The sequence below is a fragment of the Sulfuriferula multivorans genome, assembly GCF_003851125.1.
Taxonomy (GTDB): Bacteria; Pseudomonadota; Gammaproteobacteria; order Burkholderiales; family Sulfuriferulaceae; genus Sulfuriferula; species Sulfuriferula multivorans.
Genome location: NZ_BGOW01000004.1, coordinates 1 through 57671 on the forward strand (window position 1 = coordinate 1; position 57671 = coordinate 57671).

Sequence of the window (57671 nt, forward strand, 5' to 3'; positions counted from 1 at the left end):
TTGGAGAAATCACCCGAGCGGGTGATAAAGTTCTTCCAGGATGCACGCGTAAAATATGCAGCATGAATCACGGATAAATCAGGCCGGATCAATAGTCTCAATAAAGTTGAACGATGCTTGCAGTAGAAGGGCCCCCTAATGTCCTTTTGATTGCGCCACTGTGTTTTTCAAAATTAATGCAAAGGGGGAGGCTCTGCTAAGGATTTTCAACTTACACGATATCTGTTTGTCTACTATATTTAGTCGACTGGTCCGGCAAGGGTCGAAATTACTGTGCCAGAGTTTTATTCATAACATTTAAGTTAGGAGGCTGAAATGAATAAAGATTTGGTAATTGGAACGATATTGTTCAGTGGCATGCTATTGAGCAATAGTGCGATGTTGGTTACGAAACAGGCGCAAGCCCAGGAACCAATGCAGCAGGGGCAAGCACGTAATCAGGAACAAGTGTATGGCAGTCAGTTGATGACACGCCAAGAGCGCGCGGAATATCGTAACCGGATGCGTAATGCCAAAACCGAGCAAGAGCGCGAGCAGATTCGTAGCGAACATCACAAACGTATGCAAGAACGTGCCAAACAGCGTGGAGTAACCCTTCCTGATAGCCCTCCCGCACGCGGTGGAATGGGACCGGGAGGTGGAATGGGACCGGGGCGACGTTAACAGTAATGGTTCCTGTTTTGTCCTAAAATTGTTTTTGTTGCAAGTAATTCACTCTACAAAAGGTGCCATGAAATACCTTTTGTAGAGTAACAACTATCAATAACTGCATCATTGATTATCATCAGGTCAAATGTGCGCACATTCAGTGCGTTCGCAAAACACGAATCTACCTGCTTGTTGGCGTACAGGTTCTGTAATCGCTAGGTTATAAAGGTTTTTGAACGGCACCCTTTATTCTGCCGCAATGAGTTGTATTCATGGAATTCTTTAGGGTTCCTGAATTTGTTGACCAAAAGTAATAACATAAGTTACTATTATCTCCGTTATTAAACTTTGTACTTCTCATATGGTTAAGGAATGCCTTAACGTTTTTGAACAGCGCCTGGATGCCATAGACAGTCAAATATCCGGTCAGCCTCGCCAGGAAGTAATGCTGTCACGCATGCAATTTATGATCTTCAAGAAATTGCAGGAGTTGATGAATCAGAGCCTGCAGCCTTACGGAATCAACGACACGATCTGGACTGCATTAATCATGCTGTATTCAAGTCCGGGTCGTTATATTTATCCCAGCGATTTGAGTCATATTGTCGTGTCGTCACGAACCAATATCACGCGGTTTGCCGATGAAATGGTAAAAAAAGGCTGGGTAAGCAGGAAAGGCCACGAAACCGACAGGCGCAAAGTCGTTTTAAGCTTGACTGCTGCAGGGACCGACCTGGTTGAATCGATCATGCCCAAGCAGTGGGCGGTTTACCAGGCCATCTGGAAAGATTTCAGTTTGGCGGAAAAAAAACAGATGCAAGCTTTCCAGTATAAATTGGTTGATTCCATAGCCAATGTAAATGGCATTCCGGATGCTGCTGCCGACAGGGCAGCCAAACCGGATAGCGTTAAATCCAGTCATCAGAAATGAAAGCCCGAATATGACGCGTTCTTCTGTTTTTATTGGATTGGTCCCCCGTTCCGGTGCTTTGCTGCTGGTGGCCGGTAGCTTATCGCTGTTTGGCTGCGCCAGTGTCGGTCCTGATTTCAAACAGCCTGCTCCCCCTGCCGTAAATGGCTACACCGCACAAAGTCTGCCAGCGCAAACTGCAACGGCACCCGATACGGAGATGGGTGGAGCGCAGCGTTTTGTGGTCGGGCAAGCTGTGTCGGCAAGCTGGTGGAAAAATTTCGCCTCCCCAAAACTGGATACATTCATTGAACAGGCGCTACGCAGCAGCCCTTCATTGGAGGCAGCCCAGGCAACGCTGCGCCAGGCGCAACAAACCTATGCTGCGCAGGCCGGCTCCAGCCAGTATCCGCAAGTGGATGCGAATCTGGGCGCGCAACGGACCGGCACCAATAACTCCGGGATGGGTTTGAAGGGAGGCGATCGGGTATTCGAGCTGTATAACGCCGGGGTGAAAGTCAGCTACAAGCTGGACCTGTTCGGCGGTAACCGCCGTGCACTGGAAGGCTATGCCGCGCAGACGGATTATCAGCAATATCAGCTTGAAGGCGCGCGACTGACGCTGGCTGCGAATGTGGTTACGGCTGCCATGATGCAGGCCCAGTATAGTGCGCAAATCAGCGCCAGCGAGGCGATTCTGGCGGCTCAGCAGAAGCAGTTCGGCATCGCCCAACAGCGCCTTCAACTAGGTGCGATTGCGCGTAGCGAGGTGCTCACTTTGCAAACGCAGGTCGAGCAAACGCGTGCCAGTATTCCTCCCATACGCAACAAGCTGGACCAAACCAATCATCTGCTTGCTGTGTTGGCAGGTCAGGCGCCCGGTGCAGGGGAAGTGCCGCAATTCACCCTGGCCGATTTCACGCTGCCGTCCGATTTGCCCGTAGTCATTCCGTCCGAGCTGGTACGCCAGCGTCCGGATATACAGGCCTCGGAGGCGTTATTGCATGCAGCCAGCGCGCAATACGGTGTGGTGATATCGAACAGTTATCCGCAAATCAACCTGTCAGCCAATCTGGGTTCGCAAGCCTTGCTCGCATCGAGTTTATTCGGTGCCGGCAGCATGATCTGGGGTTTGGCGGGGCAAATAGTGCAACCATTATTCAATGCGGGTCTCAAGGCTGGCGTTAAATCCGCCGAGGCCGGATTCGATGCCGCAGCCGCCAATTACCGGCAGACCGTGCTGCAAGCCTTGCGCAATGTTGCCGATGTGCTGCGCGCATTGGACAACGACGCGCAAACCTTGCAGGCGCAAGCCGCTGCGGATGCTTCGGCGCAGGCAGCGCTGGGCCTCATGCAACAGCAATATCAATTGGGCGGCGCAAGTTATTTGCAGCTGCTCACGGCGCAGCAGCAGGCGCAGCAAACGCGCATTAACCTGATTGCCGCGCAAACCCAGCGTTTGACTGATACTGCAGCGCTTTATCAGTCCATGGGAGGCGGCTGGACGACGGGAGTAAATCAGGGTGCAACTGCGCCCAAATCTGTCAGTGCCGCAGCAGATTAAGCGCTGCAAGTTGGAAACAACCATCCCTTCCGAATCACAACTGATGCACGGAGTACTTTTATGACCAAGGGAACGACCAAGCGCATGATCATCGTGCTGCTGCTTGCCGCGTTAGTGTTCGGCGCTATTTACGGCTTTCAGCAGTTTCGCAACAAGATGATACAGAAGGCAATCAAAGGGCAGGGCATACCGCCGCAAGCCGTATCCACGATCGTCGCGCAAGCTTCGGCATGGCAGCCCAGTGTTGAAGCCGTCGGAAATCTGCGTGCTGCCAGCGGCGCCAATCTTGCCGCCGAAGTTGGCGGTCTGGTCACGGCAATCCATTTTGAATCGGGGAAAACGGTCAAGGCGGGCCAGCTACTGGTGGAGCTGAATGCGGGACCGCTCAAGGCACAGCTCGAGCAACTCAAGGCGGCCGCCGCACTGGCCCGGCAAAACTATGAACGCGATTCGGCGCAGCTCAAGGTTCAGGCAATCAGCCAGGCTGCCGTGGATGCGGATGCCGCCAACCTGAAAAGTGCTCAGGCGCAGGTGGCGGCACAAGAGGCCACCATTGCCCAGAAATACATCCGTGCGCCGTTCTCCGGAAAATTAGGCATACGTCAGATAGATCTCGGCCAATTTCTTGCGGCGGGAACGGCGGTCGTGAATTTGCAAAAACTGGATCCCATGTATCTGGACTTTGCCGTACCGCAGGCTCAAATCGATCTGATTCATACGGGTGACAAAATCACGGTACAAACCAATGCATTGCCGGGTAAAACCTTCATCGGCAGTATTTCCGCGATAGAGCCGCAGGTGGATACGGCAACGCGCAACCTCAAAGTGCGAGCACGGATTGCCAACCCCAAAGGCGAATTGCTGCCGGGCTTGTTTGCGACTGCCCGGATAGATGAGGGCGGCAAGCGGCAATACATTACCTTGCCCAATACGGCGATTGCTTACAATTCTTATGGAAGTACGGTATTTATCGTCAAGGATGAAGGCAAGGGCGCGGACGGCAAAGCCAGGTTGTCGGTTGAGCAACGCTTTGTAACGACCGGCGAGACGCGCGGCGATCAGGTGGCGGTACTCACAGGCCTTAAGGCCGGCGAAACGATAGTAACCGCAGGTCAGCTCAAACTGCATAACGGGTCACCCGTGTTCATCAACAACAGTATCAGCGTAGCGAATAACCCCAATCCCAAAGTGAGCGACGAATGAGTACATCTGCCGGCGCCACGATGCGAAAATTCACCGATCTCTTTGTCGAACGTCCGGTACTGGCAACGGTTATCAGTCTGGTGATATTGGTGCTGGGCTTGCGTTCGATGGGGTCGTTGCCCGTGCTGCAGTTTCCTTATACGCAGAATGCGGTCGTGACCGTGACCACAGCCTATCCCGGTGCCGACGCCAATCTGGTGGCGAGTTTTATCACCACGCCGCTGGAAAATGCGGTAGCTCAGGCGAATGGTATTGATTACATGACCTCCAGCAGTATTCAGGGAGTCAGCACCATCACCGCCAACTTGCGTCTGAATTACGATCCGGACAAGGCGCTAACCGAGATCAACACCAAGGTTAACGCGGTGCTCAACCAGATGCCGCCGCAGGCGCAAAAGCCGGTGATGTCGGTGGCTATAGGTCAGACCATCGATGCGATGTACATCGGTTTTTACAGCGATGTACTCAAGCCCAACCAGGTGACGGATTATCTGGTGCGTTCGGTACAGCCCAAGCTGCAGGCGATCGATGGTGTGCAGACTGCGGAATTGCTGGGAGCGAAAAACTTTGCCCTGCGCGCGTGGCTGGATCCGCACAAACTCGCTGCGGTCGGCTTGACAGCAGCAGACGTGTATAGCGCCCTGGCGGCGAATAATTTTCTGTCTTCCAGCGGCCAGTCCAAGGGGGAAATGGTTCAGATCAACCTGAATGCATCGACAGCGCTGCATTCGGTTGAAGCATTCAAGCAGATGATTATCAAGCAGCAGGGTAGTTCCGTCGTGCGTCTGTCAGATGTGGCCAACGTCACGCTGGGCGCCGACGACTATGAATCCAGTGTGTCGTTTGACGGCCGCAAAGCGGTGTACATCGGTATTCAGGTTGCGCCCGGCGCGAACCTGCTGGATGTGGTGGCGCGGGTGCGCAAAGTCATGCCGGAAGTCCAGGCGCAATTACCCAAGGGACTGAACAGCAATATCGTTTATGACTCGACCAAATTCGTCAATTCATCCATCAGCGAAGTGGTTAAGACCTTGGCGGAAGCCATCCTGATCGTGATGGCGGTGGTGTTCATTTTCCTGGGTTCGCTGCGTTCGGTGCTGATACCCATCATCGCCATTCCGCTATCCCTGATCGGGACTTTCACCGTGATGCTGGCGCTGGGTTACTCAATTAACCTGCTTACGCTGCTGGCGCTGGTGCTCGCCATCGGCCTGGTGGTGGACGATGCCATTATTGTGGTGGAAAACGTCAGCCGGCACCTGGAAGAAGGGCTTTCTCCCTACGATTCGGCAATCAAAGCCGCACGCGAGCTGGCCAATCCGATTATCGCGATGACCATCGTGCTGATCGCCGTGTATGTGCCGATAGGTTTTATGAGCGGGTTGACCGGCGCACTGTTTACCGAGTTTGCGTTTACGCTGGTGGGCGCGGTGACGATGTCCGCAATCATTGCGCTGACACTTTCCCCGATGATGTGTTCGCGCATGCTGCGCGCGCCCAAACGCGAAGGCGGCAACTGGCAGGACCATCTGGTGGTATGGCTCGACAAGCAGTTCGAGCGCTTGCATGTGCGTTACCAGAAAAGACTGCATGGCGTGCTCAATTATGTTTCGGTGATCGCGGTGTTTGCCGTGATCGTGCTGGGCGGCATTTATTTTCTGTATTCCACTTCAATGTCCGAACTGGCGCCTCAGGAAGATCAGGGCATATTGATTGCCGCGTCATTTAATGCGCCGGATGCCACGCTCAAACAGCGCGAACTTTATGGCAGCCAGGTTCGCGAGGCATTCGCGAAATTCCCGGAAACCGACCATATCTTCCAGCTGAATTCTCCGACGCAGGTGATCAGCGGCATGGTGCTCAAGCCCTGGGACGAGCGCACGAGAACCTCGACCCAGATTCAACCCCTGGTGCAAAAGGATCTGGCGCAAATCGCAGGGACCCAGAATGCCATTTTCCAGCCGCCTCCCTTGCCGGGCGCGCGGGGTTTGCCGATCCAGTTCGTGATTACGACAACCGAGCCTTTCTCCCAGCTCTTCGATGTATCGCAACAGTTCCTGCAGGCTGCGCAGAAAACCGGTGAATTCATCTTTCTCCAGTCGGACCTGCGCATCGATTTGCCGCAAACGACCGTGGTCATCGATCGCAATATGGCGGCGCAACTCGGCCTGAACATGCAGGAAATCGGTTCGGCGTTATCAGCCATGCTGGGCGGCGGCTATGTGAATTATTTCGAGCTCAGCGGCCGCGCCTACAAAGTCATTCCGCAAGTGACGCAGCGTTACCGGCTGAATGCGGACCAGCTTAAACAGTACTACTTGCGGACTGCCAGCGGGCAAATGGTGCCGTTGTCTACCGTAGCGCATCTGGAAACCTCTACCCAGCCGGAAACCATTAACCATTTCCAGCAGCAAAACATGGCGACCATACAAGGCGTGGCGTTCCCGACCATTTCACAAGGCCAGGCGCTGCAGCGTCTCAAGACCCTGGCGCAGCAAACCCTGCCGGCAGGTTACAGCTTCGACTACTCCGGGCCTTCACGCCAGTTCGTGCAGGAATCGGGCGGTCTGGTGCTCACCTTCTTCTTCGCGATCGTGATCATTTTTCTGGCGCTGGCGGCACAGTTTGAAAGCTTCCGCGATCCGATCATCATTCTGGTGTCGGTGCCGATGTCGATTGCGGGTGCGTTGATTTTTATCAATCTCGGAATAGGCCACGCCACACTCAATATCTACACCGAGGTCGGATTGGTGACGTTGATAGGCCTGATTTCCAAGCATGGCATCCTGATCGTGGAATTTGCCAATAACTTGCAGCGTATGGGTGCCAGCAAGCGTGAAGCCATCGAGAAAGCGGCCAGCTTGCGTCTGCGCCCGATCCTGATGACCACCGCTGCAATGGTGCTGGGTGTCGTGCCGCTCATCGTTGCCAGCGGTGCTGGCGCGGTCAGCCGCTTCAATATGGGCTTGGTAATTGCCAGCGGTTTGTCGATAGGCACTTTGTTCACCCTGTTTGTTGTCCCCGGCATCTACATGCTGCTTGCGGCGGACCATAGCCATGAAGCTCGCGCGCTGGCACAACGCGAGGCACATTAGGCTGGATGGTTGAACTCAAGCGCGCAAGCGGGTGGCTTATCCGCTTGCGCGTGGCCATCAGGCTCAGCACAAAGCATACCCAATTCACGGTAACCTGACACCGCCGTGACACGGTTCCTTCTTCCAATCAATTAATTACCCGGGAATTCCTGATGAAATGGTTCTTTAGAATGTTTTTCAAGACGCTGCGGATCGTGATGACGCCTTTCATGCTGCTGTGGGAAAAAACCACCACGCCGAAGGGCATGGTCCGGCCAGCGGGTGCGCAACAACTGGTCGACCAGCAATGCCAAAATCTGGCGCTTTATCAATTCAGGACCTGTCCCTTCTGCATCAAAGTCCGGCGCGAACTCAGCCGCTTATCGCTGGATGTTGCACTGCTGGATGCGCAAAAACTGCCTCTACACCGCGAAGCGCTCTTGCAGGGGGGCGGTCGAATCAAGGTGCCTTGTCTGAAAATTACGGATGAACAGGGGAACAGCCAGTGGATGTATGAGTCTTCCGCAATCATCCAGTATCTGCATGGGCGTTTTGCCTGACGTTTCTTCGGTTGATTGGTTTACCCGGATGTTACTATCCGCAGCCTTTCCGGCCGGACACTGCATGACAGCATCGTCTCGATAAATCGAGGCGATATCCGGTCTGTACAAGGATTCCTGCGGGGCCATCAATTGCCGCTGTAATCGGCTGAATACTTCCTATACTGAAAGCGGTTTTCCCGGTTGCGCTGGCGCCTGCTGAAAGGGGTATCTCATGAGCGTGTCGCCCCTGCCCGATGGTGTTGAGATCAATGGTGCTATTCCACCTGAATATGCATCCATACTCAGTTCCGAGGCTGTTTCGTTCCTGGCGGCGCTGTCTCGTGAATTCGAGCCCAAGCGTCAGTGCCTGCTTGCCCTGCGCGCCCAGCACCAGGTGGCATTTGGCCAGGGTGCCCAGCCTGATTTCCTGGAACAGACCGCATCCATTCGTGCCGCTGACTGGGTCATCGATCCGGTGCCTGAAGAGCTGCAGGATCGCCGGGTAGAAATTACCGGCCCGGTGGAACGCAAGATGGTCATCAACGCGCTCAATTCCGGCGCCGATGTGTTCATGGCGGATTTCGAGGATTCCCTGTCGCCGGTCTGGAATAACCTGATCCAGGGGCAGATCAACCTGCGCGATGCCGTGCGCCGCACCATTACGCTGGATACACCCGAAGGAAAACACTACGCATTGAACCCGCAGGTAGCGGTGCTGTTCGTCAGGCCGCGCGGCTGGCATATGCCGGAGCGGCACCTGCTGGTGGACGGGCAGGCCATTTCAGCCAGCCTGTTTGATTTCGGCCTGTTTTTCTTCCATAACGCCCGCACCCAGCTTGCCTATGGAACAGGTCCGTATTTTTACCTCCCCAAGATGGAAAGCCATCTTGAAGCACGGCTCTGGAACAGCGTATTCAATGCCGCCGAGGATCAGCTGGATATTCCCCGCGGCAGCATCAAGGCCACGGTGCTGATCGAAACCATTCCCGCTGCGTTCGAGATGGACGAAATTCTGCACGAATTGAAATCGCATTCAGCCGGGCTGAATTGCGGGCGCTGGGATTACATTTTCAGTTGCATCAAGAAATTGCATCAGCATCCTTCATTCATGCTTGCCGAGCGCGAGGCGCTGACCATGACGACCCCCTTCATGCGCGCCTATTCCCAGCTGCTGATCAAAACCTGCCATTGCCGCAATGCCCATGCAATCGGCGGCATGGCGGCACAGATTCCGGTCAGGAACGACCCCGAAGGCAATGCCGCCGCCCTGGCCAAGGTCGGCGTTGACAAGCACCGCGAGGCCGCGGATGGCCATGACGGCACATGGGTGGCGCACCCTGCGCTGGTACAGGTGGCGCGCGATGCTTTTGATATAGAGAAGCTCGGGCCGAACCAGATTCAGCGCAAGCGCGAAGATGTGCATGTTACCCGCGAAGACCTGCTGGATTTCCAGCCCCAGGCGCCCATCACCGAGCAGGGCTTGCGCAACAATATCCAGGTCAGCATCGAATACATGGGCGCCTGGTTGGCCGGTCAGGGTGCCGTACCCATTCACCATCTGATGGAAGATGCGGCAACCGCGGAGATTTCGCGCTCCCAGGTATGGCACTGGATTCGCAGCCCGCTGGGGGTGCTGGACGACGGCAGGAAAGTCACGCTGGAGCTGGTGCTGAGCATGATTCCCGAGGAATTGCAGCACATCCGCAACGAACTTGGGGAGGCCGCTTTTCTTGCCGGAAAATACCCGCTGGCTGCGGAGGTGGTTGAATCGCTGGTGGTGAACGACACGTTTGCGGATTTCATGACGCTGGCGGCTTACGAATATCTGGATTGAGGCTGCCGGCATCGAATTTCCGGCTTTCCTGGCATAACGCCGCAATTGACTATAATTTATTTTTTCTGGCATCGGGCAGGATGGCCGCCTATTTCCATCACTTGCCTTACCTACTGTTAAACGGAGGCGATTTCCCATGATTGCACTCACCATCAATGGCAAACAGCACACTGTAGACGTTGTCTCCGACACACCCCTGCTGTGGGTGTTGCGCGACACCATCGGCCTGACCGGCACCAAGTACGGCTGCGGCATCGCGCTATGCGGCGCCTGTACGGTACATCTCAACGGCGCACCGGTACGCTCCTGCATGACGCCGGTATCGGCAGCGGCAGGCCAGAAGATCATCACCATCGAAGGCCTCGACTCCAGGGTCGGCCACGCCGTACAGGCAGCGTGGGATAAGCTGGAAGTGGTTCAATGCGGCTACTGCCAGTCGGGCCAGATCATGTCCGCAGTGGCACTGCTCAGCGGCAACCACAAACCCAGCGACAGCGACATCGACAGCGCGATGGCTGGCAACCTGTGCCGTTGCGCGACTTACCAACGCATCCGCGCGGCCATCAAGGAAGCGGCGAAGCAGTTAGGTTAAGGAGCCGGGACATATGGACGCCTCCAGAATTCACTTTTGCGGGATGAAGCGCAAGGAGCCGCGCAGTGAGCGACGAGGCATATCGGATTGATAGACGAGGAGCGAACGAGCACGTGACGCCGCGATTCGCCCGCAAAATGAATTTATAGAGGTGACCATGAGTGAAATCAGGATCGTCAACGAAAGCCGCCGGCACTTTCTGCAAGCAGGCATCGGCCTCACCCTCGCCATCTATTTGCCGTTGGGACGCGCCGCATCGTCCGCAGCCAAGCCTGGCAAAGCGGGCAGCGCAGCAGCAATGTCGGAGACATTCGAACCCAATGTATTCGTACGCATCGGCGAGGACAATCTGGTGACGGTGATCGTTAAGCATCTGGAAATGGGGCAGGGCACTTACACCGGGCTACCTACCCTGGTGGCCGAAGAGCTTGACGCCGACTGGTCGCAGATCAAGGTGGAAGGCGCCCCGGCCGACGCCAAACTCTACAACAACCTGTTCTGGGGGCCGATGCAAGGCACCGGCGGCAGTACCGCCATCGCCAATTCCTTCGAACAGATGCGCAAGGCCGGCGCGTCCGCGCGCGCCATGCTGGTTGCCGCCGCTGCTGCCGAGTGGCAGGTTCCCGCCGACAGCATCCAGGTGAAAAAAGGCGTCGTCAGCCACGCAGCATCCAACCGCAAGGCCAGCTTCGGCGAGCTCGCAGTCAAGGCAGCCACGCAGGAAGTGCCCGCGCAAGTAAAACTCAAGAACCCGAAAGACTTCGTTTACATCGGCAAAAATGTTTCGCGCAAAGACAGCAAGGCCAAGATCAACGGTACTGCGCAGTTTACCCAGGATGTGCGCCTGCCCGGCATGCTCACCGCCGTAGTCGCGCACGCGCCGCGCTTCGGCGCCAGACTCAAATCGTTTGACGGCGCGCGTGCAAAATCCGTGAAGGGCGTGGTGGACGTGGTTGCCATCCCCACCGGCGTAGCCGTTCTGGCCAGGGATTTCTGGTCTGCCAAAAAAGGCCGCGACCTGCTCAGCGTAGCGTGGGACGAGTCGCAGGCATTCAAACTGGGCACCGATGAAATATTTTCCCAATACCGGATACTCGCCCGCACCCCCGGCGCGGTAGCCCACCGGACCGGCGATGCGGAAAAAAGCATAGGCCGGGCCGCAAAGCGTCTGGAAGCATCATTCGAATTTCCTTATCTCGCCCATGCCGCCATGGAGCCGCTGGACTGCGTGGTAAAACTCGACCGCGACAGTTGTGAAGTGTGGAACGGCGACCAGTCCCAGACCGCCGACCAGAATGCCATTGCCAAGGCGACCGGACTCAAGCCGGAACAGGTAAAAATCAACACGCTGTATGCCGGCGGCAGCTTCGGCCGCCGCGCCAATCCTGACTCCGATTACGTGCTGGAGGCCGTGCATATCGCCAAGGCCATCGGCGGCAAAGCGCCGGTGAAAATGGTCTGGACGCGCGAAGACGACATGCGCGCCGGCTGGTACCGGCCTCTGTTCTACCACACCCTGCGCGCCGGGCTGGATGCGGACGGCAATCTCGTCGGGTGGCAGCATCGGCTGGTGGGCCAGTCCATCGTCACCGGCACGCCTTTTGAAGGCGCCATGTTGAAGGATGGCGTCGACGCTACTTCAGTCGAAGGCGCGGCCAACCTTCCCTATGCCATTCCCAACATGCTGGTCGACCTGCATTCGCCCAGGCTGCCGGTTCCAGTCCAGTGGTGGCGTTCCGTCGGCTCCACCCATACGGCATTTTCCACCGAGGTGTTCATCGACGAGGTGGCGCATGCTGCAGGCAAGGATCCTTATCACTTCCGGCGCGATCTGCTTAAAGATCACCCGCACCATCGCGGCGTGCTCGAACTGGCGGCGCAAAAATCCGGCTGGGACAAAGCGCTGCCGCACCGTGATGGCGTCCGGCGCGGGCGGGGCATTGCATTGCACGAATCCTTCAATACTTACATTGCCGAAGTCGCCGAAGTCACGGTTCAGCCAGACGGCAGCTTTAGCGTAGACCGCGTGGTTTGCGCGGTGGATTGCGGCATGGCGATCAACCCCAGCATCATCCGCGCGCAAATGGAAGGCGGCATCGGTTTCGGCCTGTCGGCGGCGCTGTACGGCGCGATTACCCTGAAAGAAGGCCGCGTCGAGCAATCCAATTTCAATGACTACCCGCTGCTGCGCATCCACGAAATGCCGCAGGTGGAAGTGCACATCGTCCCCTCCGTCGCCAACCCGACAGGTGTGGGCGAACCCGGCGTACCGCCCATCGCCCCTGCGGTAGCCAATGCCCTGTTTGCCGCCACCGGCAAACGCCTGCGCAAGCTACCGTTCGATACCAGCGAGCTGAAGATCATCTAGGAACCTCTGAAAAGTGTTACGAGCAACCACAAGCGCAAGGAGCCGCGCAGTGAACGACGAGACATATCAAAAAGATAGGCGAGGAGTGAACGAGCATGCGACACCGCGATTGTGGTGCGCAGTAGCTTTGCAGAGGTTTCCTGGTGGATAGCGTCGACCTGCACGTACTACGCGCCGCCATCGACTGGCTGGAACAGGGTCATCGCGTCGCACTCGCCACGGTAGTAAAGACCTGGGGCTCTGCGCCGCGTCCGCCCGGCTCCTGGCTGGCAATGCGTGCGGATGGACAGCTGGCTGGATCGGTGTCCGGCGGCTGTGTGGAGGATGATTTAATCGCGCAGTTGCGCGACAACCGGCTGGCAACAGACACACCCGGCCTCATCGCCTACGGCGTGAGGAAGGAGGAGGCCGCGCGCTTCGGGCTGCCCTGCGGCGGGCAATTGCAATTGCTGCTGGAACCCAGACCGGACATCCGCGTGCTGCGCGCCATGCTCGCCGCCATCGAACGGCGCGAACTGTTCGCGCGCCGCGTCGATCTGCAAACCGGCGATGCGACGCTGCTCCCCGCACAACGCAACGACACGCTGCAATTCGATGGAAAACAGCTCGTCACCATCCACGGCCCAAGCCAGCGTCTGTTGGTCATCGGCGCCGGGCAGATTTCGCACTTTCTGGCACAGATGGCACAGGCCCTGAATTACGAAATCATCGTCTGCGACCCGCGCGAAGAGTATCGGCAAGGATGGCAGGTGCCCGGCGTGCAACTGCTGGCCTGCATGCCGGACGACGCCGTCAAACAATTGCAAATGGATGCAAACAGCGCCGTCGTGGCGCTGACCCACGACCCCAAGCTGGACGACATGGCGTTGCTCGAAGCACTTAAATCGCCTGCCATCTATGTCGGTGCGCTGGGCTCCCGCGCCAACAATGCAAAGCGGCGCGAACGCCTGCGCCTGTTCGACCTGAGCGAAGCGGAAATCAGCCGCTTGCACGGCCCCGTCGGCCTGCCCATCGGCAGCCGCACCCCACCGGAAATCGCCGTCGCCATCCTGGCGGAAATGACCGCCCTGCGCCACGGAATCACTCTCCAGGCCGCCCCATCCCGGCAGCCGGAAGCCCAACTGCGGCAAGTTGCACTCAAACTCGCATGATCGCCGGCATCCTGCTGGCGGCAGGCAGCTCCAGCCGCTTCGGCTCCAACAAGCTGCTGCATCTGCTGCCGGACGGCACGCCGATTGCCATCGCCGCCGCACGCAAGCTCAAGGCAGCTACATCCATGACGCTCGCCGTCGTGCACCCGGATAATCTTGCGCTCGCCGATATGTTCGCCGCGGAAGGCCTTACCGTAGTGGCCTGTCCAGCCGCCACGCAAGGCATGGGCGCCAGTCTCGCCTGCGGCGTGCGCGCCAGCAGCCACGCCCATGGCTGGATTGTCGCGCTTGCCGACATGCCATTTATCCAGCCGGCCACCCTGATGGAAATCCGCTCCCAGCTCGAACAGGGCGCCCCACTGGCAGCCCCGGTTTACCATGGTCAGCGCGGCCATCCGGTCGGCTTCGCGAGCGAATTCTTTGAAGCGCTCGCCCATCTCAGCGGCGACCAGGGCGCACGCGCAATTGTCCGCGCTCACGAGGCACGAGCCACACTGCTGGCATGCGAAGACCCCGGCATCCTGGCGGACATCGACACTACGGACGATATGGCACGTTATCGGAACCTGCTTGTAAGCCAGGAATAAGGTCTGCGGTATCGGGGCGGGATTCGAATTGAATTGCGTTGTATGGCAGCATTCTGGGGGACGATGCTTTTCTTGCCGCTGGCGGCTTACGAATATCTGGGGTGAGTCTCCCGGTGATTTGCCGTTGCTAACTAAGTATTCGATGAAATCTTTGCACGCTTATGGAAATGCTTGGGCGCTACGTCACGGCAACGCTGCTCCAGCTGATGCGCAATGCGCTTGACCATCTCCTCACTGAGCGCGGTGTGAAACAATTTACCAAAGGTGCCCGATGCGTTCCGGCCATTGATAATTACAACATCGCTTCTCGCCTTCAACTCGACAAACCACCCCGGCAAAGCGAGTACTGGCTTGACCTCAACCTTGTCGCCCACCGCGCTTGAAAGCCATTGCGCAAGCCACTTTGCCTGGCGAGACGCTTGATCCAGAGGCGCGGATTCTGACCAGCCTGGGAACTGCAATCGCTGTCCGTCGAAAACCACTTTGGCATCTTCAGCTCCACCATTTCGCTTAGATTTCATCCTGCCTTTTGTCTCAACTGCAAATACTCCCTTGGGCCAAACGATCACATGGTCGATATTGAAACCATCAGCAGGCACATCATGGAAAACGTAAGCGCCAAGGCGCATGAGCTGATTCAACTCTTGGGCGATAGCCACTTCACCCTCGTAGCCGAGCCGAAACTTATTGATTTGTTTAAAGAGAGTGATGATTTTGAAACTGAAAAATATAATCGTGCCAAGACCAAACAACACGTCAACACTGATGCGAAGAATCGACTCCGAGCTGCCGCCAAGATAGGACTGCGAGATATGAAGCGCGTAGACGAGCAACGGTATCACGGGAAGCATCACCGCATACATCAGGACGTCTAAGCGCATATCGTCCAATTCGGTGCGTAGCGACTCCCCCGGTCCACGCAACAGCATTTGATTCAGCGGGGAACGGCGCTTGGATTCTAGCCGCTTCCGCCAAAGATGAATCGCACCTATTGGCAGGAACATTAGCGCCAAATAAGAGCCCATTAGAAAAAGGGAAAGCCAGAATGCATTCATAGGGGTAGGTTACTTAATTTGCTTCATAGTTCGTGACCAGAAAGAGATTGGCTGTTTTCGGCGCATGGAAAGCTTGCGTTTGGGCTCGGATTTTCCGGGTAGAGTTGGTTGATAATTTCCATTACCACTTCAAATACCCATAGTACCGTATGGTAAAGGGTGGGGCTTCCGTGGGCATAGTCATTGCGTATGCCCGGCAAAATTTTTAGAAATGCGTCGAGCCAATCGTGATTAAGGTCTTCTTCGCTTGCCTGAACATTAGATTCATCTACTGTCATGATTTCCAGCTTGGCTTTCATCATCTTTTGCAGCTGCTTATACCTGCAACGTTCCCTGGCACGTTCCAGAGCCCAGCGGGCCCGGCAGGTAAACGCTTCATTCCGGATGACTTGATGCTGAATGGCATGTTTCAGCAGCGCTCCAAGGCCCGGTTCTTGGCTTTTGCGGTGCTTTGCCTTATAGCACCTCACAAATTCACCGAGGCATTCCCTCAATGCAAACTCCAGGCTGGCTAGCGCTTGTTGTTCGGCTATCGGATAAAAACGGTAAACAAACCAAGCATAGAGGTACAGGTTCTTAGCTGTTTCGAAATGAACCCTGATTGTTTCAGGAACCGCCAGATTCACGTTGAACTGGGCAATGGCTGCATGCTGGTCTGCTAAGACTATGGGGCGAACTGCTCCCGTTTGTGAATTTATGTTCACTATGTTCACCACCCGTGGGTCAGGCTCGTGGACGAGATCTGGCGATCTCAAACAATCGGCATCGGATGGTGGGTTCATTTTATTTAGGCAATTGAAATTAATGGATCAGCCACGATTGATTTTGTGGAAGGAGGCAATGAAATAAACGAGCCCAAGAAGAGAAATCTGAAGATTCCCCCTTTAATTTCATATTCAATCATGGCTATGCGGGGCGGAGAATGACTTAAGAAATGACTTCCTGATTTCTCCAAGCCTGAAGAACCTTTGCAAAATCAATATCATTCGGTGCCTCATTCCAAGCCTCGTAGAATGATGCGTCGTCACTTTCAGGCGCGGGGTTGGGGATGTCAATCTTGATGCGGGTGGGCATCATTACTGAGTCTCCGATCAAGATGCTTTCTCCACGCCGTAGTGTGGAGAACATACTTGCGATCCCACGAACAGAATCTGGCAGGAGGTTCCGAACGTAGGATTGGTCGTCAGGGTTTGAGATGCGGAGGCAGAGGAAGCTGTTGCACTGTGAAAGGATGGTTGCTGACACCTCCCGTGGACGCTGGCTAATTACGGTCAGGCTTACACCATATTTTCGTCCTTCTTTGGCGATGCGTTCTGCGGAATGCTTGGCCGCATCAGTCGCAGGGTCACCATCGCGCAAATATATGTGAGCCTCGTCTGCAAAAATTGAAATCGGGAATCGAGTTGTGTTCACGCGCCGATGCCAATATGCAAAATCGAAGAGACAACGAAGGATAAGTGAAATCACGGAAGCGCGAACGTCGAACGGAACTGGACTCAAATCGATAACAACGACCTTTTTCCGATCCCCAGCCTTTTCGCCAAGCAAGCGTCGAAATAGGACTTCCATCGAAGCACTTGTGTTGTATGTTTTTGGCTTAAATATCAGATCGTATCGCCTATCGTTAAGTTTTGAGTCAACCCTCATCAATAACCGAGTGAAATCGCCGTGAAGAGGCCCTTTCTTTTCTCCTCTTTGTCCTTCAACCATCTCGGTATCAAGTCGGCGAAATTCATTTAGGATGTTTGCAAAATCGAAGAACACCGGTGTATCGATGGTGATTTTCTTGAGTCCTAACGCCGTATTTTCTGGGTGCGCTTCTTTTGCCGCTTGCAGCAATTCCTTGAACTTGGCGATTTGGTTGGGTGCAGCCGACTCACTCCGATCAACCATCAGACCAAGCAACTCTTCGGAGTTCATCAGCCAGTAAGGCAACTCCAAGTCACTCGCCGCTATTACATCCGCAGAGTCACCAAATGTCTTGGTATATTCACCATGCAAGTCAAACAGAACGATGGTCGCCTGCTGAAAGCCACACATTTTCTGAATGAGCGATGCAACCGTCCACGACTTCCCACCCCCTGTCTGACCGAGGATTGCGGCATGCCGGGTTAGGAATGCATCAAGATTTATTTTCGCCTGCTGACCTGGTAGGAGTGACAGCTTGCCTATTGCGAAATCGCCCTCGGCATAGCTTGCATAGACTTGGTCAATTAAGGCTGGCGATACGGCGAACACAGGAGCATTCACCGTTGGAAGAACATCCGTTCCGCGCTCGAATTTCCCCGTTGCATCAATAGTACCGACCGGTATGGTCGAGAGTCCGCGTGTTGCGCGGTCGAGTAGCATCGTTCCGTCAGCTTCCGCCGCTTTCGATTCGGAGGCACTTACCTTACCCTCGCGCATCTCGATGCCCGTTACCATGCACAACAGCTTCGCCGCAGGCAGTGCGACCATAATGAACGTTCCCGGCTGACCAATAAGCACTGGCGTTGGCCCGGCCGAAGTCAGCAGATGAATGGTCATCGAATCCGGTACGCCACGCTCAACATCGGCAGTGAGTTCATGGTCAACAAGAGTGACAAATATCTCATCGCCCGTTACGCCGACAACTTTTCCAATTTGGTAATCACTCATAAGTGGTTCCTATTCAAAGAGGGTAACAAATTTACTAAATTGCCAAGCGTCGGTGGTCGCAGGGACAGACTTGCCGTTAATGTGAAGGTGGCTGCCGAAGCCAGCCTGGAAATTCGGCAATGACTTGAATGCCGCGAGCCCAACAGGTTCGTCTTGGCTTAACGCGAACAATCGGCATCTATTGGACTGCATTACTGGAAGCAGTAGCTGTTGATTAATGTGCTCGTCTGCGTAACTGAACCCACAACTCACAAGGTATTTACATTCGCTACCCAGCGCCTTGTTCGCTTGAGTGAACAGAGTGTCGTAGGGAGGTGTCATCGTGTCCATGACCTTCTTGCGTCGTGGCAGCACCATCACACGGCGAGAACTGGCTAGCATGGCCGAGGGATGCCTCTCGTAGAACGCCCCAGATTCTTCAGTCCATGAAATGGAGCCGTGCAATTTAATCAGTTTCACTGTTAGATTATTATTTGGTGAAAATTTTCCTCCTGAAACCACCCCTGACGTGCTCTTGAACTGCGCTGGCTGGAAATACCGCTCCGTCGTCCCACAGAAACCATTTTCGATGGGAACACCAACATGAGCTGCGGCTGTCTCAAACAACAGGTCATAATTCGTCGTAAAAATCCATACGGAACAAGAAAGGCCGAACGCGCGCCTTTTCAACGCCTCGAAAAATCTACAGTGGTTGTCTATGTTTGGATTTTCGACTGCCAAAAGACAGTTGAGAATCAACTCACGCAGACGAGTTTCCAAAGCGCTGAATCGCGGGTCCCCAGAATTAGTCCAGTGTGCGATAACAAGGTCGGAGAGTTGCTCAATATTGGGCGTGGATTGCGCATCGTCATAGGTCTCGCCCGCTTGCTTGAGAACCTCATTGAGGACGATGCGCTCGTCCGGCTTGAGTGCAGTCATTACCTCGCAAGTAAGCTGAGGCATCATCGGATAGCCCGCTTCGCGCGATGTTCCTGCGCCGAACAGGAAGCCTGTGCCATCCAATGTTTGAGACACATTGGGCAAAATGAGTGACAGGTCGATGGTCATAGGAGGAATGGAGTCAGGTTCAATTAATTGTGTTGTATTAACACGCTTTTGGCTGCCGCTTTTCTTGATAGCAACGAAATTCTAATCTACTCCTCACCCGGCCGTGTCGCTGTTTCAGGGTACAGGTCCGGAAAATAGAATGGCAGCGCATCCAGCGGCAGCCCGAAGCGCACCGGCCCGAGGGGGTGTCCGGCGCCACCAGACCAGTCTTGAGCAAGCGCGAGTGCAGCATCTGCGCCACCTTGTCTCCTGGGTCAGTTCGACGCGAGATGATCTGGATGGTGTCGAATCGGATCATAAAACCAATGCCGTACTACACCCAATTAAACCCATTTTCGAGACCTGCCAAAAATACACTCATTTACACTCAAATAGAGTGTGGTGTGCGTATGTCCAAACGCAAGGCCATGGCGGTGGGCGGCTCTACATCCCCATCCGTTCGATCCCCAGTCTGGCAACTGAACCCGCGTCCTCATGACGATTTCTGCGGAGAATAGTCCGATTATTCTCCGCGCATAATGCGGTGAATAACTTGCCTTTGCGGAGAATGAGTCCCATAATCTCCGCATGAATAGCGGAGATTACACTTACGTCTGGCAGGCCAGCGATTGGCCGAGCTGGCACTACGACCTGGCTTCCCTGGCTGGGCCATTGGCTAACGTCAGTCGTGCCCAGGGTCTGCTGCTCGGCCGTTTGGCCGATGTCGGCATGGCCTTGCGGGATCAGGCCAGTCTGGCGGCGTTGACGGAAGACGTGATCAAGACCAGCGAAATCGAAGGCGAGCGACTGGATGCCGGGTCCGTTCGCTCTTCCATTGCCCACCATCTTGGTGTCGACATCGGCGCACTTGCGCCAGTGGATCGCCACGTTGAAGGCGTGGTCGAAATGGTGCTCGACGCTACCGCACGTTGTGATGCCGCGCTGACCAGGGATCGGCTGTTCGGCTGGCATGCCGCCTTGTTCCCTACCGGCTACAGCGGGCTGGCCCAAATCCACGTCGGTGCATTTCGAGATGATGCCAGTGGCCCCATGCAGGTCGTGTCCGGCCCGATCGGCCGCCAGCGGGTTCATTTCGAGGCACCACCGGCCGATCGGCTGGATGCGGAGATGGCGCGCTTTGTCGAGTGGGTCAATGCCAGCACGCCTGACCATCCCATTCTGAAAGCGGGCCTTGGCCACCTGTGGTTTGTCACGCTACATCCGTTTGACGATGGCAATGGCCGTATCGCCCGAGCTATAGGCGATCTGTTGCTGGCGCGTGCCGATGGTAGTCCGCAGCGCTTTTATAGCCTATCGGCACAGATCCAGCGGGAGCGCCGTGATTACTACGACATCCTGGAGCGCACACAAAAGGGTTCGCTGGATGTGACGCCGTGGCTCAAGTGGTTTCTGGAAAATCTGGCGACGGCAGTCAATACCGCGCAGCACACACTGGATGCTGTGCTTGCCAAGACACGCTTCTGGCAGCGCTGGGCCACCACGCCGTTGAACGAGCGGCAAGTAAAACTGCTCAATTGCTTGCTGGATGGCTTTGAGGGCAAGCTGAACAGCAGCAAGTGGGCGTCCATTGCCAAGTGCTCGCCGGATACCGCCCTGCGCGACATCAATGAGCTGCTGGCCCTTGGTGTGCTGCGCAAGTCTGCGGCAGGTGGGCGCAGTACCAGCTATGAACTGAATGAATAGTTTCCGAGTGGACAATGTGGTCAGGTGCCTGGTCCACAGGCTTTCACAGAACACCCCGCGAACACGCGGGAACTGACGCGAGCAGGCAAGAAAAAACCCCAACCGAGAACGGTTGGGGTTTTGTTATTGGTGGAGGCGGGGGGGATCGAACCCCCGTCCGCAAGCACTCTACAGACAGTTCTACATACTTAGTCCGGTAATTTGGATTTAACCTGCTTCACGCCCACCGAACAGGCTGGAAGCCAGCGAGTTGCCTTGGTTTTAACCTTGTCCAAAGCAACCCTGAACAAGGCGATCATACTGAGATTACCCTACTGCCAGTTGCCTGGCCCAACTCGTATGCTAGCTGGTGTAGGGTCTGGCGCAATTAAGCGGCCAGAGCGTAAGTTTCGTCGTTTGCAGTTAAACGATTTCGGATTGTATTTACGAGGTAGTCCGTCCTCGGTATGCCCTGTTCTGCTTTGCAACCCACGTCGAAGCCAGGTCGCCCCCAGATTTACTGCTTTGCTGCTGTTGCATAGATGGAGCCATCACAGAAAAGTTCAAGCCCAACGGGGTGAATTGTACACCAATCAGTAGCCCAGATATTCGAGCAGCGCGGTGGGGGTCTGGATGAAGCCGTCTGCGCCCCATTCCAGCGGGTTGTCTTGCGGACCGATGTAGCCGTATTCGGCGATCAGTGCGGGCATGCCGCAGGCATGGGCGGCTGCGACATCGCGTTCGGCGTCGCCGATGTAGACACAGGTCGCAGGCAGTACGCCGATTTCGCGGCAGGCGGCCAGCATGGGCTCGGGGTGCGGCTTGGGGTGGGCGCAGGTGTCGCCGCTGATGATGGTGGCGGCGCGGTCGTCCAGGCCCATTTGCGCCAGCAGCGGTTCGGTGAAGCGCGCGGGTTTGTTGGTGACGATGCCCCACGGCAGGCCGCGCATTTCCAGCTCGTCGAGGAGCTCCATCATGCCGGGGAACAGGGTGCTGAACAGGTTGAGATTTTGCTCGTAGAGTTCCAGATATTCGGCGCGCAGGTCCTGAAATGCCGGATGATCGGGGCTGATGGCAAAGCCGATTTGCAGCAAGCCGACGGTGCCGTGCGAGGCGTAGGGGCGGATCAGTTCCAGCGGCATTTCCGGCAGGCCGTGCATCTGGCGCTGCTGGTTGAGGGCATAGCCGAGGTCGGGCGCGGTGTCCACCAGCGTACCGTCGAGGTCGAACAGGACGGCATTAACCATGGCGGCGGCAGGCGATGGTGTAGTTCACGGCGGTATCGTGTTCCAGCTTGTAGACTTTGGTCAGCGGGTTGTAGGTCATGCCGATGAGGTCGTTCACGGCCAGCCCGGCGCTGCGTGCATAGCGCGACAGTTCGGATGGCTTGATGAAGCGGGCGTAATCGTGGGTGCCACGCGGCAGCAAATTGAGCACGTATTCCGCGCCAATGATGGCGAACAGGTAGCTTTTCGGGTTGCGGTTCAGGGTGGAGAAAAACACCCAGCCGCCCGGTTTGACCAGCTCGGCACAGGCACGCACCACGGATTCCGGATTGGGTACGTGTTCGAGCATTTCCATGCAGGTGACCACATCGAAACTGGCCGGGAGTTGCGCCGCCAGCGTCTCTACCGCGATGCATCGATAATCGACACTGGCACCGGACTCGAGCAAATGCAGTTTGGCGACCTTGAGCGATTTTTCCGCCAGATCGATGCCGGTGACGGCGGCGCCGCGCCCGGTCATGCTCTCGGCCAGAATGCCGCCGCCGCAGCCTACGTCGAGAACGGTTTTGCCATCCAGGCTGGCCAGGTGGTCAATATAGTCCAGACGGAGCGGGTTGATTTCGTGCAGGGGCTTGAATTCGCTGTTGGGATCCCACCATTTGTGGGCGAGTGCGCTGAATTTGTCGAGTTCCAGTTGGTCGGCGTTGCTCATGTTGTTCTCTTTCAGTGCGTGATCCGTGATTGCCAGACGTTGGCAGTCAACTTAAGTTCCCGTTCGTCCAGGCTGGTGAGCTGGCGATTGTCGAGGCGCAACTCGCCATTTACCCAGACATGGCTGACCTGTTCGCGCCCCGCAGCGTAAACCAGGGCGGAGATCGGATCGAAGCAGGGTTGGGTCTCGATACCTGATAAATCCACCGCTACGATATCAGCCAGCTTGCCGGGCGCGAGCGAGCCGATGCGGTCGTCCAGTCCCAGGGCGCGTGCGCCGTTCAGGGTGGCCATTTGCAGCGCGGTATGAGCGGGCAGGGCAGCGGCATCACCGGTCACGCCTTTGGCGAGCAGGGCGGCCAGGCGCATCTCGCTGAATAGATCGAGTTTGTTGTTGCTGGCCGCGCCGTCGGTACCGATACCGATGTTGACGCCATGCCCGGCCAGCGTCGCGATCGGCGCAAATCCGCTGGCGAGCTTGAGGTTGGAAGCCGGGCAATGCGCCACGTGGCAGCCTTGTTCCGCCAGCAATGCCTGCTCATCCGGCGTCAAATGTACGCCATGCACCGCGATCAGCCCGGGACCGAGCAGGCCGAGATTTTGCAGCCGTGCCAGCGGACGCAGATTGTGCTGTGCCAGGCTCTGATGGATCTCGTCCTCGGTTTCGTGCAGATGGACATGCACCGGCAAGTCCAGCTGGCTGGCGAAGGTGGCGATTTTTTTGAAGGTTTTATCGCCCACGGTATACGGTGCGTGCGGAGCGAGGGTAAACGACAGCAATGGCTCATCGCGCAGGCGGTCGCGCAGCGCGAAGCCTTTGTTGAGGTAGTCGTCGGAATCGCCCGCATAAGCGGTGGGGAAATCGATCACGATCAGCCCGATAGCGGCGCGCATTCCCGCGTCCAGCGCCGCCTCCGCCACCGCTTCCGGGAAAAAGTACATATCGTTGAAACAGGTGGTGCCGCCGCGCAGCATTTCGGCGCAGGCGATGCGCGTGCCGTCACGCACGAAATCGGGCGACATATGGCGGTTTTCTGCAGGCCAGATGTGAGCTTTCAGCCATTCCATCAGCGGCAGGTCGTCGGAGTAGCCGCGCAACAGCGTCATCGCCGCATGCGTGTGCAGGTTGATCAGGCCGGGGATCAACGCATGGTCGGTGAGCCGGTAGTAGCGCTGTGCCACAAAACGGCGGCGTGCTTCTTCCGTGGGCAGAATGGCGACTATGCGGCCACCATCCACCGCCACGCTGTGATCGGTGAGGACTGCGTCTGACGGTTCGACCGGGATGACCCAGCGGGCTTCGATAAGTGTTTCGACAGGATGAGCGGGGGTTTCGGGCATGATTCAGTAATTGGGCAGGTTCGCCGCACTATAAAGGCAGGCCTGCCGCCTGACAAGGATGGCGAGCGCCAATTTTGCCGGGTGCGCTGCGCATGCTAGAATCGCGGGGTTTCCTTTCTCTTATAAAAACAGACCGATCAATGGAATCTTTCGCTAAAGAAACGCTTCCCGTCAGCCTCGAAGAGGAAATGCGCCGCTCCTACCTTGATTACGCAATGAGCGTGATTGTGGGGCGTGCCCTGCCCGATGTGCGTGACGGCCTGAAACCTGTGCACCGCCGCGTGCTGTTTGCCATGCACGAGTTGTCCAACGACTGGAACAAGGCCTACAAGAAGTCGGCGCGTATCGTCGGCGACGTCATCGGTAAATACCACCCGCACGGCGACACCGCCGTGTACGACACCATCGTGCGCATGGCGCAGGACTTTTCCCTGCGTTATCCGCTGGTCGACGGCCAGGGCAACTTCGGCTCGGTGGACGGCGATAACGCGGCGGCCATGCGTTATACCGAAATCCGCATGTCCAGGATCGCCCATGAACTGCTCGCCGATCTCGACAAGGAAACGGTCAATTTCGGCCCGAACTATGACGGTTCCGAACACGAGCCGCTGATTCTGCCGGCCAAGATACCCAATCTGCTGATCAACGGTTCGTCCGGTATCGCAGTAGGCATGGCGACCAATATCCCGCCGCACAATCTGACCGATGTGTGCGATGCCTGCCTCACTTTGCTGGAGAATCCGGAAACCGATATCGAAGCGCTGATCGATATCATCAAGGCGCCTGATTTCCCCACCGCCGGCATCATTTACGGACTGGTTGGTGTGCGCGAAGGCTACCGCACCGGCCGCGGCCGCGTGGTGATCCGCGCGCGCACCCATTTCGAAGACCTGGACAAGGGCGCCAATCGCCACTCCATCATCATCGACGAGCTGCCCTATCAGGTGAACAAGGCCAACCTGCTGATCAAGATCGGCGAGTTGGTGCGCGAAAAGAAAATGGAGGGCATCTCCGATCTGCGCGACGAGTCGGACAAATCCGGCATGCGCGTGGTGATCGAGCTGAAGCGCGGCGAAGTGCCCGAAGTGGTGTTGAACAACCTGTACAAGCACACGCAGATGCAGGACAGTTTCGGCATGAACATGGTGGCGCTGGTGGACAACCAGCCGCGCCTGTTGAACCTGAAGCAGATGCTGGTGGCCTTTCTGCGCCATCGGCGCGAGGTGGTTACGCGGCGTACCGTATTCGAGCTGAAAAAAGCACGCGAACGCGGCCATATCCTGGAAGGTCTGGCGGTAGCACTGTCCAATGTGGACGAGATCATTGCCTTGATCAAGGCTGCGCCTACGCCGGCTGTCGCCAAGGAAGGCCTGATGGGCAAAACCTGGCGTTCGCAGCTGGTCGAGGAAATGCTGTCGCGCGCAGTGGCCGACGCCAATGCCTTCCGCCCCGAGGGGCTGGCGATCGAGTTCGGTTTCTCCAAAGATGGCTATCGGTTGTCCGACGCGCAGGCGCAAGCCATTCTGGAATTGCGCCTGCAACGCCTGACCGGACTGGAGCAGGACAAGATACTCACCGAATACAAAGAGGTGGTTACCAAAATCGCCGACCTGCTCGATATCCTCGCCCGGCCCGAGCGCATTACCGCCATCATCGTCGAGGAAATCGGCCTGGTGAAGCAGCAGTTCGGCGACAAGCGTCGCTCCGAGATCGTTGTCTACGCGCAGGATTTGAGCGTGGAAGACCTGATCACGCCGCAGGACATGGTGGTGACGCTGTCGCACGGCGGCTATATGAAATCGCAGCCGCTGGATGATTACAGTGCACAAAAACGCGGCGGGCGCGGCAAGCAGGCTGCGCCGACCAAGGAAGACGATTTCATCGAGCGCCTGTTCATTGCCAACAGCCACGACTACATTCTGTGCTTCTCCGATTTTGGCAAGGTGTATTGGGTCAAGGTTTACGAAGTGCCGCAGGGCAGCCGCATCTCGCGCGGCAAGCCTATCGTCAATCTGTTGTCGCTGTCGGAAGGCGAGAACATCAATGCCATCCTGCCGGTACGGGAATTCACGGATAACCGCTTTGTATTCATGGCCACTGCCCGTGGCGTAGTCAAGAAAACCGCGCTGTCCGATTTCTCCAATCCGCGTCGCGCCGGCATCATCGCGGTAGGGCTGGACGAGGGTGATTACCTGGTTGGCGTTGCCCTCACTGAAGGCAATCACGATGTCATGCTGTTCTCGGATGGTGGCAAGGCGGTGCGCTTTGACGAGAACGACGTGCGCGTGATGGGACGCGGCGCACGCGGCGTGCGCGGAATGAAACTTGCGCCAGGGCAGAAGGTCATTTCCTTACTTGTAGCCGAAAACGAGCAGCAGTCGGTACTCACCGCTACCGAAAACGGTTATGGCAAACGCACCAATATTGCGGAATACACCCGTCATGGCCGCGGTACGCAAGGCATGATCGCGATCCAGACGACGCCACGCAACGGCCGTATGGTTGCTGCCACGCTGGTCGAACCGGACGATGAAATCATGCTGATTACCGATGGAGGCGTGCTGATCCGTACCCGCGTCAATGAAATGCGCGAGATGGGGCGCGCGACCCAGGGCGTTACATTGATCAATCTCGACGACAAGCAAAAGCTTATTGGTGTGCAGCGTGTACTGGAACGCGAAGAAGAGGAAGAAGAGTAATTAATCTTAAAAATTAACAACAAATTTTAAGGTATTGATAATGAATCATATTTATAACTTCAGTGCGGGTCCTGCCGTGTTGCCGAAAGCGGTACTTGAACAAGCCCGGGACGAGTTGGTGGATTGGCACGGCAGCGGTATGTCGGTGATGGAAATGAGCCATCGCGGCAAGGAATTCATGGGCATTGCCGCCCAGATGGAAGCCGACTTGCGCGAGTTGATGGGCATTCCGGCCAACTACAAGGTACTGTTCCTGCAGGGTGGTGCGTCTTCGCAATTCGCCATGGTGCCGATGAACCTGCTGCGCGGTAAAGCCGGCATGGATTATCTCAACACCGGCGAATGGTCGAAAAAAGCCATCAAGGAAGCCAAGCGTTACGGTTCTGTCAATGTGGTGGCGAGCAGCGAAGACAAGAACTTCAACTACGCGCCTGCACAGGATGCGTGGAAGCTCGATCCGAATGCGGCCTTTGTGCATTACACGCCGAATGAAACCATTGGCGGCGTGGAAATTTTCTGGACGCCGAAAACCGGCAATGTGCCGCTGGTGGCGGATATGTCGTCCACCATATTGTCGCGCCCCATCGATGTGAGCCAATTTGGCCTGATTTACGCGGGTGCGCAGAAAAACATCGGACCGGCCGGATTGACCATCGTCATTGTGCGCGACGACCTGATCGGTCAGACCGTGGCGGGAACGCCGACCATGTTCGACTACAAGACTCATGTCGACAACGACTCCATGTACAACACGCCGCCGACTTACGCGATGTATATCGCCGGGCTGGTGTTCCAGCTGCTGAAGCGTGAAGGCGGCCTGGCCGAGATGGAAAAACGCAATATTGCCAAAGCCGATTTGCTCTACGGTTATCTGGATGCGACCGATTTTTACGCCAGCCCGGTGGCGCGCGACAACCGTTCGCGCATGAATATTCCATTCACGCTGAAAGACGCTGCACTGGACGAGGCCTTTCTCAAGGGCGCCAAAGAGCATGGGCTGCTGCAATTAAAAGGTCATCGCTCGGTGGGCGGCATGCGCGCCTCCATTTACAACGCCATGCCGATTGAGGGCGTGGCTGCGCTGGTCAACTACATGAAGGCTTTCGAACAGAAAAATGGCTAAAGCTTTTCAAGTCCAGATACTGAACGCCATTTCCAAACAGGGACTTGCACGCCTGCCCGCAAGCTATACCGTGGGCAGCGATGTGGTGCAACCCGACGCGATACTGGTGCGCTCCGCCAACATGCACGAGATGGATATTCCTGCATCGGTGCTGGCGATTGGTCGTGCGGGTGCAGGCACCAATAACATCCCGGTCAAAAAACTGTCCGAGCGTGGCGTACCGGTATTCAATGCGCCGGGTGCGAATGCGAATGCGGTCAAGGAGCTGGTCATCGCGGGCATGCTGATGGGTGCGCGCAATCTGATTCCGGCAATCCGGTTTGTGGAAACGCTCAGCGGCAGCGACGAAGAAATGCACAAGGCGACCGAGGCGGGCAAGAAAGCTTTTGCCGGAACCGAGTTGCCGGGCCGTACACTCGGCGTGATCGGACTGGGTGCGATTGGCTCCCTGGTGGCCGATGCCGCCATCAAGCTCGGCATGAAAGTCATCGGATTCGATCCGGCTATCACCGTTGAAGCCGCCTGGCGTTTGCCTGCCCAGGTCAAAAAAGCCAACAGTGTGGAAGAGGTAGTGAAAGCCGCCGACTTTATTACATTGCATGTTCCGCTGCTGGATGCCACGCGTAACCTGATCAATGCCGAGCGCATTGCCCTGATGCAGCCGGGTACGATACTGCTCAACTTCGCCCGCGAAGGTATTGTGGACAATGGCGCCGCGCTGGCCGGCCTGAAATCCGGGCAACTGCGTGCTTACCTCAATGATTTTCCTGCCAATGCATTGCAAAACCAGGCTGGCGTGGTGTGCCTGCCGCACCTGGGCGCCTCGACCGGCGAGGCCGAGGAGAACTGCGCGGTCATGGTGGCCGAGCAACTGACCGATTATCTGGAAAACGGCAATATCCTCAACGCCGTCAATTTTCCCAATGTGGACATGCCGCGCGAATCGGCCTACCGCGTGGCCATCGCCAACGCCAATGTCCCCAACATGCTGGGCCAGATTTCCACCGCGATGGCGAATGCCGGGCTCAATATTCATACCATGGTCAACAAATCCAGAGGTGAAATGGCTTACACCCTGGTGGACGTGGACAGCAACGTTCCCGATTCGGTTGTAAAAGAATTGTGCGCCATCGCTGGCGTGCTGGCAGTGCGCTATTTGCCTGCAGCGTAACCATGGCTGAAGATTTACAACAATTACGCGCTGCAATCGATGCGCTGGACGTTGAAATTCTCAAGCTGATCAACCAGCGCGCCGCCCATGCCCAAACCATCGGCCGTCTGAAAAACGGCACGGTGTATCGCCCCGAGCGCGAGGCCCAGGTGCTGCGCCGCATCAAGGAGCTTAACCCGGGACCGCTGGCGGATGAAACGGCAGCGCGCCTGTTTCGCGAAATCATGTCGGCCTGTCTGGCACTGGAAAAGCCGCTATCGGTTGCATTTCTTGGGCCATTGGGTACGTTCAGTCAGGCTGCCGCACAGAAGCATTTTGGCCATGCTGCCGTCCCCATGCCCTGCGCATCGATAGACGAGGTGTTTCGCGACGTGGCTTCGGGTAATGCGGACTACGGCGTGGTGCCGGTGGAAAATTCCACCGAAGGCGCCATCAACCGTACCCTGGATTTATTGCAGGATACCCCGTTGAAAATCTGTGGCGAAGTGGCGTTACGCATCCATCAGCATCTGCTGCGCAAAGTACCCGGTCTGGACGATGTTGCGGTGCTGTATTCGCACAGCCAATCGCTGGCGCAGTGCCATGAGTGGCTCAACAGCAATCTCGCCACGGTGCCGTGCGTACCCGTGGCGAGCAATGCCGAGGCAGCGCGTCTGGCAGCAGCCGACCCTGCAGCGCTGGCCATTGCCGGTGATGCTGCAGCCGAACTGTATGATTTGCAGCGGCTGGTGGAAAACATTGAGGATGAACCCAATAACACCACGCGCTTTCTGGTCATCGGCAAGCATGATGCAACGCCTTCCGGTCAAGACAAAACCTCGCTGCTGATGTCTGCGCACAATCGGCCTGGCGCGGTGGTGGAGCTGTTGCAGCCACTTGCGCGCCATGGCGTATCGATGACCAAATTCGAGTCGCGCCCGGCACGCTCCGGCTTGTGGGAATATGTGTTTTTTATTGACCTTGAAGGTCACCGCGAGGAACCGCAAGTTGCTGCCGCACTGGCAGAATTGCAGGATAAAGCCGCGTTTCTGAAAATTCTTGGAGCCTACCCGGTAGGCGTTCTGTAGGTTGTAATAATGAATCTGTGTGATCTTTCCCCGCAATACGTGCGCGCCATTGCGCCGTATCAGCCTGGCAGGCCCATTGCCGAAGTGGCACGCGAACTGGGTCTGGCCGAGCACGATATCGTGAAATTGGCGTCCAACGAAAATCCGCTCGGCCCCAGTCCCAGGGCCCTCGTCGCGATTGAAAACGCGCTGGCCAATATTGCGCTCTACCCGGACGGCAGCGGTTATGATTTGAAGGCAGCGCTTACGCGCAGATTTGGCGTTCCCGCCGAGCAGATCGTATTGGGTAATGGTTCCAACGATATACTGGAACTGGTGGCAAGAGCATTCCTGGCACCCGGCACCTCGGCGGTATTTTCTCGACATGCATTCGCCATCTATGCGCTCGCCACCCAGGCGGCTGGTGCAGAGGGCATAGAAACTGCGGCGCATGATTTCGGCCATGATCTCGATGCCATGCTCGACGCCTTGCGCGCCGACACGCGCGTGGTGTTCATCGCCAACCCCAATAATCCCACCGGAACCTGGCTATCCAATGCGGATTTGCTGGCTTTTCTGCAACGCGTACCGGAAAATGTGATCGTTGTGCTGGACGAAGCCTATGGCGAGTATCTGCCGCAGGACAAACAGTCCGACGCACTGGTCTGGCTGCAGCGCTTTCCGAATCTGGTGGTGAGCCGCACCTTCTCCAAAGCTTACGGCCTGGCCGGTTTGCGCGTGGGTTATGCGCTCACCAGCCGCATGGTGGCGGACATGATGAACCGCGTGCGCCAGCCGTTCAATGTCAACAGTCTGGCGCTGGTTGCGGCGGCTGCCGCACTCGACGACAACGATTTCATCGCACGCAGTTACGCGCTGAACCAGCTCGGCATGCGTCAGATGATCCAGGGCTTGCTGCTGATGGGGCTGGACTACATTCCGTCGTTTGGCAATTTCCTCGCCATCCGCATCGGCAATGCCACGGCCATGTATCGACGTTTGCTGGAGAAAGGCGTGATTGTGCGACCTATCGGCAATTACGCCATGCCCGAATACCTGCGCGTCAGCATTGGTCTGGCCGCTGAAAATACTCAATTTTTGCAGGCGCTGGAAAGCGCACTTAAGGAGCAAGCATGATCGTCGTAATGAGCCCTGAGGCAACGGAATCCCAGATTGACGGGGTGGTAAAAAAAATCAAGGAGTACGGTTGCGATGCCAATATCTCGCGCGGTGTCGAGCGCACGATTATCGGCGCCATCGGCGACGAGCGCAGCATCGATCAGGAACTGATAGACGCGCTGCCCGGCGTGGAGCAATCCATGCATATCGTCAAACCCTACAAGATCGTGGCGCGCGAGTGGCACAAGGAAAATAGCGTCATCGACATCAAGGGTATCAAACTGGGCGGCAATACCATCCAGGTCATCGGCGGCCCATGCTCGGTAGAAACCCAGCAACAGATGGACGAGTCGGCAAAATTCGTCAAGGCAGCCGGCTGTCGCCTGATGCGCGGCGGCGCTTTCAAGCCGCGCACCAGCCCCTACAGTTTCCAGGGCAAGGGCGTGGAAGGGCTGGAAATGTTCCGCAAGGCCGCTGATGCGCAAGGCCTGCCCATCGTGACCGAACTGATGGACGTGCGCATGCTCGATACGTTTCTGGAATGGGATGTGGACGTGATCCAGATCGGCACGCGCAATATGCAGAATTTCGATTTGCTGAAAGAAGTGGGCCACACCAACAAGCCGGTCATCCTCAAGCGCGGGATGTCCGCAACAGTGTCCGAATGGCTGATGGCGGCGGAATACATCGCCGCCGGCGGCAATCACAACATCATTTTCTGCGAGCGCGGCGTGCGCAGTTTCGAGACCTACTATCGCAACATGCTCGACGTGACCGCCATCCCGGTGCTGAAAAAAGAAACTCATTTGCCAGTGATTGTTGATCCTTCTCATGCGGGCGGCAAGGCGTGGATGGTGCCTGCGCTGTCGCGCGCAGCCATTGCTGCGGGCGCCGATGGCCTGCTGGTGGAAATGCACCCCAAACCCTGCGAAGCCTGGTGCGATGCCGATCAGGCGCTGAACCCCGATGAACTGAAGAGCCTGATGATCGAGTTGAAGGGTATTGCCCAGGTGCTGGGCCGGGATATTTAAATGCATTCGCCACGGAGGGCACGGAGTACATGGAGTTTCCTTGGCGATTCTTTCTCTGTGTTCTCCGTGCCCTCCGTGGCTAAAAGGCCTTTTTACACAGCATAGAAAATGACCACGCACATCAACAAACTCGCCATATTCGGTGTCGGCCTGATCGGCGGCTCGGTTGCGCTGGCGTTGAAGCAGGCCGCTGCGGTGGGTGAGGTGGTTGGCGTAGGGCGCAGCCGCGCCAACCTTGATGCAGCACTCAAGCTGGGTATCATCGATCGCATCGCCACTACTGCGGCAGCAGCAGTGCAAGGCGCGGATGTTGTGCTGCTCGCGGTGCCAGTAGGTCAAATGGCTGCGCTGATGCTGGAAATCGCACCGCATCTGGGTGCGGAAACGGTCATTACTGATGCGGGCAGTACCAAGCAGGATGTGGCTGCGCTGATGCAGCAGCACCTCGCTGCGCACCTGCCCAATTGCGTACCCGGCCATCCCATCGCCGGGGCGGAAACCTGTGGAGCCGCAGCCGCCCGCGCTGGCTTGTATCAAGGCAGGAATGTCGTCCTCACGCCCTTGCCGCAATCGAACAAGGCTGCGCTGGAAAAAGTGCGCGCGCTCTGGCAGGCCTGCGGCGCCAAGGTCAGCGAAATGCCCGCCACCCAGCACGATGCCATCTTCGCCACGGTCAGCCATTTGCCGCACCTGCTGGCCTACACGCTGGTGGACATGATCGCCCGTCGCGACAATGCCGACACCCTGTTCAGTTTCGCCGCCAGCGGCTTTCGCGACTTTACTCGTATTGCAGGCAGCAGCCCGGAAATGTGGCGCGATATTGCGCTGGCGAACCGGCAGGCGTTATTAAATGAAATTGAGCAGTATCAGGCCAGCCTGGAACAGATGCGGATAGCTTTGACAGCAGAAGATGCAGCAGCATTGGAAGCGACTTTCAAACGCGCGCAAACGGCACGTGTGCGCTGGTCCGAGGAATAATCGGGCCCGTTTGTATTGCCTTACCCAAGCATTGTCTACATGAACTGATAATGGAATTTCTCGACCTCACTCCACTGATTCGTGCCCGCGGCAGCATTCAGCTACCGGGCTCCAAAAGTATTTCCAACCGCATTCTGCTGTTATCCGCGCTTGCACAGGGCACCACAGAAGTAAAAAGCCTGCTGGATTCCGACGATACCCGTGTGATGCTGGACGCACTTGCCCGGCTGGGGGTGAACTGGACCCGCCAGGGCGATACGCAGGACTATGTTGTACAGGGTGTGGGCGGGGCGTTTCCGGTCAAGCAGGCCGAGTTGTCGCTGGGCAATGCCGGCACCGCGTTCCGCTCGCTGACCGCAGCGTTGGCGCTCTCCGGAGGCGATTACACCTTGAGTGGCGTTGCGCGCATGCATGAGCGGCCGATCGGCGATCTGGTCGATGCCTTGCGCCAACTCGGAGCGCAGATCGAATACCTGGGCAACGCGGATTTTCCGCCGCTGAAAATTGCACCCGCGCACTTGACGGAAACGAATGAAGTGGCGGTGCGCGGCAATGTGTCCAGCCAGTTCTTGACCGGGCTGTTGCTGGCGGCACCCCTTACCGGGAAATCCATCACCATCCGTGTTATCGGCGAACTGATTTCCCGACCCTACATCGAGATTACGCTGAACCTGATGCGTCGCTACGGTGTGGAAGTCCAACGTGACGGCTGGCAAGCCTTCACGGTGCCTGCGGGCCAGGTTTATCGCAGCCCCGGTACAATCTATGTGGAAGGCGACGCCTCTTCGGCATCGTATTTCCTCGCCGCCGGGGCCATCGGCGGGGGTCCGGTTCGGGTGGAGGGCGTAGGCAGCGCCAGCATTCAGGGTGACATTCGCTTTGCCGAGGCGCTGCAGCAGATGGGCGCAAGTATTACGATGGGCGAGAACTGGGTGGAAGCATCTTCTCAGGGTTGTCTGCACGGCATCGACGCAGATTTCAATCATATCCCCGATGCCGCGATGACCATCGCTGTGGTCGCTTTGTTTGCACAGGGGCCTACCACGCTGCGCAATATTGGCAGCTGGCGGGTGAAGGAAACCGACCGCATTTACGCTATGGCAACGGAGTTGCGCAAGGTTGGGGCCATCGTCGAGGAAGGTGCAGATTACCTGCGCGTGACGCCACCCATGCAGCTGCAACCCGCAACCATTGATACCTACGACGATCACCGCATGGCGATGTGTTTTTCGTTAGTGACACTGGCCGGCGTGGCGATGCGAATTAACGACCCGAGGTGCGTGAACAAGACATACCCGGGATATTTCGATGCGTTTGCCAGCATCACCCAGCGCGCAGACATCCCGGTTATAGCGATTGATGGGCCGTCTGCTTCGGGCAAGGGCACGGTCGCAGCCCTGGTTGCGCAGGCGCTGGGTTTCCATTATCTGGACAGTGGGGCGTTATACCGCCTCACTGCACTGGCGGCGCAAAAGCACGCCATTGCTCTGGATGATGAGGCCGCATTGGCGCAGCTCGCGCGTAATCTGAAGGTGCGTTTTGACAGGAATGAAATCTGGCTGGACGACGAGCGGGTGAGCGATGAATTGCGCACGGAAATAATCGGGAATGGCGCGTCCAAAGTGGCGGCACTCCCTGCGGTGCGCAGCGCCTTGCTGGAACGCCAGCATGCCTTCCGTCTGGCGCCTGGGCTGGTAACCGACGGGCGCGATATGGGTTCGGTGGTGTTCCCCGATGCTGCGGTTAAAATATTTCTTACCGCCAGCGCCGAAGAACGCGCACAACGTCGCTATAAGCAGTTGATGGAAAAAGGATTCAGTGCTAATCTTACAAACTTGCTTGAGGAATTACGCGAGCGCGACGCACGAGATGCGGCGCGCAGCATAGCCCCACTCAAGCAAGGCGCGGATGCCACCCTGCTGGAAACCACGCACCTGACCATCGACCAGGCAGTCGCCAGCGTGCTGGCTAGCTACCAGGCCAGGCAGTCCGGGCAAGGTGTCTGAACCCGATAATCGGGTTTGGACTTTGTTAATAATGAACCCCGCATTTCATCGCGGATTTTTAGGCCTTTACTTTTCATGACGTCTACTGCTTCTTCCTCTACCACCGAACCCAGTTTCGAAAGCTTTGCCGCCCTCTTTGAAGAGAGCTTGACGCGCCAGGAATTGCGCGCGGGTGAAGTCATTACCGCCGAAGTCGTGGCGATTGACGATAATTTCGTTACCGTAAATGCCGGGCTGAAATCCGAAAGCCTGATTGCTACTGAAGAATTCCGTGATGACCACGGTGAACTGGAAGTCGCGATAGGCGATTTCGTCAGCGTGGCCATTGAAATGCTCGAAGACGGCTATGGTTCGACCAAGCTGTCACGCGACAAGGCCAAACGTCTGGCCGCCTGGATCAGCCTGGAGAAATCCATGGAAGACGGCGAAATCGTCACCGGCATGGTGAATGGCAAGGTCAAGGGCGGTCTGACTGTGATGGTGAACGGCATCCGTGCCTTCCTGCCCGGTTCGCTGGTGGATATCCGCCCGGTCAAGGACACTGCGCCGTACGAAAACAAGGAAATGGAATTCAAGGTCATCAAGCTCGACCGCAAGCGCAACAACGTGGTGGTATCGCGTCGCGCCGTGCTGGAACAGAGCATGGGTGCCGATCGCCAGGTATTGATGGACAGCCTCAAGGAAGGCGCCATCGTCAAGGGCGTAGTCAAGAACATCACCGACTACGGCGCATTCGTGGATCTGGGCGGCATCGACGGCCTGTTGCACATCACCGACATGGCCTGGCGCCGTGTCAAGCATCCATCCGAAGTGGTGCAGGTGGGCGACGAAGTAGAAGCCAAGATCCTCAAGTTCGACCAGGAAAAAAACCGCGTTTCGCTGGGCATCAAGCAATTGGGCGACGACCCATGGAGTGGTCTGTCACGTCGCTACCCCACCGGCACCCGCATGTTCGGCAAAGTGGCCAATCTGACCGACTATGGCGCGTTCGTGGAAATCGAGCCGGGTATCGAAGGCTTGGTGCACGTGTCCGAAATGGACTGGACCAACAAGAATGTGCATCCTTCCAAAGTGGTTCAATTGGGCGACGAAGTGGAAGTCATGGTGCTTGAGATCGACGAAGAGCGCCGCCGTATCTCCCTGGGCATGAAACAGTGCAAGTCCAACCCCTGGGATGATTTCGAAATGAACCACAAGAAGGGCGATAAAGTGAGCGGCCAGATCAAGTCGATTACCGACTTCGGCGTGTTCATTGGTCTGCCTGGCGGCATCGATGGTCTGGTGCACCTCTCCGATCTGTCCTGGAGTCAGCCTGGCGAAGAAGCAGTGCACAACTTCAAGAAAGGCGATGAAGTGGAAGCCATGGTGCTGGCCATCGACGTGGAACGCGAGCGTATTTCGCTGGGCGTGAAACAGATGGAAGGCGACCCGTTCAACAATTACGTGTCTGCTTTTGACAAGGGCAGCATGGTCAAGGGTACGGTCAAGTCCATGGATGCCAAAGGCGCCGTGATCCAGCTGGCGGATGAAGTCGAGGGTTACCTGCGTGCTTCCGAGCTGTCGCGTGATCGTGTGGAAGACATCCGCACCCACCTCAAGGACGGCGACGAAGTCGAGGCCATGATCATCAACGTTGATCGCAAGAACCGCAGCATTAACCTTTCGGTGAAAGCCAAGGATAACGTTGAACAGACCGAAGCGCTGCAAAAGCTGGCGGGTGATCAATCCGCAAGCACAGGGACGACAAGTCTGGGTGCGCTGTTGAAAGCCAAGCTTGATAATAAAAACCTCGAGTCCTGAAAGGCGTGTTCATGACCAAGTCGGAGTTGATTGTGCGGCTAGCCGCACGCTATCCCCAGTTGGTCGTTACCGACGCTGAACTGGCGGTCAAGACCATACTGGATGCGGTTTCAAAAAGCCTGGCGGAAGGCGAGCGGATCGAAATCCGCGGGTTTGGCAGCTTTAGCCTGAACTATCGCCCCCCCCGTTTGGGACGTAATCCAAAAACCGGTGAGAAGGTGGCGGTACCCGAGAAATACGTGCCTCACTTTAAAGCGGGAAAAGAGTTGCGTGAGCGCGTGGATCGCAAGGAAGTTTGAGTTTGATAACTCAAGGAGTTTGTCAGTGAATGGTTTAAGCCGGTGTTAAATTATTCAAAGACAGGCTAAAAAACGGCATGTCGTGAGACATGCCGTTTTTTTATGTTCGAAGCGGAGTGCAAAGGTTAAAATCAGGCATTGCCGATGAGCAGGGGAAATTGATGCGTTATCTTGGGTGGGTCGTGAAGGGTTTTTTGTTCATTTTGCTGCTTGGGTTTGCAGTAAAAAACAGCGATGTAGTGACCCTGACTTACTATCTCGGTTATCAATGGCAGGCCCCCCTGGTGCTGATCATATTGATGTTTTTTGTGGCGGGCGCAGCAGTAGGCGTCGCTGCATGTATGGGATATCTGTTTCGGCAACGCCGTGAACTGACGCGTTTGCGCAAGGAAGTCCAGGCCAGGCAAATTGTCTTGCCTGATGAAATATAGCCAAATTAATCGAGCGCACAAAAATAATGGAATTTGAACTTTGGTGGCTACTGGCCTTGCCGCTTTTTTTTGGATTGGGATGGCTTGCCGCGCGCGTGGATATTCGCCACGCGATGAGCGAATCGCGCAGCCTGCCCGCATCGTATTTCAAGGGGCTTAATTACCTGCTCAACGAGCAGCCTGACAAGGCCATCGAAGCATTTATTGAAGTCGTCAAAGTGGACAGCGATACTGTGGATTTGCACTTTGCGTTGGGAGGGCTGTTTCGTAAACGCGGTGAGGTGGAACGCGCCATACGCATGCACCAGAATCTGGTCGAGCGCGATGATTTGCCGAATGAGCAAAAACTCAAGGCGCTGTCCGAGTTGGGACAGGATTACCTCAAGGCGGGAATTCTCGATCGCGCCGAGACTATCTTTAATCAGTTGGAGCAAACAACGTACGCTGCTGAAGCGCGCCAATTCCTGCTGGAAATTTACGTGCAGGTGAAGGACTGGCACAAGGCGATTGCTGCCGCACGCGAGCTCGCGCCGATTTCCAGTAAACCGTATCACATAGAAATCGCGCATTATTTTTGCGAACTCGCAACCATCGAAAACGTTCACGGTAATCCGGAAGCTGCGCGTGCATACCTTGCTGAGGCATTAAACGTTAACCGCAACTGCGTACGTGCCAACATGTTGCTGGGTGAAATTGAAGCCACAAGTGGTGCGCATGAAGCGGCCATCGCATTATGGAAACGCGTAGAGGCGCAGAGTGGCGCCCATTTGACGCTGATCACCGATCGCTTGATGGATTGCTATCGCACGTTGGGGCGCGAAGAAGAAGGATTGGCGTGGTTACGCGCCGCCTTGGCCCGGCATCGCACTTTCGAGCTCTTCAACGCTGTTTTCGCCGGCACCCTTAAAATTCAGGGTGCGGAAGCCGCCTACCAACTGGCACAGGAAGAGTTGCGCCGCAGTCCGAGCCTGCGCGGTCTGGATCGCTATCTGGAGGCCGAGTTGCTGGACGCGCCGATGGAGCGGCGTCAGGATCTGCAAATCATCAAGGGCCTGGTGTACAGCTACAGTCAGCGCCAATCCATGTATCAATGCGAAAAATGCGGTTTCAAGGCACGCAGCTTTTTTTGGCATTGCCCGGCATGCGGCAGCTGGGATAGTTTTCCGCCGCAGAAAAGGGAAGAATGAACGATCCGAAAATCATTGTTGCGCTGGACTACCCGAACGCCGACAGCGCCATGGCGCTGGTCGCCCAACTCGATCCACAGCTATGCCGCCTCAAGGTCGGCAAACAATTATTCACCGCGGCAGGTCCCGGATTGGTGGAATCGCTTGCCAACAAGGGATTTGCGGTGTTTCTCGACCTCAAGTTCCATGATATCCCCACCACTGTAGCCCTTGCCTGCAAGGCGGCGGCAAACCTCGGGGTGTGGATGATGAATGTCCATGCCCTGGGCGGAAGCAGCATGCTGCGCGCTGCGCGTGAGGCGCTGGGAGAGTCTGCGCAGCGCCCGCTGCTGATTGCGGTGACTCTGCTTACCAGTATGAGCGAAACTGATATGGTCGAAATTGGTCTTACCGGCAGCCCGCAGGATGCGGTATTGCGCCTGGCGTCACTGACCCATGCTGCAGGGCTGGACGGCGTGGTCTGTTCGGCGCAGGAGGCAGCCCTGCTCAAGCAGACGCTCGGTCAGTCGTTCTGTCTGGTCACTCCCGGCATACGTCCGGCTATGGCTGCGCTGGGGGATCAGCAACGCGTCATGACGCCGGTTGCTGCGCTGGCAGCGGGTTCGGATTATCTGGTAATTGGTCGGCCGATTACCCATGCGGCAGATCCACTCAAGGCTTTGCAAAACATTCACACTGAAATATCAAACGAGGAGAACCCATGAAAGTCACTGTCATCGGAACAGGCTATGTCGGCCTAGTAAGCGGAACCTGTCTGGCTGAAGTCGGCAATGATGTGTTGTGTCTGGATGTAGACGCCAAGAAAATCGCCATCCTGCAGGGCGGAGGCATTCCCATTTACGAGCCCGGTCTGGAAGATATGGTGAAACGCAACGTGGCTGCCGGCCGTTTGCACTTTACCACTGATATCGAAGCGGCCGTGCATCACGGCGCTATCCAGTTTATCGCTGTGGGCACACCGCCCGACGAGGATGGCTCTGCCGATCTGCAATATGTGGTCGCTGCCGCGCGCAACATCGGCAAACACATGACCGAATACAAACTGGTGGTGGACAAATCCACTGTGCCAGTAGGCACTGCCGATAAAGTACGGGCAGCGTTGCAGGAAGAACTCGACGGACGCGCATCAAAACTGAAATTCAGCGTTGCTTCCAATCCGGAATTCCTCAAGGAAGGCGCTGCCGTAGAGGACTTCATGCGCCCGGATCGCATCGTTATCGGTACCGATAATGAAGATGCCACGCAAATGATGCGTAACCTGTATGCCCCGTTTCAACGCAACCGCGAACGTCTCATCAGCATGGATATCCGTTCGGCGGAACTGACCAAATACGCCGCCAATGCGATGCTGGCGACGCGTATTTCGTTCATGAACGAGCTCGCCAATCTGGCGGAAAAACTCGGTGCGGACATCGAAAACGTGCGTCACGGTATTGGCTCGGACCCGCGTATTGGCTATCACTTCCTCTATCCCGGTTGCGGCTACGGCGGTTCGTGCTTCCCCAAAGACGTGCAGGCACTGCGCCGTACTGCGGGCGAATACGGCGCGCCGATGCACGTCATCGATGCGGTGGAAGTCGCCAACGATGCGCAAAAGCACGTGCTGCTGGACAAGATCATTGCCCGTTTCGGCAATGATCTGCACGGCAAGACCTTTGCTGTCTGGGGGTTGGCATTCAAGCCCAATACCGACGACATGCGCGAGGCTCCCAGCCGCGTACTGATGGAAGGTTTGTGGGAACGTGGCGCCAAAGTGGTTGCACACGATCCTGCAGCGACGCATGAAACCCATCGTATTTATGGCGATCATCCGCAATTGCAGCTGGTTGATACCCCCATGGCGGCTTTGCAGGGCGCGGATGCGCTGGCGATTGTGACCGAGTGGAAAGTATTCCGCAGCCCCGATTTCTGCGCCGTAAAAGCCGCATTGAAGACCCCGCTGATTTTCGATGGCCGCAATCTGTACGACCCGGCCAGCATGCGTGAGGCAGGCTTCGAATACCTTGCCATCGGCCGCCAATGAAACTGGATCAGCTTTTGGGAGGCGCGCGCATCCTCGTTGTTGGGGATGTCATGCTGGACCGCTACTGGTTTGGCGATGTGGCGCGGATTTCGCCCGAAGCGCCGGTGCCGGTAGTCAAGATCAACCGTCAGGAGGAGCGCCTGGGCGGTGCCGCCAACGTGGCACGCAATGCCGCAGCGCTGGGCGCAAACAGCACGCTGTTGTCGGTGGTCGGCGCCGACGAAGCGGGTGCTGCCGTCGCCCGCTTGCTGCAGGCGGATGGCATCCACGCCAGCCTGCACCAGGACGCCACGCTGGCGACCATCATCAAACTGCGCGTCATCGGCCGTCAGCAACAATTGCTGCGCATAGATTTCGAAACGCCGCCCAGCGATGCCGTGCTGGCCGACAAACTGGACCGTTTCCACGCCATGCTGGCGGATTACGCGCTGGTGATTTTGTCCGACTATGGCAAAGGCGGGCTGACGCATATTGAAGCCATGATTGCCGCTGCCAACGCGCGCGGGGTGCCGGTGCTGGTCGACCCCAAAGGCGACGACTATGCGCGCTACCGCAATGCCACCTTGCTTACTCCCAACCGCAGCGAATTTCGCGAAGTGGCGGGGAGTTGGAAAAGCGAGAACGAATTTCGTGCCAAGGCCGAAGCGCTGCGCCTGGAGCTGAACCTGAAAGGTCTGCTGATTACCCGTAGCGAGGAGGGCATGACCCTGTTCACGGCCGAGGGCGTGTTCCACCAGGCGACCGAAGCACAGGAAGTGTTTGACGTCAGCGGCGCCGGCGATACCGTGATTGCCACGCTGGGCGTCATGCTGGCGGCCGGGTTGACACTGGAAGAGTCCGTCACCTGGGCCAACCGTGCGGCCGGCATCGTGGTCGGCAAGCTGGGTACGGCGGTGGTGCATCCGCAAGAACTGTTCATTGAAGACAAGGAATAAGCATGTATTACGTTGTGACTGGTGCAGCCGGTTTTATCGGCGCAAACATTGTCAAGGCGCTGAATGAGCGCGGCATCACCGATATCATCGCGGTGGATAACCTCAGCAAAGCCGACAAATTCAGGAATCTCACCGACTGCGAAATTGCGGATTACCTGGATAAAAACGAATTCCTCGAACTCATCCACTCGGAAGCGCTGGATGGCGAGGTGGCGGCGGTGTTCCACGAAGGTGCGTGTTCCGACACCATGGAAACCGACGGCCGCTACATGATGGAAAACAACTACCGCTATTCCATGGATCTGCTGAATTTCTGCCAGGATAACGACGCGGCTTTCCTGTATGCCTCGTCGGCCTCGGTGTACGGCGCCGGTAGCGTGTTCAGCGAACAGCGCGCGCACGAATCGCCGCTCAATGTCTACGGCTATTCCAAGTTCCTGTTCGACCAGGCGGTGCGACGCATGTGGCACGACAGGACGGCGCAGATTGTCGGTTTCCGCTATTTCAACGTGTACGGCCCGCGCGAGCAGCACAAGGGACGCATGGCCTCGGTGGCCTTCCACTTCTTCAACCAGTACAGCGCCCACGGCAAGGTGAAACTGTTCGAAGGTTGCGACGGCTACGCCAACGGCGAGCAGCGCCGCGACTTTGTTTCCATCGAAGATGTCGCCAAGGTCAACCTGTGGTTCCTCGATCACCCGGAGCAGTCCGGCATTTTCAACCTCGGCACCGGCCGCAGCCAGACCTTCAACGATGTCGCGGTCGCTGTCATCAACACCTGTCGTACCCATGCAGGCGAAGCGCCGCTGGATCTGGCTACGCTGCAAGCGCAGGGCATTATTGAATACATGGATTTTCCCGAAGCGCTCAAAGGCAAATACCAGAGCTTCACCCAGGCCGATATTTCCGCGCTGCGCCAGGCCGGCTACGACGCACCGCTGCTGACTGTGGAACAGGGCACGGCGCGTTATGTCGAGGTGTTGCGCGCCAAACAGGGGATGTAGCCATGCCGCACTTTAAAACCATCGAAGACTTCGTCGGCAACACGCCATTGGTGCGCCTCAAGCGCATGCCGGGCGCAACCAGCAATACCATACTGGTCAAGTTGGAGGGCAACAATCCGGCGGGGTCGGTGAAAGACCGCCCGGCACTGGCGATGATTACCCACGCCGAAGCGCGCGGCGAGATCCAGCCCGGCGACACCCTGATCGAAGCCACCAGCGGCAACACCGGCATCGCGCTGGCGATGGCCGCCGCGATGCGCGGCTACAAGATGATCCTGATCATGCCCGAGCACCTGTCCATTGAACGCCGCCAGACCATGCGCGCTTTCGGTGCGGAAATCATACTCACCAGCAAGGCAGGCAGCATGGAAGAATCCATCGATGTGGCCAATCGCATGCAGGCCGAGGGCAAAGGCATCATTCTCGACCAGTTTTCCAACCCGGACAATCCTCTCGCCCACTATGAAAGCACCGGCCCGGAAATCTGGCGCGATACCGAAGGCAGCATCACCCATTTCGTCAGCAGCATGGGTACCACCGGCACCATCATGGGTACCTCGCGCTATCTGAAAGAGCAAAACTCGGCGATCCAGGTGGTCGGCGTGCAGCCCAAGGACGGCGCGCAAATCCCCGGCATCCGTAAATGGCCCGAGGCCTACCTGCCAAAAATCTGCGATTTCTCGCGCATCGACCAGATGATCTACGTCGGCCAGCAGGACGCCGAAGAAACCACCCGACGTCTGGCGCGCGAGGAGGGCATCTTCGCCGGCGTATCCTCCGGCGGTGCGCTGTTTGCGGCGCTGGAACTGTCGAAGCAGGTGGAAAATGCCGTGATCGTTTCCATCGTGTGCGACCGCGGGGATCGGTATTTGTCCACAGGGGTGTTCCCGGCGTGACGGCTACCGGCATGATTGCCTTGCCTGGATCTTGCCCTGGCAGCGCGAAACCGGCTGCGAATAACTCCAATGGCTAAAGCAAAAACCCTCTATTCCTGCACCGAATGCGGCGATACCTTGAGCAAGTGGCAAGGCCAGTGTCCCTCATGTAAAGCCTGGAACACGCTGGTGGAAACCATCGCCGAGGCCGCCGCGCCGTCGCGTTACAGTGCGCTGTCGGTGGTGAGCGAGGTGTTGTCACTGGCTGAGGTGGAGGCGGTGGAGGACGAACGCGTCGTCACCGGCATCAGTGAGCTGGATCGAGTGCTGGGCGGCGGGGTGGTGAAGGGCGGGGTGGTGCTGATCGGCGGGGATCCGGGCATCGGCAAATCCACGCTGCTGCTGCAGGCGCTGTCCGGCATGAGCACGGCGCACAAGACGCTGTATGTGAGCGGCGAGGAATCGGCACGACAGATCGCCTTGCGCGCGCATCGCTTGCAACTGGATGCGGCGGAACTGCAATTGCTGGCGGAAATCCAGCTGGAAAAAATTCTCGCCACGCTCAACCAGCACAAGCCTTTCATCGCGGTGATTGATTCCATCCAGACGGTTTATTCCGAGGCCTTGCAATCGGCGCCCGGATCGGTGGCGCAAGTGCGCGAGTGTGCGGCGCAATTGACGCGCTACGCCAAGCAGACCGGCACGGTGATTTTTCTGGTCGGCCACGTGACCAAGGAAGGTGCGCTGGCCGGGCCGCGCGTGCTCGAGCATATCGTCGATACGGTGTTGTATTTCGAAGGCGACACCAGTTCCGCTTTTCGGCTGGTGCGGGCGTTCAAGAACCGTTTCGGTGCGGTGAACGAACTGGGCGTGTTCGCGATGACCGACAAGGGGTTGAAAGGCGTATCCAATCCGTCGGCGATTTTCCTGTCGGGGCATAGTGCAGACGTGCCCGGATCGTGCGTGATGGTGACCCAGGAGGGCACGCGCCCCTTGCTGGTGGAGATTCAGGCGCTGGTGGAGTCGTCGCCGTCGCCCAATCCGCGCAGGCTCAGTGTCGGCCTGGAGCAGAATCGGCTGGCGATGTTGCTGGCGGTGTTGCACCGCCATGCGGGACTGGCGTGTTACGACCAGGATGTGTTCATCAACGCCGTGGGCGGGGTGCGTATCAACGAGCCGGCAGCGGATTTGCCGTTGCTGCTGGCGATAGTTTCATCCTTCAAAAACAAGCCTATGCCGGATAAACTGGTGGTGTTTGGCGAGGTGGGTTTGGCGGGAGAAATCCGTCCGGTACAGCGTGGGCAGGAGCGCCTGAAGGAGGCGGCCAAGCTGGGTTTCACCCGTGCCATCGTGCCTGCGGCCAACAAGCCGCGTCAGGCAATTTCAGGGATGGAGATCATTGCGGTGGAACGCTTGCAGGATGCGGTAAGCTATCTGCGCGAGGCGTAGCGACCCTGGCAGTTCATTCTTTTTGTTGTGCTAACTTGCTCTTCTCTTGCTCCAGGCGTTTGATCTGCTGGGTGGCCATTACTACGTCGGGATGAAGCTTGGTGAACTTTGCCAATAACTCAGCACGTTTGACTTTAAGCGACTGGATTTTTTTATCCAGTTGAACGATGGCGATCTGGTTAGGTTGAACTTTTTTGGCTTTCCCGCCATGGTTCTCTGGCCTTGCAGAGAAACTCTGAATCACTGACTGGCTGCCTGGGGCAGCAGGTACAGGCACGGTAACGATAGATTTAATGTAACGGGTAACAGGCGGTGGATGACCCGTGTCCGAACCCACGGTCAGGGCAATGATTGCCAGCACAGCTACTGTGGCAATTCCAAGGCTGACCATGCTCAGCAACGTGCGCAACATTGCCTTGTCTGTCTGTCTGGTACGCTTCAGCAGTGCGGCGGGGGTATCATCCGGAGCCGGGTTGATTGGCTGAACGACAGTTGGCGTAACACTGCGCAGGGCGCGCAGGTCGGCGGCCATGTCGCGCGCAGACTGATAACGCTCTGCAGGCCTTTTGGATAGCGCGCGCATGACAATGCGATCAAATGGCTCCGGCACACCCTTATTGATGCTGCTGGGTGGAGCGGGTTCGAAGTTCATAATATTGTAGAGAATGGTGCCGAGGTCGTCGCCGGTAAAGGGTGGGTGTCCGGTCAGCATTTCGTACAGCACGATACCCAGCGAGAACACGTCGCTGCGACCATCCACAAATTTACTCTGCACCTGTTCCGGGGACATGTAGCGCGGTGATCCCAGCAATGTACCGTCTCCGGTTTTTTCACTGGTCGGGATCTGGGCGATACCGAAATCGGTAATTTTAACTATTCGGCCACTGCGCATCAGAATGATGTTGGCAGGTTTGATATCGCGATGAATGATGCCGTGCTGGTGAGCATAGGCCAGGCCATTGGCGATCTGCAGCGTAATGTGTGCAATGCGCTCAATGGATAAGTGAATATGGTTATCGAGCAGCATATCGAGCGACTCGCCTTCCAGATATTCCATCGCGATGTATGCACTGCCCTCTGTTTCACCTACGTCGTAGATCGTGACAATGTTGGGGTGATTAAGGCGGCCTGCCGATTTGGCTTCGCGGTAGAAACGTTCCTCGAACACCTGGTGTGCCTGATGTGACAGGTCCAGTCGTATGGTTTTGAGCGCCACGGTACGCTCAATCAGAGGGTCATGCGCTTTGTAGACAGTGCCCATCGCGCCGTGCCCGATTTCGGCAGCGATTTCGTATCGTCCCAGTTTGAAGTGGGACTTATTGGAAAATTTGGCGCTGGTTTCAGTCATTATTCAGTTCGATGACCCGCCCTTTAACGTTTGCGCTATCTGCGCCCATTAAATACAGGTAGGCGGGCATCAGGTCGGGCATCTGTGGCAGCGTGTCCGGATCTTCGCCGGGGTGGGTCCTGCGACGCTTGGGAGAGGCCACCGGTCCCGGAATCAGGGTATTGATGCGCATGTTGGGGTAGAGTATTTCCCATTCTTGCGTCCATATTTGCGTCAGGGGTTCCACACCTGCTTTGGATACCGCATAGCCGCCCCAGTAAGCAGCAGGGTGGTGACCGTGAGATTCGCCGGTCAGGATCACCGATGCGCTGGGTGATTGTTTGAGCAGAGGCAGGCACGCGCGGGTCAGCGCAAAGGGGGCAATCAGGTTGACACGCATCAAAGTGAGCCATTGCTCCATGGTTTGCAGTTCGAGCGGGCAGGCACTGTAAAACATGGCTGCATTGTGCAGGATACCATCCAGGCGTTTGAGTTGCATGCCGATCGAGCCAGCCAGGCCTTCATAAGCTTGATCGTCTGCAACATTCAGATCCAGCGGGATAATAGCGGCTTGCGCATAGCCAGCGGCTTCGATTTCGTCATAAACCTGTTCCAGTTTGGGCACATCGCGGCCATGCAGAATCACGGTGGCGCCGTGTGCTGCGTAAGCCAGCGCGGCTTCGCGGCCCAAGCCCTGGCCTGCGCCGGTAACGAGAATGACGCGGTCTTTCAGTAAATCAGAGGGTGCCTGGTAGTTTTTCATGCTTGGTCCAATATCAGTTGTGCGCATTTTACGCCACTTCGTGTTGCAGCTTCGAGTGTGGCCGGGTAATCGCTGGCAGTATAATCTCCCGCCAGAAAGAAATTTTTGAGTGCCGTGACCTGATCAGGGCGCTGCAACCCGGCATCGCACGAATAGGTGGCGCGTTTTTCGACAATGACTTTATGCCAGAGCGGTGCCGGTAAAGTGCCCAGCGCGTTGCGCAATTCTGCATCCACTTGCAGCGCTAGCGCTTCCGTCGCAAGGTCGCGGTGATGGCCTTCGGCGCTGATGACCACGGCGAGAAGGCCATGCTGGCCGTGGGTCATTCCGCGATCGAATACCCATTGGGCGACCCCGCCAGCCAGACCCAGCATGGGTTTCGTGAGCGTCACCTGGGCAGCGTACTGCAGATATACCGTGGCTATCGGCTGATACCGAAATGCATTGATAAGGGCGCGTACCTGGTCCAGCTTTTCCAGTCCGGACAGCAGGCGCATTGCCTGGTGCGGTGCCACGGCACAGATCAGGTGGGTGTAGTGGTCGCCATTCACAGAAAACCCCACTGTGGTTTGGGTAATCGCATCCACTGTTTTCCCGGTCGTCACGGCGCCGCCATGGGTGCGAACAAAATCCGCAGCGGGCTGCGGAAACAGCGCGGAGAGATCACGAGCCGGAAAAACCAGGTCGCTGTCGCTACGGCGGCGCGTCAGACTGTCGCGCAGCACGTTGAGGAACACTTGTGCCGAGGCGGTGGCAACCGGCGTATTGAGCGCGGCGATACATAATGGCGCCCACAGCTTATCCACCAGGGCTGCCGGCTGGGCGTGCTGCGCCAGCAACTGGGCAACCGGCAAATCCTGCCTTAATTTGAAATGCGCGCGGCGTTGCGCCAGCATGAAACGTATGGCCGCAAAGCGTTCGCTGACGCTCAAGCCACGTGCTCCGAGCAATGCCAGCAAAGTATTCAGCGGCGCGGGCAAACGCGGCGCGGAGAGTTGCAAACCGCCCAGGGTATGCAATTGCAGTGGCCGCCGCAGCCACGCTGCGCTTGCCGGCGCTACCAATTCGACCAAACGCAATGTCTCGCTGTATGCCCCCAGTAGCAGGTGTTGCCCGTTATCAACGCAAATATCGCTTAACTTCACTTGGCGTGCACGCCCGCCCAGTGTTTTTCCTGCCTCGAACACGCTTACTTTTGTTCCATGCTGGGCCAGGGTCACGGCAGCGGCCATGCCTGCGTAACCCCCACCAATAATGGCGACGTGCCGTGTCAAGCTTTCATCCAGGTGCGCCACGCGATCCATAGTTTGCGCAACGGAGTGAGTGCGGTGCGTTGGGTAAGTACCTTGAACCCCTCGCTGCGGATTTCTTCCAGCAGGGTGCGGTAAATGCCTGCCATCACCAGCCCGGTGCGCTGGGCCTTGCGATCAGCATGAGGCAGGGCGGCAAAGGCTTGCTCATAGAAATGCTGGGCGCGCTGGTACTGGAATTCCATCAAGCGGCGGAAATTATCGGTTTCGCGCGCATTGAGGATGTCGGAAGCGCTCACATTGAATTGTTCCAATTCATCCATAGGCAGATAAATACGGTTGCGACGGGCGTCTTCGCCCACATCGCGAATAATGTTGGTGAGTTGAAATGCCAGGCCCAGGTCCGCAGCGTAGCGCAAGGTGGCGCGCTCGGTATGGCCGAAAATCACCGCAGATAGTTCACCGACTACACCCGCCACCCGATGGCAATATAATCGCAGCGATTTGAAATCGGCATAGCGATGCTGGGTCAAATCCATTTCCATGCCATCGATGATTTCCAGTAATTGTTCGGCCGGCAGATCGAACTGCTTGATGACCGGCGCGAGTGCCTGACTCACTGGGTGATGCGGTTCGCCACGATACAGGTCAGCCACTTCAGCACGCCACCAAGCCAGTTTGGTATGGGCCACATTGGTGTCGGTACACTCGTCGGCAATATCGTCCACCTCGCGGCAGAAAGCATACAGCGCAACTATGGCGCGGCGCTTGGGCGGCGGCAGGAACATGAAGCTATAGTAAAAGCTGGAACCGCTGGCGGCGGCTTTGTCCTGGCAGTACTGGTTGGGATCCAAGGCGGTGTCCTATTTGGCGCGCACGGCGCGGTATAGCATGTTGAGCCAGTCAGCGGCATTCAACAGTGGGCGCTGGGTGTAGATATCGCCGCGCGTTTTATGCAATTTTTCCAGAATGGTGGCGCCGCCCATGATAATCATGCGTAACTCCAGTCCGATGCGGCCTTTGAGCACTTTGCCCAGCGGCGCTCCACCCTGCAATATTTTACGGGTTCGCTCGATCTGCGCCAGCATGAATGGCTGCCACAGCCCACTTGCGTCTTGCTGGGCGATCTGTGCTTCGTCCACTTGGTATTTGGCCATCTCGTCCTGCGGCAGATAAATGCGGCCTTTCTGGTAATCGATCGCTATATCCTGCAAAAAATTGATCAATTGCAGGCTGGAGCAGATGGCGTCTGAATAGGCCACGCTGCGTGTGTCGGTCTCTCCATACAGGGCGAGCATTAACCGGCCCACCGGGTTGGCGGATTTTTTACAATATTCCATTACCTCGCCAAAATGAGCGTAGCGGGTTTTGACCACATCTTGTGAAAATGCATCCAGCAGATCGCGGAATGGCTGCAAAGGGAGTGAATGTTTGCGGATGACCGCTTCCAGTTGCTGGAATAATGGGGTGAGGGGAGGGTGATGCGTTTCGATGCGGCTTAATTCCTCGCGGTAAGCATCGAGTGCAGCCAGGCGTTGCTCCGCAGTCGCATCCCCTTCATCAGCGATATCATCTGCGCTGCGCGCAAATCGGTAAATGACCGCAACCGGGTGGCGCAGGCGGCGTGGCAGCAGAATGGACGCGACTGGAAAATTTTCGTAATGACCAACAGACATGTAAGGTGGCGAGCAGTGGCATCGATAATTGGCGCTATTGGGCATAGAAGCTGACAGCGAAGGCGCAATTATATTACACTTGGCGGTTTGCGAAAGTGGCGGAATTGGTAGACGCACTGGATTTAGGTTCCAGCGCCGCAAGGTGTGGGGGTTCGAGTCCCCCCTTTCGCACCAGAATTTATAACTTATTCATCAGTCAGTAAGGATTTCCCTAATGCAAGCCAACCTCGAGCAAATCAGCACTCTGGAACGTCGTATCAACCTGGCCGTGCCGATGCAACAGATCGAAACCGAGGTCAGTAACCGCCTCCGCGACATTGCCCGCAATACCAAGCTGGATGGTTTCCGCCGTGGCAAAGTACCCATGAGCCTGGTTACCAAGCAATACGGTGGACAGATTCATCAAGAGGTGCTTGGCGATGCGGTGCAGAAAAGTTTTATGGAAGCGATTCAGGCACACCAGCTCAAAGTGGCTGGCTATCCGCGTATAGAACCCAGGGCCGACGCGACAGATAAGGCATCCATCGAATTTTCTGCCACGTTCGAGGTCTACCCTGAAGTCAGCTTGGGTGATGTCAGTTCCGCCAGGATCACGCGGCCTGTGGTCACGGTAAGCGATGCCGATGTGGACAAGACTCTGGAGGTATTACGGAAACAACGTGTCCAATTCAATACCGTCGACCGTGCATCGCAGACTGGCGATCTGGTTACCCTGGACTATATCGGCAAAATTGATGGTGCTGTTTTTGAGGGCGGCGAGGCTAAGGGCTTTCGAGTCGTGCTGGGAGAGGGCCGTACGCTGCCGGAGTTTGAAACTGCCTTGGTTGATGTGAAAGCAGGTGAAAACAAGTCTTTTGACGTGACTTTTCCGGAAGCTTATCAGGCCAAGGAACTGGCTGGTAAAACGGCGACGTTCGAAGTGTCTGTCACGGATATTGCGGCACCGAAATTGCCGGAAGTGGATGCAGAGTTTGCCACGAGTCTGGGTGTTGCCGACGGCGATGTGCAAAAAATGCGCGCCGAAATCCAGGCAAATCTTGAGCGTGAAGTAAAAAATCGTATTCATGCCAGGCTCAAGGAACAAGTCATGCAGGCGTTTCTGGACAGCACTAAAATTGAGGTGCCCAAATCGCTGTTGGAAATGGAAACCCAGCGCCTGATGCAAAATGCGCTGAAAGACATGCAGGCGCGCGGAATGAATGTTAATCCTAATGAAGTGCCGTTGCCTGCCGATATATTCACTGAACAGGCTTTGCGCCGCGTCAGTCTGGGGCTGATTCTGGCAGAAGCAGTGCGTGTCAATGAGTTGACTGCCAAGCCTGAGCAGATCAATGTCCTGATACAGGAATTTGCGCAAAGTTACGAAGATCCACAGGAAGTGATAAAGTGGCATCATCAAAACCCGGAGCGCATGCAGGAAATCGAATCGCTTGCGTTAGAAAACAATGTGGTGGAATGGGCTCTGGAACGTGTTCAGGTTGAAGACCAGTCGATCAGTTTCGACGAATTGATGGGGAAGGCGTAACAGGATGATGGAAAGCCGTAGTTGGGAGCCGCAAGGCTTGGGTCTGGTACCCATGGTGGTCGAACAAAGCGGCCGGGGCGAACGTGCCTACGATATTTATTCGCGCCTGCTTAAAGAACGCGTAGTTTTTTTGGTAGGCCCGGTAAATGAAGTCTCTGCCAATCTGGTAGTGGCGCAATTGCTGTTCCTCGAATCGGAAAACCCGGACAAGGATATCTATCTGTATATCAATTCCCCCGGGGGGTCAGTGTCGGCCGGACTGTCTGTGTATGACACCATGCAGTTCATCAAGCCCGATGTAAGTACCCTGTGCATGGGCCAGGCGGCAAGCATGGGAGCGTTCCTGCTTACCGCAGGCGCCAAGGGCAAGCGTTTTTGCCTGCCCAATTCACGCATGATGATTCACCAGCCCAGCGGCGGTTTCCAGGGGCAGGCTTCGGATATTGAAATCCATGCCAAGGAAATTATTTATTTGCGGGCAAGGCTTAATGGTTTAATGGCTCATCATACCGGGCAGCCTGTAGAAGTCATTGAGAAAGACACGGATCGTGATAATTTCATGAGTGCGGAAGATGCCGTGAAATATGGCCTGGTAGACAAGGTAATTACCAGCCGCATGGACAACGTCGGCTAACGCCGACTAGCTTAGCATCGGAGAGTTTCATGTCAGATAAAGGAAGCGGCGAAAAACTGCTCTATTGCTCGTTCTGCGGCAAAAGTCAGCACGAAGTTCGCAAATTGATCGCAGGGCCTTCTGTATTCATTTGTGATGAGTGCGTGGATCTGTGCAACGACATCATCCGTGAAGAAGTGCAGCAGGGGCAGGGCGGCAAGTCCGGGAAATCCGATTTGCCTACCCCACGCGAGATTCGGGAAATTCTGGGTGAATATGTGATTGGTCAGGAAAAAGCCAAACGCATTCTCTCGGTGGCCGTATACAACCACTACAAGCGTCTGCGCCATCTTGGTGGCAAGGATGAAGTGGAATTGGCTAAAAGCAATATTCTGCTGATCGGCCCCACCGGTTCGGGCAAAACCCTGTTGGCACAAACCTTGGCGCGGCTGTTGAATGTTCCTTTTGTGATCGCCGACGCGACGACACTGACCGAAGCTGGCTACGTGGGCGAGGATGTGGAAAACATCATCCAGAAATTGCTGCAAAAGTGTGATTACGATGTGGAGAAGGCAAAAAACGGTATTGTTTACATTGATGAAATAGACAAGATTTCACGAAAATCCGACAATCCATCGATTACACGTGACGTATCCGGCGAAGGTGTACAGCAGGCATTGCTGAAACTGATCGAAGGCACTACCGCTTCGATCCCTCCTCAGGGTGGCCGCAAACATCCGAATCAGGAATTTGTGCAGGTTGACACCAGTAACATCCTGTTTATCTGCGGCGGAGCTTTTTCAGGCCTTGAAAAGGTGGTGCAAAACCGCTCTTCCAAAGGCGGCATAGGCTTTGGTGCGGAAGTCAAAAGCAAGGATAACAGTCGCAATATTTCGCAATTGCTGCGCGATGTTGAGCCCGAAGACCTGATCAAGTTCGGTCTGATTCCAGAATTCGTCGGACGTTTGCCCGTCGTTGCTACACTGGAGGAACTGGATGAAGAAGCACTGGTTACCATACTGACCGAACCAAAAAATGCGCTGACCAAGCAATATGCAAAATTGTTCGAGATGGAGGGTGCAGAACTCGAGTTTCGCGACACTGCTTTGGCAGCGATAGCCAAACGCGCGCTGGAACGCAAAACCGGGGCGCGCGGGCTACGTTCCATTATTGAGCACGCACTCCTCGACACCATGTTCGAACTTCCTTCCATGGACAATGTCACTAAGGTAGTTCTGGATGAATCGGTCATTACCGGTGAGGGTAAACCTTTGCTCATTTATTCCGACCAGCCCAAAGTCGCTTCCTGAAACATCGCGGACATCCTTAAGGGTTGTCCGCGCGTAAAAAAAGTTTTTCATTGGATTCAATCGCTTATGGCACATCAGTGCAGGTGCGACTTGAATTTGCTTGAGCCGCCCTGCATTTGGTGTCCTGGTCTATTTTTACTGACATAAGGTTAAACACCATCATGGCCTTACTCCAAGATACCGAAGAATTAACGCTCCCTCTTTTACCATTGCGAGACGTCGTCGTTTTCCCGCACATGGTTATTCCATTGTTCGTTGGTCGGCCAAAATCCATCAAGGCGCTGGAAACAGCGATGGAGTCTGGTAAGAGCATTCTGCTGGTCGCACAAAAATCCGCTGCCAAAGATGAGCCGTCACCGGATGATTTGTACACTATCGGCACCATTGCAACGATATTGCAAATGCTCAAATTGCCTGACGGTACCGTAAAAGTGCTGGTGGAAGGCAATCAGCGCGCCAATGTTATCGAGTATTCCGATGTGGATACCCATTTTGTTGGGCGCGCCGAACTGGTGCCTGTCGATGATACGAGTGCCGACAACGAGGCAGAGGCAATGCGCCGCGCTCTGGTTGCGCAGTTCGACCAGTACGTGAAGCTCAACAAGAAAATTCCACCTGAAATACTCACCTCGCTGGTGGGTATTGACGAAGCCGGACGCCTGGCGGATACCATTGCGGCGCATCTTCCCTTGAAGCTGGAACAGAAGCAGGAAATCCTGGAAATGTTTCCGGTGCGTGCACGGCTCGAGCATCTGATGAGCCTGATGGAAGGCGAAATCGATATATTGCAGGTGGAAAAGCGCATCCGCGGACGTGTCAAGCGTCAGATGGAGAAAAGCCAGCGCGAGTATTATCTTAATGAGCAGGTCAAGGCAATCCAGAAGGAGCTTGGCGATCTGGAAGAGGGTGCCGATCTCGAAGACCTCGAGAAGCGCATCCAGGAAGCGCACATGTCCAAGGAAGGTCTTGCCAAGGCCGAGTCAGAGCTTAAAAAACTCAAGCTGATGTCACCCATGTCAGCAGAAGCCACGGTGGTGCGCAGCTACATTGAAACCTTGGTGGGATTGCCCTGGAAGAAAAAAACCAAGATCAGTAAAGACTTGAAAAAGGCCGAAGCGATTCTGGACCTTGATCATTACGGCCTGGACAAGGTCAAGGAACGCATCGTCGAATACCTGGCTGTTCAGCAGCGCGTGGACAAACTCAAGGGCCCAATTCTGTGCCTAGTCGGCCCCCCCGGTGTGGGGAAAACTTCGCTTGGACAATCCATTGCCAAAGCCACGAATCGCAAGTTTATCCGTATGGCCTTGGGTGGCGTGCGCGACGAATCCGAAATTCGCGGCCACCGTCGCACCTATATTGGTTCCATGCCGGGCAAGATTTTGCAGAGCATGAGTAAAATTGGTGTGCGTAACCCACTTTTTCTTCTGGATGAAGTGGACAAGATGGGGCAGGATTTCCGCGGCGATCCGTCTTCTGCGCTGCTGGAAGTGCTGGATCCGGAACAGAACCACACCTTTGCAGACCACTATGTTGAGGTGGAGTTTGATCTTTCCGACGTAATGTTTGTAGCGACTGCAAATACTTTGAACATTCCTGCGCCGCTGCTGGATCGTATGGAAATTATTCGTTTGTCTGGTTACACCGAGGACGAAAAAGTGAATATCGGCGAGCGTTATCTGGTAGGCAAGCAGATGAAAGCGAATGGTCTCAAACCCGAGGAATTCGCGATATCCGAGAGCGCATTGCGTGACATCGTACGTTACTACACGCGTGAAGCGGGGGTGCGTAACCTTGATCGCGATATTGCCAAAATTTGTCGCAAAGGGGTCAAGGCTCTGCTCATGAAACAGGGCAAAGCCAGCAAGATCAGCGTGACTGCACGCAATCTGGAAAAGTATCTGGGCGTGCGCCGTTTCAATTACGGTGTAGCCGAGAAAAACAACCAGGTTGGTCAGGTAACCGGTTTGGCATGGACCGAGGTAGGCGGCGAGTTGCTTACTATTGAGGGTGTGCTGTTGCCAGGTAAAGGCAAGATGATTACGACAGGCCAGCTCGGCGAGGTGATGCAGGAATCTATCCAGGCTGCGATGTCGGTAGTGCGTAGCCGTTCCGCAGTATTGGGTATCCCGCAGGACTTTTACCAGAAAAATGATATCCACATCCATCTGCCGGAAGGCGCTACACCAAAAGACGGGCCGAGTGCAGGTGTGGGCATTTGTACTGCGATGGTATCGGTACTGACGGGTATCCCGGTGCGTGCAGATGTGGCGATGACCGGTGAAATCACGCTGCGTGGCGAAGTGCTGCCTATCGGCGGATTGAAGGAAAAATTATTGGCGGCGCATCGGGGTGGAATCAAAACTGTACTGATTCCGGAAGAAAATGTGCGTGACTTGGTGGATATTCCGGAAAACATCAAGAATAAGCTGGACATTCGGCCAGTGAAATGGATAGATCAGGTGCTGAACATGGCGCTGGAGCGCATGCCGGAAGGTTTGCCAGAGTTGCCAACTCCTCCGGTAACTGAGACGCCTCCCACTGCTGTAGCCGAACCGGATAAAGTGACTGTCATCACCAAGCACTAATCGAGACGTTTTTTGTCCGATCTTGTGAATGCCGCCCTTAGGGGCGGTTTTTTTTTGGCAAAAACAGCTGGAAGCCGCTTGACATAAGGTTTTCCGGCTTGCTATAAAGCGGATGCAGGGCATTCCTGTGGCTGACTCTACGAGAAAGGGGACACACGTGAACAAATCCGAACTGATAGATGCTATCGCCGAATCTGCCGATATTTCCAAGGCAGCAGCGGGCCGTGCATTGGATGCTGCTGTTGACGCAGTGAAAGGCGCTCTCAAAAAAGGCGATATGGTGACGCTGGTTGGTTTTGGTTCTTTCTATGTTGGTAAACGCGCTGCTCGCACCGGTCGTAATCCGCGTACTGGCGCAGCCATCAAAATCAAGGCGGCTAAAGTTCCTAAATTCCGTGCTGGAAAAGCGCTGAAAGATGCAGTAAACTAGCGCCTTTCCGGGTGCTTAGCTCAGTTGGTAGAGCGTCGCCCTTACAAGGCGAATGTCGGGGGTTCGAACCCCTCAGCACCCACCAGTTATGACAATACCGGTATTTGGAGTGGTAGTTCAGTTGGTTAGAATACCGGCCTGTCACGCCGGGGGTCGCGGGTTCGAGTCCCGTCCACTCCGCCAATACAAAAGGCGAACGAAAGTTCGCCTTTTTTCGTTTGACTGAGATCAATACACAACCATTATGCTAGATGCAATCCGAGAACGTGCACAAGGCTGGCTCGCCAAGGTAATTTTGGCGCTGATTACTATTCCATTCATGTTGTGGGGAGTGGAATCTTATTTTAACAAGAGCGGCGATGGCGACGTTCTTGCCAGCGTGAACGGTTACAAGGTGACCCGGCAGGAATTCGATCGGGCTATCAAATCACAGCAGCAGGAAATGCGTGCATCCATGGGCGCCGCCTATGATCCCGCCATGTTTAATGATCCGAAAATCCGTAAATCGATTCTGGATGGTGTGGTAAACCAGCACCTGATTATCGATGCTGCGACCAAGGCAGGCATGGTGGTCAGTGACGCAGAAATGGCCAAGATCATTGCCGGTCTGCCCGCATTTCAGGAAAACGGTCAGTTCTCGCAAACTCGTTATGAGCAGGCTCTGCGACAACAAGGCATGAGTATCACCGAGTTTGAAAATCAGCTACGCCAGGAATTGCTGATTAACGATGTGCGTTCAGTTTTCCAGGCCTCAACGATTATTCCATCCAATGTTACCGCACGATTCTTGCAGGCATTCGAGCAAAAACGCGAGATCAGCACGGTTAAACTTACACCCGAACAATTCCTGAATCAGGTTAG

48 protein-coding genes, 3 tRNA genes and 1 other RNA gene (1 of these 52 running past the window's edge) are annotated in these 57671 nt (G+C 56.2%); 39 read left to right on the top strand and 13 right to left on the bottom strand.

Annotation, left to right across the window (positions count from 1 at the left end):
• Window positions 1-315 precede the first annotated feature (315 nt).
• The 11 genes from EI185_RS03865 to EI185_RS03915 all read left to right on the top strand — a co-directional run bounded on the left by EI185_RS03865 (window position 316) and on the right by EI185_RS03915 (window position 14473).
• Window positions 316-663, top strand: coding sequence for a hypothetical protein (locus EI185_RS03865; RefSeq protein WP_124703820.1), 348 nt, complete (start codon window positions 316-318; stop codon window positions 661-663).
• Window positions 664-1105: 442 nt separating this feature from the next.
• Window positions 1106-1579 carry a MarR family transcriptional regulator gene (locus EI185_RS03870; protein ID WP_189836268.1) on the top strand — a complete coding sequence of 158 codons (474 nt, stop codon included), beginning with the start codon at window positions 1106-1108 and terminating at the stop codon, window positions 1577-1579.
• A gap of 10 nt (window positions 1580-1589) precedes the next feature.
• Window positions 1590-3122, top strand: a complete 1533-nt coding sequence (locus EI185_RS03875) for an efflux transporter outer membrane subunit (protein WP_189836269.1) — start codon at window positions 1590-1592, stop codon at window positions 3120-3122.
• 60 nt (window positions 3123-3182) lie between these two features.
• A complete protein-coding gene (locus EI185_RS03880; protein ID WP_124703822.1) occupies window positions 3183-4325 on the top strand; it encodes an efflux RND transporter periplasmic adaptor subunit in 1143 nt (380 codons plus the stop codon).
• Window positions 4322-7420: an efflux RND transporter permease subunit gene (locus EI185_RS03885; RefSeq protein ID WP_223247654.1), complete on the top strand. Its 3099-nt coding sequence runs from the start codon at window positions 4322-4324 to the stop codon at window positions 7418-7420. Before EI185_RS03880 ends, EI185_RS03885 begins: the two co-directional genes overlap by 4 nt.
• Window positions 7421-7572: 152 nt before the next feature.
• Window positions 7573-7959: a glutaredoxin family protein gene (locus tag EI185_RS03890; protein ID WP_124703823.1), complete on the top strand. Its 387-nt coding sequence runs from the start codon at window positions 7573-7575 to the stop codon at window positions 7957-7959.
• A 214-nt stretch (window positions 7960-8173) separates the two neighbouring features.
• Window positions 8174-9775 carry a malate synthase A gene (gene aceB / locus EI185_RS03895; RefSeq protein WP_124703824.1) on the top strand — a complete coding sequence of 534 codons (1602 nt, stop codon included), beginning with the start codon at window positions 8174-8176 and terminating at the stop codon, window positions 9773-9775.
• A 136-nt stretch (window positions 9776-9911) separates the two neighbouring features.
• Window positions 9912-10367, top strand: coding sequence for a (2Fe-2S)-binding protein (locus tag EI185_RS03900; RefSeq protein ID WP_124703825.1), 456 nt, complete (start codon window positions 9912-9914; stop codon window positions 10365-10367).
• A gap of 157 nt (window positions 10368-10524) precedes the next feature.
• Window positions 10525-12735 (top strand): xanthine dehydrogenase family protein molybdopterin-binding subunit, encoded by a 2211-nt coding sequence (locus tag EI185_RS03905; RefSeq protein WP_124703826.1) that lies wholly within the window; start codon window positions 10525-10527, stop codon window positions 12733-12735.
• Window positions 12736-12878: 143 nt separating this feature from the next.
• A complete protein-coding gene (locus EI185_RS03910) occupies window positions 12879-13886 on the top strand; it encodes an XdhC family protein (protein WP_124703827.1) in 1008 nt (335 codons plus the stop codon).
• Window positions 13883-14473 (top strand): nucleotidyltransferase family protein, encoded by a 591-nt coding sequence (locus EI185_RS03915; protein WP_124703828.1) that lies wholly within the window; start codon window positions 13883-13885, stop codon window positions 14471-14473. Before EI185_RS03910 ends, EI185_RS03915 begins: the two co-directional genes overlap by 4 nt.
• Before the next feature lie 131 nt (window positions 14474-14604).
• Here EI185_RS03915 and EI185_RS03920 read toward each other — a convergent pair whose 3' ends face one another.
• The 4 genes from EI185_RS03920 to EI185_RS03935 form a co-directional block, all read right to left on the bottom strand.
• On the bottom strand, window positions 14605-15528 hold the full coding sequence (locus tag EI185_RS03920) for a nuclease-related domain-containing protein (protein WP_223247655.1): 924 nt from the start codon (window positions 15526-15528) through the stop codon (window positions 14605-14607).
• Between the two features lie 23 nt (window positions 15529-15551).
• On the bottom strand, window positions 15552-16310 hold the full coding sequence (locus EI185_RS03925) for a hypothetical protein (protein WP_189836270.1): 759 nt from the start codon (window positions 16308-16310) through the stop codon (window positions 15552-15554).
• A 145-nt stretch (window positions 16311-16455) separates the two neighbouring features.
• Window positions 16456-18165, bottom strand: coding sequence for an ATP-binding protein (locus EI185_RS03930; RefSeq protein WP_124703829.1), 1710 nt, complete (start codon window positions 18163-18165; stop codon window positions 16456-16458).
• Window positions 18166-18174: 9 nt separating this feature from the next.
• On the bottom strand, window positions 18175-19212 hold the full coding sequence (locus EI185_RS03935; protein WP_124703830.1) for an SIR2 family protein: 1038 nt from the start codon (window positions 19210-19212) through the stop codon (window positions 18175-18177).
• 567 nt (window positions 19213-19779) lie between these two features.
• On the opposite strand from EI185_RS03935, the gene EI185_RS03940 reads away from it, so the two are divergent.
• Window positions 19780-20895, top strand: coding sequence for a Fic family protein (locus tag EI185_RS03940; RefSeq protein WP_124703831.1), 1116 nt, complete (start codon window positions 19780-19782; stop codon window positions 20893-20895).
• A gap of 127 nt (window positions 20896-21022) precedes the next feature.
• On the opposite strand, the gene ssrA is transcribed toward EI185_RS03940, so the two are convergent.
• From ssrA to EI185_RS03960, 4 genes are all read right to left on the bottom strand, one after another.
• Window positions 21023-21387, bottom strand: a transfer-messenger RNA (tmRNA) gene (gene ssrA / locus EI185_RS03945).
• 80 nt (window positions 21388-21467) lie between these two features.
• A complete protein-coding gene (locus tag EI185_RS03950) occupies window positions 21468-22121 on the bottom strand; it encodes an HAD-IA family hydrolase (RefSeq protein ID WP_124703832.1) in 654 nt (217 codons plus the stop codon).
• Window positions 22114-22812, bottom strand: a complete 699-nt coding sequence (gene ubiG, locus EI185_RS03955) for a bifunctional 2-polyprenyl-6-hydroxyphenol methylase/3-demethylubiquinol 3-O-methyltransferase UbiG (RefSeq protein WP_124703833.1) — start codon at window positions 22810-22812, stop codon at window positions 22114-22116. Before ubiG ends, EI185_RS03950 begins: the two co-directional genes overlap by 8 nt.
• Window positions 22813-22823: 11 nt before the next feature.
• Window positions 22824-24152, bottom strand: a complete 1329-nt coding sequence (locus EI185_RS03960; RefSeq protein ID WP_124703834.1) for a TRZ/ATZ family hydrolase — start codon at window positions 24150-24152, stop codon at window positions 22824-22826.
• 140 nt (window positions 24153-24292) lie between these two features.
• On the opposite strand from EI185_RS03960, the gene gyrA reads away from it, so the two are divergent.
• The 18 genes from gyrA to radA all read left to right on the top strand — a co-directional run bounded on the left by gyrA (window position 24293) and on the right by radA (window position 45328).
• Window positions 24293-26851 carry a DNA gyrase subunit A gene (gene gyrA / locus EI185_RS03965; RefSeq protein WP_124703835.1) on the top strand — a complete coding sequence of 853 codons (2559 nt, stop codon included), beginning with the start codon at window positions 24293-24295 and terminating at the stop codon, window positions 26849-26851.
• A gap of 40 nt (window positions 26852-26891) precedes the next feature.
• The gene (gene serC / locus EI185_RS03970; protein ID WP_124703836.1) at window positions 26892-27974 is read left to right on the top strand and encodes a 3-phosphoserine/phosphohydroxythreonine transaminase; all 1083 of its coding nucleotides are present in this window, start codon (window positions 26892-26894) and stop codon (window positions 27972-27974) included.
• Window positions 27967-29145, top strand: a complete 1179-nt coding sequence (locus EI185_RS03975) for a phosphoglycerate dehydrogenase (RefSeq protein ID WP_124703837.1) — start codon at window positions 27967-27969, stop codon at window positions 29143-29145. Before serC ends, EI185_RS03975 begins: the two co-directional genes overlap by 8 nt.
• A 2-nt stretch (window positions 29146-29147) precedes the next feature.
• Complete coding sequence (gene pheA, locus EI185_RS03980) at window positions 29148-30212, top strand: prephenate dehydratase (protein WP_124703838.1); 1065 nt, start codon at window positions 29148-29150, stop codon at window positions 30210-30212.
• 9 nt (window positions 30213-30221) lie between these two features.
• The gene (hisC, locus tag EI185_RS03985) at window positions 30222-31328 is read left to right on the top strand and encodes a histidinol-phosphate transaminase (protein ID WP_124703839.1); all 1107 of its coding nucleotides are present in this window, start codon (window positions 30222-30224) and stop codon (window positions 31326-31328) included.
• A complete protein-coding gene (gene aroF, locus EI185_RS03990) occupies window positions 31325-32341 on the top strand; it encodes a 3-deoxy-7-phosphoheptulonate synthase (RefSeq protein ID WP_124703840.1) in 1017 nt (338 codons plus the stop codon). Before hisC ends, aroF begins: the two co-directional genes overlap by 4 nt.
• 108 nt (window positions 32342-32449) lie before the next feature.
• On the top strand, window positions 32450-33319 hold the full coding sequence (locus EI185_RS03995; protein WP_124703841.1) for a prephenate dehydrogenase: 870 nt from the start codon (window positions 32450-32452) through the stop codon (window positions 33317-33319).
• A 50-nt stretch (window positions 33320-33369) separates the two neighbouring features.
• Window positions 33370-35325, top strand: coding sequence for a bifunctional 3-phosphoshikimate 1-carboxyvinyltransferase/cytidylate kinase (locus EI185_RS04000; protein WP_124703842.1), 1956 nt, complete (start codon window positions 33370-33372; stop codon window positions 35323-35325).
• A 75-nt stretch (window positions 35326-35400) separates the two neighbouring features.
• Window positions 35401-37125 (top strand): 30S ribosomal protein S1, encoded by a 1725-nt coding sequence (gene rpsA, locus EI185_RS04005; RefSeq protein WP_124703843.1) that lies wholly within the window; start codon window positions 35401-35403, stop codon window positions 37123-37125.
• Window positions 37126-37136: 11 nt separating this feature from the next.
• Window positions 37137-37424 (top strand): integration host factor subunit beta, encoded by a 288-nt coding sequence (locus EI185_RS04010; protein ID WP_124703844.1) that lies wholly within the window; start codon window positions 37137-37139, stop codon window positions 37422-37424.
• Window positions 37425-37513: 89 nt separating this feature from the next.
• A complete protein-coding gene (locus EI185_RS04015; RefSeq protein WP_223247656.1) occupies window positions 37514-37855 on the top strand; it encodes a LapA family protein in 342 nt (113 codons plus the stop codon).
• Window positions 37856-37881: 26 nt separating this feature from the next.
• Entirely contained in the window at window positions 37882-39042 is a 1161-nt protein-coding gene (gene lapB / locus EI185_RS04020; protein ID WP_124703845.1) for a lipopolysaccharide assembly protein LapB, read from the top strand.
• On the top strand, window positions 39039-39746 hold the full coding sequence (gene pyrF / locus EI185_RS04025; protein WP_124703846.1) for an orotidine-5'-phosphate decarboxylase: 708 nt from the start codon (window positions 39039-39041) through the stop codon (window positions 39744-39746). The genes lapB and pyrF overlap by 4 nt, the downstream gene beginning before the upstream one ends.
• Window positions 39743-41065, top strand: coding sequence for a UDP-glucose dehydrogenase family protein (locus EI185_RS04030; protein WP_124703847.1), 1323 nt, complete (start codon window positions 39743-39745; stop codon window positions 41063-41065). The genes pyrF and EI185_RS04030 overlap by 4 nt, the downstream gene beginning before the upstream one ends.
• Entirely contained in the window at window positions 41062-42000 is a 939-nt protein-coding gene (rfaE1, locus tag EI185_RS04035; protein WP_124703848.1) for a D-glycero-beta-D-manno-heptose-7-phosphate kinase, read from the top strand. The genes EI185_RS04030 and rfaE1 overlap by 4 nt, the downstream gene beginning before the upstream one ends.
• 2 nt (window positions 42001-42002) lie before the next feature.
• Window positions 42003-43004 (top strand): ADP-glyceromanno-heptose 6-epimerase, encoded by a 1002-nt coding sequence (gene rfaD, locus EI185_RS04040; RefSeq protein WP_124703849.1) that lies wholly within the window; start codon window positions 42003-42005, stop codon window positions 43002-43004.
• Between the two features lie 2 nt (window positions 43005-43006).
• Window positions 43007-43900, top strand: a complete 894-nt coding sequence (cysM, locus tag EI185_RS04045) for a cysteine synthase CysM (RefSeq protein WP_124703850.1) — start codon at window positions 43007-43009, stop codon at window positions 43898-43900.
• Between the two features lie 69 nt (window positions 43901-43969).
• Window positions 43970-45328 (top strand): DNA repair protein RadA, encoded by a 1359-nt coding sequence (gene radA, locus EI185_RS04050; RefSeq protein WP_124703851.1) that lies wholly within the window; start codon window positions 43970-43972, stop codon window positions 45326-45328.
• 13 nt (window positions 45329-45341) lie between these two features.
• Here radA and EI185_RS04055 read toward each other — a convergent pair whose 3' ends face one another.
• From EI185_RS04055 to hpnC, 5 genes are read right to left on the bottom strand one after another with little or no spacing between them, the layout of a single operon-like run.
• The gene (locus EI185_RS04055; RefSeq protein ID WP_124703852.1) at window positions 45342-46676 is read right to left on the bottom strand and encodes a serine/threonine protein kinase; all 1335 of its coding nucleotides are present in this window, start codon (window positions 46674-46676) and stop codon (window positions 45342-45344) included.
• Window positions 46669-47418: a YciK family oxidoreductase gene (locus EI185_RS04060; protein WP_124703853.1), complete on the bottom strand. Its 750-nt coding sequence runs from the start codon at window positions 47416-47418 to the stop codon at window positions 46669-46671. Before EI185_RS04060 ends, EI185_RS04055 begins: the two co-directional genes overlap by 8 nt.
• Window positions 47415-48692 (bottom strand): hydroxysqualene dehydroxylase HpnE, encoded by a 1278-nt coding sequence (hpnE, locus tag EI185_RS04065; RefSeq protein ID WP_223247657.1) that lies wholly within the window; start codon window positions 48690-48692, stop codon window positions 47415-47417. Before hpnE ends, EI185_RS04060 begins: the two co-directional genes overlap by 4 nt.
• Window positions 48689-49522 carry a presqualene diphosphate synthase HpnD gene (gene hpnD, locus EI185_RS04070; protein WP_124703855.1) on the bottom strand — a complete coding sequence of 278 codons (834 nt, stop codon included), beginning with the start codon at window positions 49520-49522 and terminating at the stop codon, window positions 48689-48691. Before hpnD ends, hpnE begins: the two co-directional genes overlap by 4 nt.
• 9 nt (window positions 49523-49531) lie before the next feature.
• The gene (gene hpnC / locus EI185_RS04075) at window positions 49532-50344 is read right to left on the bottom strand and encodes a squalene synthase HpnC (protein ID WP_124703856.1); all 813 of its coding nucleotides are present in this window, start codon (window positions 50342-50344) and stop codon (window positions 49532-49534) included.
• A gap of 89 nt (window positions 50345-50433) precedes the next feature.
• Here hpnC and EI185_RS04080 point away from each other — a divergent pair.
• The 9 genes from EI185_RS04080 to EI185_RS04120 form a co-directional block, all read left to right on the top strand.
• A tRNA-Leu gene (locus tag EI185_RS04080) sits at window positions 50434-50518 on the top strand.
• Window positions 50519-50558: 40 nt separating this feature from the next.
• Complete coding sequence (gene tig, locus EI185_RS04085) at window positions 50559-51869, top strand: trigger factor (RefSeq protein ID WP_124703857.1); 1311 nt, start codon at window positions 50559-50561, stop codon at window positions 51867-51869.
• A 4-nt stretch (window positions 51870-51873) separates the two neighbouring features.
• The gene (gene clpP / locus EI185_RS04090) at window positions 51874-52503 is read left to right on the top strand and encodes an ATP-dependent Clp endopeptidase proteolytic subunit ClpP (RefSeq protein ID WP_124703858.1); all 630 of its coding nucleotides are present in this window, start codon (window positions 51874-51876) and stop codon (window positions 52501-52503) included.
• A gap of 29 nt (window positions 52504-52532) precedes the next feature.
• On the top strand, window positions 52533-53792 hold the full coding sequence (gene clpX, locus EI185_RS04095) for an ATP-dependent Clp protease ATP-binding subunit ClpX (protein ID WP_124703859.1): 1260 nt from the start codon (window positions 52533-52535) through the stop codon (window positions 53790-53792).
• Between the two features lie 161 nt (window positions 53793-53953).
• The gene (lon, locus tag EI185_RS04100) at window positions 53954-56380 is read left to right on the top strand and encodes an endopeptidase La (protein ID WP_124703860.1); all 2427 of its coding nucleotides are present in this window, start codon (window positions 53954-53956) and stop codon (window positions 56378-56380) included.
• A gap of 157 nt (window positions 56381-56537) precedes the next feature.
• The gene (locus EI185_RS04105) at window positions 56538-56810 is read left to right on the top strand and encodes an HU family DNA-binding protein (protein ID WP_124703861.1); all 273 of its coding nucleotides are present in this window, start codon (window positions 56538-56540) and stop codon (window positions 56808-56810) included.
• A 9-nt stretch (window positions 56811-56819) separates the two neighbouring features.
• Window positions 56820-56895 (top strand) — tRNA-Val (locus EI185_RS04110).
• A 21-nt stretch (window positions 56896-56916) separates the two neighbouring features.
• Window positions 56917-56993: transfer RNA gene (locus EI185_RS04115), tRNA-Asp, on the top strand.
• Between the two features lie 61 nt (window positions 56994-57054).
• A protein-coding gene (locus EI185_RS04120) for a SurA N-terminal domain-containing protein (protein WP_124703862.1) crosses the window boundary here: on the top strand, window positions 57055-57671 show its 5' portion. Its footprint extends 1288 nt past the window's final position; 617 of the gene's 1905 nt are visible here — the first part of the coding sequence; the start codon lies at window positions 57055-57057; its stop codon lies beyond the right edge, outside the window.

Bases quoted from the DNA above. Each gene is read 5' to 3' on its own strand.
- EI185_RS03865 (WP_124703820.1), top strand. From the start codon at position 316: ATGAATAAAGATTTGGTAATTGGAACGATATTGTTCAGTGGCATGCTA.
- EI185_RS03870 (WP_189836268.1), top strand. From the start codon at position 1,106: ATGCAATTTATGATCTTCAAGAAATTGCAGGAGTTGATGAATCAGAGC.
- EI185_RS03875 (WP_189836269.1), top strand. From the start codon at position 1,590: ATGACGCGTTCTTCTGTTTTTATTGGATTGGTCCCCCGTTCCGGTGCT.
- EI185_RS03880 (WP_124703822.1), top strand. From the start codon at position 3,183: ATGACCAAGGGAACGACCAAGCGCATGATCATCGTGCTGCTGCTTGCC.
- EI185_RS03885 (WP_223247654.1), top strand. From the start codon at position 4,322: ATGAGTACATCTGCCGGCGCCACGATGCGAAAATTCACCGATCTCTTT.
- EI185_RS03890 (WP_124703823.1), top strand. From the start codon at position 7,573: ATGAAATGGTTCTTTAGAATGTTTTTCAAGACGCTGCGGATCGTGATG.
- aceB (WP_124703824.1), top strand. From the start codon at position 8,174: ATGAGCGTGTCGCCCCTGCCCGATGGTGTTGAGATCAATGGTGCTATT.
- EI185_RS03900 (WP_124703825.1), top strand. From the start codon at position 9,912: ATGATTGCACTCACCATCAATGGCAAACAGCACACTGTAGACGTTGTC.
- EI185_RS03905 (WP_124703826.1), top strand. From the start codon at position 10,525: ATGAGTGAAATCAGGATCGTCAACGAAAGCCGCCGGCACTTTCTGCAA.
- EI185_RS03915 (WP_124703828.1), top strand. From the start codon at position 13,883: ATGATCGCCGGCATCCTGCTGGCGGCAGGCAGCTCCAGCCGCTTCGGC.
- EI185_RS03920 (WP_223247655.1), bottom strand. From the start codon at position 15,528: ATGAATGCATTCTGGCTTTCCCTTTTTCTAATGGGCTCTTATTTGGCG.
- EI185_RS03925 (WP_189836270.1), bottom strand. From the start codon at position 16,310: ATGAACCCACCATCCGATGCCGATTGTTTGAGATCGCCAGATCTCGTC.
- EI185_RS03930 (WP_124703829.1), bottom strand. From the start codon at position 18,165: ATGAGTGATTACCAAATTGGAAAAGTTGTCGGCGTAACGGGCGATGAG.
- EI185_RS03935 (WP_124703830.1), bottom strand. From the start codon at position 19,212: ATGACCATCGACCTGTCACTCATTTTGCCCAATGTGTCTCAAACATTG.
- EI185_RS03940 (WP_124703831.1), top strand. From the start codon at position 19,780: ATGAATAGCGGAGATTACACTTACGTCTGGCAGGCCAGCGATTGGCCG.
- EI185_RS03950 (WP_124703832.1), bottom strand. From the start codon at position 22,121: ATGGTTAATGCCGTCCTGTTCGACCTCGACGGTACGCTGGTGGACACC.
- ubiG (WP_124703833.1), bottom strand. From the start codon at position 22,812: ATGAGCAACGCCGACCAACTGGAACTCGACAAATTCAGCGCACTCGCC.
- EI185_RS03960 (WP_124703834.1), bottom strand. From the start codon at position 24,152: ATGCCCGAAACCCCCGCTCATCCTGTCGAAACACTTATCGAAGCCCGC.
- gyrA (WP_124703835.1), top strand. From the start codon at position 24,293: ATGGAATCTTTCGCTAAAGAAACGCTTCCCGTCAGCCTCGAAGAGGAA.
- serC (WP_124703836.1), top strand. From the start codon at position 26,892: ATGAATCATATTTATAACTTCAGTGCGGGTCCTGCCGTGTTGCCGAAA.
- EI185_RS03975 (WP_124703837.1), top strand. From the start codon at position 27,967: ATGGCTAAAGCTTTTCAAGTCCAGATACTGAACGCCATTTCCAAACAG.
- pheA (WP_124703838.1), top strand. From the start codon at position 29,148: ATGGCTGAAGATTTACAACAATTACGCGCTGCAATCGATGCGCTGGAC.
- hisC (WP_124703839.1), top strand. From the start codon at position 30,222: ATGAATCTGTGTGATCTTTCCCCGCAATACGTGCGCGCCATTGCGCCG.
- aroF (WP_124703840.1), top strand. From the start codon at position 31,325: ATGATCGTCGTAATGAGCCCTGAGGCAACGGAATCCCAGATTGACGGG.
- EI185_RS03995 (WP_124703841.1), top strand. From the start codon at position 32,450: ATGACCACGCACATCAACAAACTCGCCATATTCGGTGTCGGCCTGATC.
- EI185_RS04000 (WP_124703842.1), top strand. From the start codon at position 33,370: ATGGAATTTCTCGACCTCACTCCACTGATTCGTGCCCGCGGCAGCATT.
- rpsA (WP_124703843.1), top strand. From the start codon at position 35,401: ATGACGTCTACTGCTTCTTCCTCTACCACCGAACCCAGTTTCGAAAGC.
- EI185_RS04010 (WP_124703844.1), top strand. From the start codon at position 37,137: ATGACCAAGTCGGAGTTGATTGTGCGGCTAGCCGCACGCTATCCCCAG.
- EI185_RS04015 (WP_223247656.1), top strand. From the start codon at position 37,514: ATGCCGTTTTTTTATGTTCGAAGCGGAGTGCAAAGGTTAAAATCAGGC.
- lapB (WP_124703845.1), top strand. From the start codon at position 37,882: ATGGAATTTGAACTTTGGTGGCTACTGGCCTTGCCGCTTTTTTTTGGA.
- pyrF (WP_124703846.1), top strand. From the start codon at position 39,039: ATGAACGATCCGAAAATCATTGTTGCGCTGGACTACCCGAACGCCGAC.
- EI185_RS04030 (WP_124703847.1), top strand. From the start codon at position 39,743: ATGAAAGTCACTGTCATCGGAACAGGCTATGTCGGCCTAGTAAGCGGA.
- rfaE1 (WP_124703848.1), top strand. From the start codon at position 41,062: ATGAAACTGGATCAGCTTTTGGGAGGCGCGCGCATCCTCGTTGTTGGG.
- rfaD (WP_124703849.1), top strand. From the start codon at position 42,003: ATGTATTACGTTGTGACTGGTGCAGCCGGTTTTATCGGCGCAAACATT.
- cysM (WP_124703850.1), top strand. From the start codon at position 43,007: ATGCCGCACTTTAAAACCATCGAAGACTTCGTCGGCAACACGCCATTG.
- radA (WP_124703851.1), top strand. From the start codon at position 43,970: ATGGCTAAAGCAAAAACCCTCTATTCCTGCACCGAATGCGGCGATACC.
- EI185_RS04055 (WP_124703852.1), bottom strand. From the start codon at position 46,676: ATGACTGAAACCAGCGCCAAATTTTCCAATAAGTCCCACTTCAAACTG.
- EI185_RS04060 (WP_124703853.1), bottom strand. From the start codon at position 47,418: ATGAAAAACTACCAGGCACCCTCTGATTTACTGAAAGACCGCGTCATT.
- hpnC (WP_124703856.1), bottom strand. From the start codon at position 50,344: ATGTCTGTTGGTCATTACGAAAATTTTCCAGTCGCGTCCATTCTGCTG.
- tig (WP_124703857.1), top strand. From the start codon at position 50,559: ATGCAAGCCAACCTCGAGCAAATCAGCACTCTGGAACGTCGTATCAAC.
- clpP (WP_124703858.1), top strand. From the start codon at position 51,874: ATGATGGAAAGCCGTAGTTGGGAGCCGCAAGGCTTGGGTCTGGTACCC.
- clpX (WP_124703859.1), top strand. From the start codon at position 52,533: ATGTCAGATAAAGGAAGCGGCGAAAAACTGCTCTATTGCTCGTTCTGC.
- lon (WP_124703860.1), top strand. From the start codon at position 53,954: ATGGCCTTACTCCAAGATACCGAAGAATTAACGCTCCCTCTTTTACCA.